Source organism: Pseudarthrobacter sp. PvP090, assembly GCF_040547365.1.
GTDB lineage: Bacteria > Actinomycetota > Actinomycetes > Actinomycetales > Micrococcaceae > Arthrobacter.
On sequence record NZ_JBEPPO010000005.1, the window covers coordinates 226,008 to 283,678 of the forward strand.

The following is a 57,671-nucleotide window of genomic DNA, read 5'->3' on the forward strand; positions in this document are numbered from 1 at the left end:
TGGGGCTCGGAGCCGCTGATTCGGTCGAGTATTGCCGCGGCGGGGGCGGGGCGTCCGTAGTAGTAGCCCTGCCCGTAGAGGCAGCCCATAGCTTGCAGCCGGGCGGCCTGTTCGGCGGTTTCGATGCCCTCGACGATTGCTTCGAGCTCGGCTGCTGAGATGAGCTGGAGGATGGCGGAGACGAATTTCTGTTGTTGGGGGTCGGTTTCGAGGTTTTTGATCAGGGAATGGTCGACTTTGACTGTCTCGGCGGGGATTTCCCGCAGATAGCTGATGGAGGAATAGCCGGTGCCGAAGTCGTCGATCTGTAGTCCGACGCCGAGGGCGCGGAGTTTTTCAAGTACCTGTTGTTCTCCCGTCCTGCGGGACATCAGGACGCTTTCGGTGATCTCCAGGACCAGGCGGGAGGGTTCGATATCGTTTTTGGTCAGGGTTTCGTTGACGTCTGCGAGTAGATCGCTGCGAAGGAGTTCGGCTGCTGAGAGGTTGATGTGCAGGCGGAAGTCCGTCAGCTGGGGGGCCAGGTGTTTCCACTGGCTAAGCTGGGCTATCCCCTCGTGCAGGACCCACCGTCCCAGTTCCAGGATCAGACCTGTTTCTTCCGCGATGCCAATGAAGCTGTCCGGCATGATTGTTCCGCGGACGGGGTGGTGCCAGCGGACGAGTGCTTCGACGCCGGCGACCTTGCCGGATGCCAGTTCAACCACGGGTTGGTAGTGCAACGCCAGCTGGCCGGTGGCGGCTGCCATGCGTAATTCGGCGGTGATTCGGGATCGTTCCTGGACGGCGTTGAGCATATCCGGGTGAAAAAGTTGGACGGTGTTCCGGCCCTCGGCCTTGGCCTGGTACATGGCAATATCGGCACCCCGCATCAGGTCTTCTGCCGAGCGTCCAGGGTCGTGGAGGCAAATTCCGATGCTGCCCGTGGTCCAGACCGTTTCTGTTCCGATGTCCACGCTTTCCTGTAGGGCTTCCCACGCCCGGTGTGCGATGAGCATGACGTCGTCCACGCTCGCTCCGGTGATGAGGGCTGCGAATTCATCTCCGCCGAGGCGGGCCACAGTGTCCGAGGCCCGGACGACGGAGCGGAGGCGACGGGAAACCTCGACCAGCACGGCATCGCCGGCGCTGTGGCCCAGGGTGTCGTTGATGGCTTTGAAGGAATCCAGGTCCAGGATGAGCACGGCCGGGGCGTGTCCGCTGTCTGTACCGGACCGGATGGCGTCCTGAATCCGCTCGTTAAGCAAGGTTCTGTTGGCCAGGCCGGTGAGGGCGTCGGTTTTGGCCATGTGCTCCAGTTCCACTTGCGTTCGACGCAACATGGCCGTCCGGGCGGCCACGCGTTCCTCAAGATCCGTATAGATGTGCCCTAGCTCCTCCCCCAGAAGGTTGACTCCGGTAATGACCGCGTCAATGGCGTCCCTTTGGTCCGAGGGCTCGATGCGTGCGTTCAGCTCTCCGGCGGCCAGTCGGACAATGCCGTCAACCAGTTGTTCCAGGCGAGGGTCCTCGACGCCGTCTCCTGGACTCATGCGTCTGGCACTACGGGTTGGCTCCGTGGAATTCGGCACGTCGTGGACTGCGGTCTACCAGATAGATCCCGGCGCCTACAGGACGGCATTGAGCCAGTCCATAGCATCGCTGCGGGACGTAAAGAACCGGGTGGGGCAGGGAGGTATATGCACGCCGAGAAAAAAGTTCGCCAGGACCCGGTCCACCGGGGAACGCCCCAACAGGGCGATGCGGGAGGCATCGCAGGGAATGGACCAGATGCCCCTGGCCTCCCTGCTGACCGAGGCAACCGCAGCCATGTCGACCAGCATCGGGCGCTGGACGCCCTGGCAGACCTCGTTAACTTTCGCCATAGCTGCCCTGGCGTCCTCAACCTCGATGTTGATCCCGGACAACCACTGCAGGTGGACGACCCCGTCGTCGCTGAGTTCGACGCTGCCTTTTCCGCCGTCAACGGTCTCCGGTGCTACGGCCACTTCGCCTCCTGAATGGGCGCCGAACCTTTCGGCAACCTCTCAAAGGTACCTCCGGTTTTCGGGCGTACTGTACCAACATTATTACCGGGCGGTTCCGCGGCGGTCGCGTATTGAGTTTGTGGTTTTTCCAGGCCCCTTCCTAATCAGAAGCCGAAACGGGCCGAGGCGCCCGGTCATACAGGGTCAGCTCCCGCTTGAGGTCTTCAACGATCTGCTCCGGGGAAGACCCGGCGTCAATCGTGACAAAGGAACGGAAGTCGGCGAGCCCCCTATAGCCCTGATCGAGGGCCTGCAGATGCTCAAGGGTCTCCGCGTCGGTGGCCCGCTTGGTCACCCGAGTGTGGGCGCCGTCAGCTGGGACGCTGAAATAGAACACGATGTCCGGGGCGGGCAGGCGCCGCAGCAGCCAGGGCAGCGATCGTCCTGGGCTGCGGCCGCTGACGCGCTTGAGCGCCAGTTGGCAGTACAGGTAGCGGTCCATGATGACGACTGGACGGAACCGCCGAGGTGTCTGAGGTGACTGCAGACTCCTGCCGGGAAGCGGACCCGCCCGGCGTGCCTGATTCCTTCCCGGTCCGCCGGGCTGACTAGCTAGCCACCGCCGCCTTCGCCGCCCGCGAGGCTTCCATCCACTCGCTCAGCCACGGGGCCCGGACGCTGGAGGTGATGCGACAGTCGGCCACGAAGGTTCCCTTCGCGCCGGCGTCGATCCAGTCCTGGAGCGCGGAAAGGTCGGACAAGGAGCGGATGATCGCGGACTCGGCGCCCAAAGCGCGGGCGACGCCGCTGAAGTCCACCTCGGGGATCAGCATGGGCTTCTCGGTCAGGCCCTGGGAGCCGTACTGGTGGATTTCGGCTCCGTAGGCGGCATCGTTGTAGATCACGACGACGGCGCTGCTGGCCGCACCAATCAGCGATTCGAGGTCGGACAGGCCCATCAGGAAACCGCCGTCGCCGGAGGCCAGCACCAGGGTGCGGCCGTCCTCCACCGCCCGGGCTGCCCCGACGGCGCTGGCAAGGCCCAGCCCGATGGTCTGGTAGGCGGTCCCGACCATGACCAGGTCCTGTGGCCTCGGGATGCGCCAGTACATGGGTGCCCAGCCGACGAAGTGCCCTCCGTCCTGGACCACCGTGCGGCGCTCCGGCAGCACCCCATCCAGTGCCAGGGCGAGGGAGCGCGGGTCCAGCCGGCCGTCCGGCGTCTCGGCTGAGCCTGGATGGTGGGCCGGTCCCTCGGCCAGGCGTTTGTGGGCTTCCGCGCGCCAGGCTTCTGCGGGGCTGGCGGCCGGCGAGGCCGGGTCATCCAGCATCGTAAGGATGCATCCCGCAGCAGACTTCACGTCCGCGCTGACAAACGTGTCCACCCGGGGGTTCGTCGGCTGCAGGGCGGCGTCGATCTGGATGACCGTGCTGTCCGGGCCCAGCAGGTGCCCGAACCGCATGGTGAAGGGGCTCAGGCTGGCCCCTGCCACGAGGACCACATCGGCCTCACGCATGAGCCCGGCCGCGGTATCAGTGCCGAAGCCGCCCGCGACGCCGAGATACCCGTCGCCCTGGAGGAGGTTGAGCGCCAGGGCGGTTCCGGCGGTCAGCGCGCCGAGCCGGTCGGCGAGCTCGCGGAGCTCCGGGCCGGCGCCGGCGAGGTGCGCGCCGCGGCCGGCGAGGATCAGCGGCCGCTTCGCGCCGGCGAGCAGACGGGCTACCTGCCCCAGGCCGCCGTCGACGTCGTCAGTCACTGCCGGTGCCAACGGCGCCGGAAGCTCTTCATCTGCCGCCTCGAGTGCCGCGAGGTCGTAGGGGATGGCAATCACGACGGCGGTGCGCTTGGTGAGTGCGTACTCCACCGCCTGCCGCGTGATGGAGCCCGCGGCGTCGCGGGTGACGGTGAAGGTGGCCGCGCCGAGGCCTGCGGCGATGGCAGTCTGGTCCACGTCCTGGGGGCGGGCGCCGGTGCTCGGGGCGTCCCCGGTGACCAGCACGACGGGGATTTGCGCCTGGACGGCCTCGGCGAGGGCGGTGAGTGCGTTGGTGTAGCCGGGGCCGTAGGTGGTGGTGCCCGCTGCGAGTCGTCCCGAGGCGCGGTAGTAGGCGTCGGCCGCGGCGATGGCGGCGCCTTCATGGCGGACGGCGGAGAAGCGGAGGCCCAGCTTCTCAGCGGCGTCCAGGAAGTAGACGTTTCCGTTGCCCATGACACCGAAGAGATCGGTGAGATAGCTGCCGAGAACCTGTGCCACGCGGCCGGAGACGGTGAGTGAAGTCATGCAGACATCTTGTGGTCTGCGTCACGAATCGGCAAGAGCGTCGCTTTTGACTGGGATTTTTGGCAGTCGGAAGTCGTTAAAAGTGAAAATCTGCACGCTTGTGGGGTGGGTCATGTGTATTAGTCGGCGGGGCGGGATTCCTGCTCCGAGAGCCGGGCCAGAAGGCCGTCGTAGCGCGGGGGCATGAGTTCCAGGACGGAAATGGCGGTGCTGGTCCGCTGGATGCCGTCGATTTCCAGGATCTCGTTGGTAATGCGGTAGAGGTCGGCCGTGCCGCGGGCCACCACCTTGGCCATGAGGTCCGCATCCCCGGTGGTGGCGTGCACCTCGATGACCTCCGGGATCGCGGCGAGCCCGTCTTCCACGGCACCTGTCCGGGTCTGGCTGATGGACAAGGAAAGGAAGGCCATGAGCTCATAGCCCAGCGCGGCGGGGTCCAGCCGGCGGCTGAAGGACCGGAGGGCGCCGCTGCGCTCGAGCCGCGCCAGCCGGGCATGGACAGTGTTCCGTGCGACGCCGAGCGTCCGCGAGAGTGCCAGGGCGCTGGCTTCGGGATCCTTGTCCAAGGCCAGGATGATCCTGCCGTCGAGGGAATCCAGGGTGCGAGGGCTCGGGATGGTCATATTTTCACCGCAGACAGTAGAAGTTGAGCAGAAGTCCCAATGGAATGAGGGTATCTTGCATTGTGGGGCGGGTCACAATCATGATCGGTGCTCATGACCCATGATCAGCTCCTGACCGCACCGGGCACAGCGTTTCCCACCCTTCGTGGCGCTGTGGCCGGACTTCCGTCCTACGTCCCGGGCCGGCGGAGCGCCGGCCTGGACATTGCAGCCCTCGCCAGCAACGAAAGCCACTACGAGCCGCTGCCCGCGGCCGCCGCTGCGGTGACCGAAGCGGCCGGCACCATGAACCGCTACCCGGACAGTGCCGCCGTCGAACTCCGAGAGCGGCTCGCCCGGCACCTGGGCGTCACGGCCGGTGAGATCGCGGTGGGGCCCGGCAGTGTGGGGGTCCTCCAGCAGATCATCACCGGGCTGTGCGACGCCGGCGATGAAGTGATCTTCGCCTGGCGTTCCTTCGAGGCGTACCCCATCCTCGTTGAGCTGGCAGGCGCCCGGCCGGTCCGCATCCCGCTGGACGACGCCGAGGGCCATGACCTCGAGGCCATGGCCGCGGCCGTCACCGACCGCACCAAGGTGATCCTGCTCTGCACCCCCAACAACCCCACCGGTGTGCCGATCCGCCACGAGCGCATCGAGGCCTTCGTGCAGTCCGTCCGTTCCGACATCCTCGTGGTGGTCGACGAGGCCTACGTGGAATACGCCGAAGCGGGCAGCGGCCCCGATTCCCTGGCGCTCTACCGCCAGCACCCGAACGTCTGCATCCTGCGCACCTTCTCGAAGGCCTATGGACTCGCTGGCCTGCGCGTGGGATACGCCGTGGCGGCGCCCGATATCGCTGAGGGACTTCGCCGGACCGCCCTTCCCTTTTCGGTGAGCGCGCTGGCCCAGAAGGCTGCCATCGCGTCGCTGGACGCCGGGGAGGAGATGGAAGCGCGGGTGGCCGCCGTCAAGCAGGAACGCGCCCGGATGGCCGCGCAGCTGGAAGCGCAGGGCTGGAAACTGCAGCCGAGCCAGGGCAACTTCCTGTGGATCCGCGCGGACGAGAGCCTCCGGGCGAGGCTGGTGGACGCGTTTGACGCCGCCGGCATCATGGTCCGGGCGTACCAGGGCGACGGCGTGCGGATCACCGTTGCCGATCCCGCCTCCAACGACCGCGTGCTCGGGCTCCTGGCAGTCCACGCGGCCTAGCACTCACTGACCCTAACCAACCCGTTCCGCCTACAACCAGAGGAATCCTCATGGAACAACAGACAAAGACGTCTGCCCGCCCGCTCGGCGCCACACTCAAACCCCGCCAGCTCACCATGATGGGCCTCGGAAGCGCCATCGGCGCGGGCCTGTTCATAGGCTCCGGCGCCGGCATCCAGGCTGCCGGACCGGCCGTGCTGATCTCCTACCTCGTGGCAGGCACGCTGATCATCCTGGTGATGTGGGCCCTCGGCGAGATGGCCGCCGCCAATCCGGACAGCGGCGCCTTCTCCGTCTATACCGCCAAGGCCTACGGGCCGGTGGCAGGTGCCACGGTGGGCTGGCTCTGGTGGCTGCAGCTCGTGGTGGTCATCGCGGCCGAAGCGCTCGGTGCGGCAGGCCTGCTGGCCACCATCTTCCCGGCCCTGCCGGTCTGGCTGATGGCCTTCGTGTTCATCGTGGTGCTCACCGCCGTGAACCTCACCAGTGTGAAGAACTTCGGCGAGTTCGAGTTCTGGTTCGCCCTGCTCAAGGTGGCGGCAATCGTCGGGTTCCTCCTGGTGGGCGCTGCCCTGCTCTTCGGCTGGCTGCCGGGCGTGCAGTCGCCGGGCCTGTCCAACTTCACCGGCGACGGCTTCGCACCCAGCGGTTTTGCCGGGATTGCCACGGCGCTTTTCGTGGTGGCGTTCGCGTTCGGCGGCACCGAGATTGTCTCCGTGGCGGCAGCTGAAACCGCCGAGCCTGCCCGCAGCGTGAAGAAGGCAGTCCGGACCGTGCTGTGGCGCATCCTGGTCTTCTACATCGGTTCCATCTTCATTATTGCGGCCGTGGTTCCCGTGGGTTCTGCAGGCCTGAAGAGCCCGTTCGCCGCGGTACTGGACGCCGCCGGCATGCCCGGCGCAGCCACCGCCATCACCCTGGTGGCCGTCGCAGCGCTGTTGTCGGCGTTGAACGCCAACCTCTACGGCGCCTCCAGGATGGCGTTCTCCCTCGCCGAGCGGGGTGTGGCGCCGCGTGCGCTGGCTTCCGTTTCCAAGGCCCGGGTTCCGGTTGTGGCAGTCCTGGCTAGCGTTGCCTTCGGCGTTGTTACGGTTGTGCTGGAGCTGGCCTTCCCAGAAATGGTCCTTCCCATCCTGCTCAACATCGTGGGCTCGACCTGCCTGCTGGTGTGGACGTCTGCGCTCCTGGCCCAGCTCGCGCTGCGCCTCCGCGCCGACCGCGACGGGACCGAGCTTCCCCTGCGGATGCCGGGCTTCCCGTGGCTCACGGTGTTTGGTCTGGTCATCCTCGCCGCGATCTTCACGGTGGGCTTCATCGGCGAGGATTCCCGTCCCCAGCTCCTGAGCACTTTCGCCCTCGTGGCGCTCCTTGCGGTGGCGAACTGGATGCACCAGCGGAACGGGAAGGTTCCGGTTTCTGTTGACGCTTCAGAGGGTGACAAGCAGCCGGCGCTCGTCGACTAGCTAACTCCCCTGAACCGACTCCCGGCTTCAGGGCACTGAAGGGCGCGTCCGGTCTTGCTGGGCGCGCCCTTTTGCGGTCTCTGCCCCGCTGGCCATGCTGGCGACCAGCTCGGCCGCTGCACGAGTCAGTCCGATCTGGGCGCCAGCCCATGCTCCACCACACCCGCGACGAGCCCTTCATTTGAAGGACGCCACGCCAAAAGTTGATGGGCCGGTTTACGGCTTCGCTGACACGGGGTCGGCAGCATGAGGAAGCACTTTGAGCCCAGGTAGAAAATGCCGTTCGAGTACTTGTTCCATTGGTTTTTTGGTCGCCACCAATTCAAAGAGGCCTGAGCCCCGAACCCCGCCGCCGTGCCGTGCGCATGACGGTGGAGAAGTTCGGGGCTTCCGAACGCTTCGGTGTGACGCTGTTAGAGGTACTTCCGCAAGACTCGCGAACGCGTCTCCCGTGGCGACGAGCCACTCGACGAGTTCTTGTGACTGAGCCTCGTCTAGGAAGTCGCCGGGACGGCTGATGACGAGCTTGGATGCCTTGCGGTCGGGTTTGTCGTCCCATTCCAGGACGAAACCGAGGTCGGCTTCGATGGCGTCGCGCTGGGCCAGCAAACGAGCCCGACGCGCTGTCACGAATGCGGATCGGGCCCCGCAAGGCCTGCCGGCAGCCTCACCTGGGAGTCGCCGAAGCCTGAAGATCCTCGTACAGGGGGAGGCCTAAGAACCGGGCCGTCATTTAGGGGGCGCTTAGGGGGCGCTCCCGTCGTTGTGTTGCTAGATTTCAGCCGAGTAGGCCTTGGGGAGCTTCAGGCCGGGCTCACTCGAATCACCGGGCCGCCGCGCATTCTGAGCCGGTAGCTCTCCCGGCTCCAACGAATTGATAGCTCCATCAGTGTTTTTTGTGCCCTTAGCCGTGGGTATGTAGCTGCCAGTACAGAGCCCTTACCGCGTTGCACCAGGTAAGTCGCAAGGGGGAGTAGCTTGCTCGTGGGAATAATTGTGATTCAGATCCCGTCGAGTGATGATTGTTCTTTGTGATGATTATCTAGGGACGCCAGAATGTCGTGGATTATGTTGTCCCTAACTATCTGGTTGAATTTTGCTTCATCCTCGTGAATCGTTTTCGAGATTATTGTGTGCAACTCATCGGCAATCAACCAGAGTGGGCGCGTTTGTTTTTTGGTATCGGGACTAAGTTTGACTTCGACATCAAAGGGTTCGTCGCTAGTCGCACCAATACCGAATCTATATGAGGTAGTGCCTGCGGCTCTGCGGGGGGTCTGGCTCTGGTGAAGACGTAGGTAGAGGAGGTCGCCGATTTCAGCCCAAAAGTACTGACCTTCCTCGCCACGGTCTTTTCCATCCTCAATGCTCCAAGTGATGGAGCCCGCCGCAGTCATGTCCTTTACCGCTGCGAGAATCTTTTCATCGTGGGAGTAGAGAAAGTAGCCGTAGTCGCCCAGCGCTCCCCATTGATCTCGGAACTCATCTTGCTTCTCCAAATCCTCTACTGTTGGGTCAGCCAGGTACTCCATCACCGCGGTGAAGGCGCGGTCACGGGCTATGGCCTTGATTTGGAGTTGGGTAGCCTCGAACAGGCCGCTGAAATTAACGCCATCTGAGTTCTTCTTAGTGGTGGCTCTCTTTCGCTCCTCGAAAGGTTCTCCTGTGGTTTGCTTTATCAAGCACAATTCGTACGAATAGTTCGATTCGTACCCCCAGATGTTCAAGGTGGTGCTGTCATCGATTAATGTTCCGAAGCTAAGTGTGTTAGCCGGTCCCTCGCTGGTCTCGTACCAAATTAGGTCTCGGGACTTTGTCCGCAAAACTGCTTTGTCCACGAGAAGCTTCCAGAGGTGCGCGTCCATGCCCAAGTCCTTTCAGGGGTGGTAAAAAACTGAACTCATCGTACTGGGTTTAGAGCTCCGGAGATGGTGGACGGACCACGAGTCACTGGGAACCGAGAAGACAGCGTTCAACATGGGCGTTCGTATGCAGCGGCCCTGGGTCCGGTGGCGGCTTTCCCTGGCCGTCGAGCCATGCCTGACGTTAAACTCGCCACCTCGCCAGCCCTTGGATCGGTCCGGTTCTGCCTCGGTCATCTCCATCACGAACCGAACGTAACGGTGAGTCCGAGGTGACCATTCGTCGGTCCGCCCAGTTCCCACAGCGGGACTGCGCGTGTGCGCCGGTTCAGCTGGCCGCGTACGCCTGGCGGGTGTATTGCTCGACGAGCAGCCAGTTGGCTGTGGAAGTGATCCTCAGCTCGAGATCACCTGTCCCGTAGTGTCCGATCTTTTTGACGTCCCGGCTGAAACCCTCCACTAGCTTGACGGACGCCGGGTCGAGCTTCAGGTATACGAGTAGGTTTCTCGAGGTCGGGTGCACCTCCACGCACGCAAAATTCTTCAGCCGGCGGAAGGCGAAGTAGAAGGATCGTTCGTTCTTCACGACGTCATCACCCAGCGATAGCGCGAACGTCTCAAACTTCTCATAGAGGGCGGACAACTCGGGGTCTGCCTGGGCGAGCAGTTCGCTGACCGTTTTGGATCGTGAAGTCTTCTTCCCGGGTGTCTGCGGGACCTCAGCTGCTGAACCGGAGGATGCTTTCCGCGTGGTTGCCGTTGTCTCTGTCGAGACTGACGTGACCAGTTCGATTGCCAGAAGATCGGATCCGAAGTCCCGATATCGGACGAGTTCAACATTCCGGTCAATTTGTCTGACTGCGTATTCGTCATAACGAGTGAAGTCGTTCGCAACGCAGATCAGCCGCGGTGCAGACCAATCGATGCTGTCTGCCGTCGCGGACCCGAGTCGCGAGGCCACGAGAATTTGAAACTCTCCCTTGTGGTCCATAAGCCAGTCCAAATAGAAGAGTCCCTGATTGATGACGTTCTCATTGGATGTCCGCTTGTACTCGAAGATGACGGGGGAGCCGTTCTCATCCAATCCCAGCGAGTCAATCCGGCCACGGTGGACCTTTCCCGTCGTGTACTCCGTAGCGAGATACCTGACCCCGAACGTGACCTCCATGTTTTCCTCGATGAGGGTCTGGAGATTTCTTTCAAGTGCGAAGCTGCGAGATGTTAGCTCTGAAGCTCGGCCGCCATCTATGCGGAACAGTTTTAGATCGGTCACGACACAACTCTGCCATCTCAACGGCCTGGCCTTGGCCACGCCACGTGGGGACGAGAAAGTTCAGCGCCAGAGAGGGCTGCCGTACGGCCATGCGGAGATCGTGGCGAAGGCCGTGGAGTGGCTGCGGGCCGCCTATGCGGAGGCCCCGGACCCCGGTGCGTTGCTGGATGAGCCGTTCACGCTCAAGGATCTGCGCGAGCTGCACGAGACGGTGGCAGGCGAGACTCTCATGCGCGACACGTTCCGGCGTTTTATGGAGCCGCAGCTGAAAGGGACGGGGCAGATGTCCGACGGGACGCGGGGTAGGCCGTCGCGGTTGTGGGTGCGGGGAAGTTCTTAGCGCCTGCCCCGCGAGGCGTCCGCGCGAAGGGTGGTTGTCTGCGAAGAATGATGTCAACGTCGACGGGACCAGTGCCAGCACGCACCTAAGGCCAGCCTGGACAATTTGGCGGGAACGCAAGTTTCATTCGCGGTATCGGGCGCTCGATGCCCGAACCCACCCGCTAAGCCTGGATGTTCTTGGCGGCATCATGCCGAAGTAGTGACTCCGAAAGTCGTTTCGTTTCTAACCTGAGGAAGCATCTTGAAACAAGATACCGGCGAAGCGAGTCTGGAACTGAGGCCTGTGCCGGCCATTCAGCGCCCAGTCGTGATGTTCGTGATTAGCAAGACGTACCGCGACGATGTGTCCCAGGCACGACTTTACGACGCGACGCGCGGTAACTGGCGGATCGGTGAGGCGAGCCGGAACCGAGCCGAAATAGCACTCGGCATCGCAGATGGTGTGGTTCGCACCGCCTACGAGATTGACAGGTGGGGCAAGGCCGACGACGGGCTCGCGCCATGGGAGGCCGCTGGCGCGTCGAAGCGTTCGTACTTCGAAGGGCACGAGACCGACGAGACGCGGTCATTGCTGAACTCATCCGTTCGGCACCTCGCACCGGGGAAAGGTGCCGCAAACCCCGTCCGCCTTTTCCTGGAGGGCGTTCCCGGCCCGGCTGACGAAAGTGCCGAAGGTATCTCGAGTCTCCTGCAAACCGAGGCCCTCGGCAGGATCATGTTCGGCAACAGCGAGCTCTTTCACAGCAACCTCTTGGCATGGATATTCGAGACATTTCCCGAGCAGGCGGACGAAGTGTTCGGATCGTTGGTCGCTGGCGGGGCTGCGGGGTCGGGCGACAGGCGCGTGGAGCGCGAGCGGGAGAACCTCGACCTAGTCATGCATTGGCCGGACCGGGGATCCTTGGTGATCGAGAACAAGGTGTTTTCCGTCCCGCACCCCGACCAACTTGAAAAGTACGCCGGCAAGATGTCCAAATGGAAGCTGCCAGTGGGCGGCGCCTTTCTGCTGAGCCCGACAAGGCACTCCTTCTTGGAGCGTGGATACTCCACAGGCTTTCAACTCAAAGACGGCTCTCCGATTGTCTGGCATCACCTGAGCTTCGAAACGCTCGCCGAGACCCTGGAACTGGTCTTCGACGGGATCCCAGATTCGTACGAGGTTGAGACGGTGCGCCGTTACTGCACGGTGCTTCGAGCACTGTCCGCGCTGATGGCCAGTGCACTGATTGCCAGCACTCAGGACGAGGCTTTTCTCGACGCTTCTTCCCTCGCCCAGACACTGCCCAAGCAGGCCGTCACGGGTCTAATGAAAGCGCGGGCGGCCCACGTAGCTGCCAGACTTAACCACGAACTGGCGGAAGTGGGGCTATACGGAGGCGCCGTCGAAAGCGGGATGAGTCATTCGCTTCCTCAAGTTTCATGGTTCACGCGGACCATGGCAGGTGACGTGGAAATCTTTGCCGGATGGCAGTATCAAGAGGGGGTTCTTCGCCTTGCTCTGATACTCGACCACCTCCATGGCAAAGGAACCTCCGCGAAGTCGAACAGGGCAGAGTTCGCACGATCGAATCCGGAATTCTTCTCTTTTGAGCATCTCGACGAGATCCTCGGGACCACCGGAGTGGCCGTTTCGTCCAGTTCCAAACCGGAAGGTCCCTTCGGGCACTTCGATCCCGACTTTGTCTACCGGTACAAGAAAACTGCGGGTCTGTCCGTGCAGCAGCTGATTGACCTAACCGTTGCCCACGCCAGCCACCTCGAACGACCTCCTGTCGCCGTCAACTCATTGAGCTGAATTGAGATCGTTCGTCGAATTGGAAGCGAAGAGTTTCGGCACAGACGGCTGCCAGGCCGTTACGCATCTCAGGGGGCGCTCACGAATCAAGCATTGGCGACGGCACACCGGCTGTCAGCACAGCTAGCCACACGGCCCGCATGTGCCTTGGTTCGCTCAAGTCTGTAATCCAAGGTCTTGTAGTGCAGCATCGATGACGCCCCAGACCTCCGTAGTGTCGGCAGAGCGCTCGTGGCCCGCGAGCGCAAGGAGCAGCTGTCGAAGTTCGTCTTCGCCTTTGGTTAAGCCGCGGTTGTAGGCCGGGGCCAGCAAATAGGAGTGGTTGTCCGTTGCATAGGCGGCCATCATGTCCAGGAAGATCTCCAGTTCCCGCCCGGCCGTAGCGACCGCGGTGCGTATCGCGGCTTGGCCAGATTCTGCAGCAGGGGCACTCCCGGACATGGGAAGAATATCGAGCCGTCCTTCCCAGACGAGATTTTGTAGCGGCTCGTGAAAGAGCGACAGCACTGTGCCCATCTGATGATTCTTCGAAGCTTCGTGCGGAAGCGCACGCCTGACGTCGTGGATGATTTCGTGAAAATGATCGTCAGCCAGACCGAAGCCAACGAACAACAAATGATGCGTCAGCAAGTGCGCTTTGACGAGCGCGGAAAGCGCGTCTCTATTGCTGTTGTAGCCGAGGTAGTCGTCGCGGGTTAGTACGATGCTGTCAAGCTGAGTGACGGAGCCGTGGAGTTTCAACAGCCAGTCGTTGCCCACCGCTGGAACGTTTTCTGGCAGCACGGTTCGAGGTCTCTGGGCGTCTTCGCAGGCTGTCTCGAACAGCCTGTCGTAGTTCAACGTAATGGCACCGGCCGAGGGCAACGTAGCAAGCAGCGCTGGTGCCAAACCGTATCTGGGCAGGTCGACGGCGTTCGCCACCGCCTGACCGAATGCCTTTCGAGAACCGGTCTTATCTGCGTAGAGCTGTTCGAGTACGCCGGCCTGGTCGAGAAGTGCCAGTCCCTTGAAAGCGGCTTCCTCCTTTTCTCCGAGACTCACTCCCGATTTGAGCTGCTCAAGGAGTTGGCCCCAGCTTGGGGCCCCAGCGCTGACGCTGACGCCGGCTCCGAGGAAGGGAACCAAATGCCCTGAGCGGGCTTGCCGCCCCAGTGATTTGGCCTTCTCATGCAGGCGGCCACCGAGGGAAGGCCAAGACGAGTCACTCGATGCTTCTCTCCGCAGTTTTTGGGCTAATGAGAAAGCAGCCCTGTCTCGAAGGACGAGGACAAAGTCCACTCGGTACGTGGCGGCCAGTTGACTGCATGCGTCGAGAATTGCCCGGAGTGCGGCGCCAAGGTGGCTGCCGGCGCCGCCCCCTGCCGTTCCGAAGAACGGAAGCGCGAGGAGCCGATATGGTCGGTCATCAGGATCCGGGACGGCAGCAACTGCACTGCGCACATATGCTTCAAGGCGTTCGACGACGGTAGTGGGTCCCCAACTGCCGTCGTAGGGGACGGCCGTGAGGATCGGCACCGGTGAGTCCGGCACCCATGGTCGGATTGGTTCGGCCAGGGTGAACCCTTCTCGGAATTCAGCCGAGGCCGACGATGCCGCAAGCGCCCGTAGTTCGGGATGAGCTTTGAGCCAATGCGGCTCGATGCGAACGCTTGAGTCCGTTGGCAATAGCCATGCGTCACATCGGAGATTCAAGATATCTGCCATAGCTACGAACACGTGAGGTTGGGTCATAGGATCAAGACTCCTCGATGACGACGGATCTCCCGCTGACCTGCATCCAAATGCTTCTATTTGGTCCACCGATCGAACTCATGATGGACCTTCCAAGTCCGATGGTTCCTGATCGGGACCCGTTCACCCGCCAGCGAGCCTCGATTCTCTGTCCCTGATAGGTCACAGATAGGAAGCCATTGGCTGTCGGCAGCGCGAATTTCGAGCGCGACGGGATACGCAGATTAGAGCCGGTGCGATCGTTTTCCGTAATGACTTGAGACTCAATGCGCGTCCCAATGCCGGAGCCCGCGGCACGCGAAGATGTCAGCGTCGGACGTGCGGAAATGGGGGCAGCTAAAGGAAACGCAGGTTCTTCGTATTCGACAGTAATAGGTGAAGAAGCCGGGTTGGCGCGCTGTGTCTTGTACCCGCATAGTCCGTGTCTCTTCCGAAATCCCGCTTGGGCATCGACGTTCGCAAACGGCGCAATTCGTTCGGAATCGTGGAGAGTTTGCCGCACCGACGGCGGCACAGCAGCGGAAAAAGTCTTAAGCATCAACGCCTCTTTAGATTTCGGGGCGTCCGATGCTGCGTAGTGGACAAAAAGAGTCTCCAGATCGGCCAAAGTTTTCAACCACCAGCCTCCAGCGTGCGGTGATCGTTGACCAATGCGAGTGATGTAGTACTGGTTGACCCGCTTCCGGACAGAGGTTCCGGCCAGACCGACGTAAAGGATGGCGGAATCCGGGATCCAAAAGGCGCCGATTCTTTCGGAAAGTTCATCATGGGTGGCGAGCCTGCCCTCTATGGTCACCGACGGGCAGGCTGTCTTGAGCGAGAGGAACGCCTTGGGATCGTGACGATATGTCCTCATCAAACCTGTCGGATCGTCGAGATCGCGGGTGGACGCGACGACGTAAACGCCGGGCAGATCCAACGGAATTTGGTCGCCCCACTTCACCACTCCGCCCGGGCTAAGCCCGCATTCTTTGAAAAGGTCCCCCACTGAAATGGTCATTTTCCAATGCTAAAGGACACCCCGGACGAACGACGTGTTGGTCTTTGTCGCTCCCCACAAATACCCTGGCGCAGTGACTAATTTCATTGGGGGAACCGCGGCGGAGCAGCTGCCCGAGGGCTTGTACGAACTTCTCAACACGGATGTGCTCGGCAACCGTCTGGGCCAAGCGCATGAACTGCAACCAGTCTTCGCGGACATAGCAGACGAAGACTCCCCGGACATCCTCTCCCGCCACGTAGCGGACGCCGTCCGGCGGGCCCTCGCCGCAGCCAAGCCAACGGACCGTGTTGCCCTCGCGAACAAGCTCCTCCGGGAACTGAACACGCGAGACCGCATCGCGCCCGGTCCCACACAGCTCCAGTCCCTTCACCGCCCGGACAAGCTCAAGCGCCGCAATCTTCGCCGACCCAGTACCAAACTCAGCGATTCGGCTCTGCTCACCAACAGCAAAGACGATCCCAACCTCGCTGCCGAGCTAAGGACCGAGATCGAGTCCGCCGACACCGTGGACCTGCTCTGCGCCTTTGTCCGGTGGACCGGACTGAGGCTCCTCGAACCAGCCCTCGCACAGCTCCAGGAACGCGGCGCCAAACTCCGCGTCATCACCACCACCTACATGGGCGCCACGGAACGCCGCGCCATCGACGAGCTCGTCAACCGGTACGGCGCCGAGGTGAAGATCAGCTACGAAACGCAGGCCACGCGTCTGCACGCCAAGGCCTGGCTGTTCCGCCGGGACTCGGGCTTCGACACTGCCTACGTTGGCAGCTCCAACCTCAGCCAGGCAGCTCTGCTGGATGGCCTCGAATGGAACGTCCGGCTCAGCTCCGTCGGCACGCCTGCGCTGCTGCAAAAGTTCGAGGTCACCTTCGACAGCTACTGGGCGCAGCGCGCCTTCCAGAGCTACGATCCGGAACGTGACGGCGAAAAATTGGACGCAGCCCTGGAACGCAACGGCGGCCGGCGCACTGCCATCCCCGGGGCAGCCACTGGCCTCGAAGTCCAGCCGTACCTCCACCAGGAGGAAATGCTCGAGGACCTGGAAGCCGAGCGGCTCAAGGGGTTCAACCACAACCTCGTCGTCGCGGCGACCGGCACCGGGAAGACCGTCATCGCCGCGCTGGACTACAAGCGCCTGTGCGAGGCGGCGGGCAGCGATCTGAAACTCCTTTTCGTGGCCCACCGCCAGGAAATCCTGAAGCAGGCCATGCGCACCTACCGTGACGTCATGCAGGACGGTGCCTTCGGCGAGCTCTACGTCGGGGAGCACAAACCCCGGCAGTGGAAGCACATCTTCGCCTCGGTCCAGTCGCTGTCATCCCTCGGCGTCGAAGAGCTGGAACCAGACTTCTTCGACGTCGTCGTCATCGACGAATTCCACCACGCCATGGCGCCCACCTACCGCCGGCTGCTGGACCACCTCCAGCCGCTGCAGCTCCTCGGACTGACCGCGACGCCGGAACGCGGCGACGGCGTCGACGTCGCCCAACAGTTCTTCGACGGCCGCACCGCCAGCGAACTGCGCCTCTGGGATGCCCTGGACGCCGATCTGCTGGTGCCGTTCCACTACTTCGGAGTCTCGGACGATGTTGACCTGAGCCAGTTGGAATGGAAGCGCGGCAACTACGACACCGCGCAGCTGAGCAACCTCTACACCGGCAACGACGCCCGCGCCGCCAAGGTGATCCGCGAACTGCGGGACAAGGTCACCAGCACGGAGCAGATGCGGGCCATCGGCTTCTGCGTCTCGGTCCAGCACGCCCACTACATGGCGCTGGCGTTCAACCGCGCCGGCATCGCGTCCGTCGCGGTCGACGGGAGCACCCACGACGCCGACCGCGCGGCAGCGCTGGAGCGACTCCGCACCCGGGAGATCAACTGCATCTTCGCCGTCGACCTCTTCAACGAAGGCCTGGATTTGCCGCAGGTGGACACCATCCTGCTGCTCCGGCCCACGCAGAGCGCCACGATCTTCCTTCAGCAGATGGGGCGCGGGCTGCGCCGTGCCGAGGGCAAAGCGGTGCTCACCGTCATGGACTTCATCGGCCAGCAACGCCGCGAGTTCCGCTTCGACCTGCGCTACCGTGCGCTCACCGGTTACGGGCGCAAGGAGCTAGAAAAGGCTGTCGAAGACGAGTTCCCCTACCTGCCGTCGGGCTCGCAGATTGTCTTGGACCGGGTGGCGCAGAAAGTAGTGCTGGACAACATCAAGGCGCAGCTGCGGTTCAACAGGGCGCAGCTGGTCCGGGACATCGCCTCGTACGCGGAGACCGAGCTGGAGGCGTATCTCGGGCGGTCCGGGAACGACGTGAAGTCGATTTATCGTTCCACCAAGGATTCATGGACCGGTTACCTGCGCCAGGCCGGCCTGATCGACGGGTTCTCGCCGCTGGAGACCGTCCTCAGCGGGAGGATCCAGGATCTATCCGACGCCGACGAGAAGAAACTCCTCAGCCGGATGGCGCGCCTGATCCATGTGGACGATCCGGAACGCGCCGAGGCGTATTCGATGCTGGTCGGCGCAGATGCGCCCCGCCACGCGGACCTTGGCGTGCGGGAGCAGACATTCGCGCGCATGCTCTTCTACACGCTCTGGGACGACGGCGGCGGTTTCCAGTCGTACGACGCCGGCCTGGACTATCTGCGCGGCTACCAGTTTGTCTGCAGCGAGATCCGCCAGATCGTGAAGCTCGGAGTGGCAGCGTCCAAGCACGCCGCAAAGGGCCTTGGGGCGGGACTCCAGCACGTCCCGCTGCTCTCGCACGCCACGTACCGGCGGGAAGAAATCCTGGCGGCGCTCCAGTACGGTTCGCTGGAGCTCGGCAAGAACGTCCAGCACCGGGAGGGCGTGGCCTGGTGCCCCACGGCGTCTACCGACGCCTTCTTCGTCACGCTCAACAAGGACGACAAGAAGCACTCGGCAACGACGATGTACAAGGACTACGCCATCAGCCCTGAGCTGTTCCACTGGGAGTCACAGAACGCGACGTCGCCCGGAAGTCCGACGGGCAAGCGGTACCTGGACCGGGCAGCGCAAGGCTCGAGGATCCTAATCTTCACCCGGGATACCTCAGAAGACGAGACCGGGCTGACCGTTCCGTACACGTGTCTCGGGCAGGTGGACTACGTGCAGCACGTGGGTGAGAAGCCGATTGCCATTACCTGGAAACTGCACCGGCCGATGCCGGCGGATGTCTATGCGACGGCGGCCGCAGTGGCGCAATGACGTAACGGCGCAGGCGGAGGGGCCAATCCCACTATGCTGAGGTCACCTTGTCGGGAAGGGATTGGGGGACTAAGTGCATTCAAGTAAGGGACGCCGCGATGGTTTGGATTCAGGTCACGGTCGCAGGACCGGCGGCGAATGGCCTACCGGTGTTCGTCGTTCGCCGAGTGGGCGCATCCCTCAATGGGCTATCGACGAAGCGCTTGGAAAGGTGCAGGAGCCTGTTGCCTGGCGGACGGACTCCTCCGCCGGGCGAACACGGAGCACCAAGATGCGACGGCTGCGACGAAAGACCGGAAAGGGACCGCGGCTGGGGAAAGGGAGGTCAATGCCCACAGTCCTGGGTATTGCTCTCCTTGTGGGCTTGTACTTCAGCCCGGCATTGTTTGAGCGGTTCGTTATGCAGCCTGCCCGGCCGTATCTGCCCGGCGCTGCCGCACCTCCCCCGGGGATCGGGGCGGCGGGCTCCCCGCTCGGCCATCCGCCGGAAACGACCCACTCTAGCGCATATGTCCTTCAACCCTCATCGGACCCCGGTCAACCCTTTGTAGCCTACGACCCCTGCCGTCCCATCCACTACGTCGTCCGACCTGACAACGCGCCACTTGGGGGCGAAGGGCTGATTCACCAGGCCGTCGAAAAAGTTTCAGCTGCAACGGGACTGCAGTTCGTAAACGACGGGCTTACATCTGAGGGTCCCAGTGAGCAGCGCAAGGCATACCAGTCTGACCTTTATGGCAATCGATGGGCGCCGGTCCTGATCGCGTGGTCCACCCCTGAAGAAAGTCCGCGCCTGGAAGGCAAAGTTGCCGGTATTGGCGGGAGCGGGCAGTCTGCCGCCGCTGGGCGCCGCTCAGCCCTGGTTACCGGGCAAGTGGCACTGGACGCCCCAGCTCTTGAAGAGATCATGCAGCGGCCAGACGGCGCTCTCCTGGTTCGCGCGGTGATCATGCACGAACTGGGCCATGTCGTTGGGCTTGCCCACGTCGATGATCCGAAGCAGCTGATGAACGCGGATAACACCGGGATCACAGAGTTTGCAGACGGTGACCGCGCAGGCCTGGCATTGCTGGGTAGCGGGGCGTGTGTCCCTGAACTTTGACCGGACCTGACTTCAAGGCGTGCAAGGCAATCAGACGGAATGAAGCAGCGCCAGCGTGGACATGCCCATCGCCTTGGGCGCGCCGTCAAGACGAATAACCAGCATCTCATCAGACGCTGGACCACCTACATCTTGTCAATCCAAGTTTCTTCTTCTCTGGTGTCCCACGCCGAGCCGGTAACTGTGGGTCGTGCCGCAGACCGTTGACTTATCCGATCGATGACCCGCGTTGCTTCCACGGCGCGCAGTTCTCTTAGCGAAGCGACGGCTCGACCAGTGACCGATTCGATAAGTACCTGGCGATTTTCCTGCTCCAAGATGCCGGCACCATCGAATGCCTCGCGGATCCGGCGTATCTGTTCAGGAGCGATTGCAAGTTCTGGCAGCAGGGTGGAGGCCACGGACGAATCAGAGTTAATGGAAAACAATGCATCTGGTGTGTCACTCATGAGCATCTAATATACGTTGTCAGCGCTTCTCGAGCGCGAGTGCTGCTGCCAGGCAACCCAGGAGGGCTCGCTGGCCGAAAGGTCCACGTAGCGTTTTAGTAGAGTGCTAAGGGTCGTTTCTGGAATGGCATTAGCAGCCCGAGCAGCGTTCAAGTACTCACCCCAAGTGGCAATTCGGGCCGAACCAGCTACTGCCACCCGGTGACCGTAGGCTGCTGCAGAACGGATGCCATTCCGATCGTCATCATGCAACAGCGTGAGCATTGTGGCGTGACCTCTCGGTCGATATGTCTGCTGTACCGACTGTGCCAGCGCATGACACCGGGTGAGTTGCCGCGTTTGGTTGTCCATCAACGAGGCCGTCATGCTGATCCACAGTCCAGATTCCTCCTGAAGTCTCTCGTACTGGGCGCCATGCATCCCTGCCGTCCTGCGTGTTGAGAAGCGGTCTGCAAGCTTTGTTTCCACTGCAACGACTTGCGTTCCTCCGTCCTTCGTCTTGAATTCAAGTAGGAGGTCAATATGTGTCCGGTCACCCAGAAAGTGTTGTTGACCCACGGCGCTGTATTCGAAGTGATAAGAGGTCAGACGTTCCAGATCGTCGCGGCCACTGAGCGCCCCAAAGAGTTCTGCGCATTCAACCTGCCGAGACACTGCGTCCGAGAGCATGTTGAAGGTAAGCGTCTGACTGGAGGTCATGTACTTCGTGCATCGGACGGGATCGACGCCCCACCCTGCGGCCCGCCGGTGACTGTATTCCCGAGCTGGCCGCTCTCCGACAAAATTCATGCTCGACGCGGCGTCGGCCTCCACTAGGACGCTCCCGCAGCCTGCTCCGCTTCCTGCGAGCGATCCGTAATTCTCGAGTTCGAGCACTGCAACCCGGTACCAAGCCTGGTGAAATCGAACCCGCTTGAGCCATGGGGAATCAGATGGCGGCATGGGTCCGATCCTGTAAAGGAGATCATCGAAGTCATGCCGATCTTTGGACAATTCAGATCTCACTGCCAATAAATCGCCCCGGTCCGCAGGGCTCACGTGATTTCAGCCGCGAAATCGAACGATGTTTGCGACTCCACGCGGTTTGGGGAGTGCGAGGCCAGTCCAATTTCGGGCCAAGAAGTTGCCAGAGTATTAAACGACAGCGCATCCTTTGTCCGTCCACTTTTCTCAGCGAGTGAGAACAGCAGAAACGCTAGCTCTTTGACCAGGTCTCCATTCACGGCTCCATCTGTCCTTTTCAAGGCCTCCGCTAGAAACTGACCGGCAGCGGATACGCCAGCGTTATCCAGAATGCGGATGAGATGGTGGAGCGCTTCCCAAGCACTCGTGTGAGGGTCCGTTGCGACATCGTAATCTGACCGAAGATCCCCTGGACGGCAGAGGGCCACCTTGCCAGCCGCGCTGGTCAAGATCTCATCCCGTGCCATAGCGTCGACGGAAGTGTTCCTGGCTCGCGCCAAGTTATCGGCGTCGCCAAAGGGGCCATTTGAGTACCCGTACTGTCGATACCACGCCACCGCAAACCGCGTCGTAGGGTCAAAATCGCCCTCTTGCTCGTTCAGCACTTGGTCCAGGATCTCATTGATCCGAGCCAAGGCAGAGCGTACCTCCATTGGCGTACCGTCGGATTCGATGACGCTTGCATAGCGGCTGAAGACGGCCATGCCGGGGCCGATGGCGGCCTGCGGTAGGTCTACAGGTGCAATGGCACCCTGCTGGAGATCCCGAAGAGCACGCGGCAATTCGGACTGGAGCGCCGCAATGAGACCGCGTCGGTCTGTAGTCGGTGCTTCTGCCGCCCTCGGGCGCAATGCCAACACGATTGAGGAAGCGAGAGCGTTTGTACCGCTGGCCAATAGACGATTGCCCAATTCGCTCCTGTTGGGCCACGTCGCCGTGATGGTCCAGCCAGATCGAATCATCCCGTCAAGGAGAGTCTCCCAGCCTGAAGAAGAGGTTCCATCCTCCGAGGTGTCGCTTTGCTTAAAGGCATACCAGACGGTCATCGGAGCCTTATCGCTCGCGCCAGTCCTTGCTCGGGCGAACACCTCCCGGAAACCGTCCTCAAAGAAGCTTTTCGCGCCATCCTTGCCCGCGTGACGGTACGGGTTGGCCACCAACTCCTCGGACTTCGGCACCAACATAGTTCCCAACAACTCTGGGTGAATCCGCCGTAGGGAACGTCTTAGCCAGACGTAGAAATAGTCGGAGAGATCGGAGTAGCCGATGTTGTCGTAGTAAGGAGGATCCGTGCTAATCACGTGTCCCCCGAAGTCGCGGGTCGAGGCGTCGGCTTGGAGAACCACAGCGTTTGGAGTCGCAGGGGTCGACTCCGTAGCTTCGGCCACCCACGAAACCTGGCCGTGGAAGCTCCCGGCCAGGCGGGACAAGACGTTTCCTTCCACATAGTCCCAGACCATGGGGATTGCCTGGCGTGCAAATACGTTCCGTGTGGTGTCCCGTCCAGAGTGCCAGCTGCAGATGGACGAGGAATAGTCCGTAACTCGACTAATAGCAAGGCCCAGGTAAGTTGCAACGGCGTCCGCGTATGCCTCCGCGCCAGAACCTCCGGCTTCAAGGCGGGTACCAGGATGCAGGCCGGCCGCCAACGCGTCACTCAGTACAGACTCTCGGACGTTGACAATCAGGTCGCTAAATGTGGTCAGGGCGACCAGCTGTCGATTGGTGAACAGGCTTGCCCACGTTGTCATGCCATAGTTCGGGGTCTTGAAGTCCCGGGGGTTCGTGGGGAGCTCTCCCTCCGGAACATCCTCCGGTTTCGGGACGTCTGCCGCCTTGATATGCAGATCTTCGGGCGAAAGGTAGATCCGTCGACGCAGCCCTTCGGCCACTATGGCCATCAACTTGGATCCTATTCGCTGTTCTTTTCCCTCAACCCGGATGTACTTGAGCGAGACTGCGGATTCACAGGCCACGCACGTGCCACCCGTTCGTCCCACAGTGCCGTCGGCGTCGGCGGCTGGGGCCTCGGCCGGGTTGTGCGCGATATGGAAATCAACGCGCTTCCCACTCGGGGCTTCGGGATCGTTCACCACTGTCGGTGTTACGTAGGCGAATTTTCCGGGCTTCTTGCTCAGCCACCAAGATCTAACGAGGGGCATTTCTATTCGGCAAGCGGGATTTGGGCAGATAATCGTGCGGGCCCACAGCCAGGCTACGACCGTCGCTTTAGTGCCATCCGTGAGGGTGGCCTTGGGGTACAGGTGACCGATGCGGCGATCTGCCTCGCTGCGCATCCAGTCGCCGTAGGCACGCACGTCAGCTGCTAAGCCGGCGGCGCCCTTCCACGGAATGGACTGCGTGTCCACCAGTCCGGGAAAAATAGGTGGCTGGTCTCTGAACTTGGGTGGAATCTCGATCAAGGCTTTGTTTATCAGCACTGCGACCGGGTTCAGATCAGAGGCATGCGCCTCGAGACCAAGACGCTGCGCTTCCAGCGGAATTGTGCCTCCGCCGGCGAAGGGATCGAGGATCGCCGGCGGGTTGCCGTCCGTCGACTTGAGGATCTCTTCGTGGGCCTCTGCAAGAAGTTGCTGGTCATGAATGTTTTCCCACACCACGAGCCGCTCGATAATGCCATGCAGCCGGTCGCGCTCGGCCTTCTGGGCTTCCTCCGTCGGGAAGTTGTCCGGATGGGACGACGGGTCGTCTACGAGCTGGGCAAAAAGCACGGCGCGGGCAGCAGCGAGTGGGCGCCGGGCCCACCAAAGGTGCAGGGTAGACGGGTGTCCGTGGCGGATCGATTTTTCGCGGGCTGATTCTCGATTGATCGCTTCGAGGGGCAGCGCAACCTCGATGAGTTTGCGCTTTGACGTTACAGGCATTCGTTCCCTTGCATGACGTACAGGGTAAAGGGGCAACAGGGCACCCGTCAGAGTACTGGTGGATTCGCGTTATTAGTTTAGTGGGTCGTCGACCGCAGACCGCTACGGTTCCCAGCCCGGCTGGGAACCGCAGCCCTTCCAAACCGGGCTCACCAACCGCCGAAGGACGTTCTATGTTGGCAATGTCAACCGGCAGTTCGTTCAGTGCTCCTCGAACCCCGCCTGATCGAACTTCAGGGTGTTGGCGTTTTCCGACACTGTTCGGACCTTGTTCTCATCGAAGCCGGCGGTATGCGTCGCCTCGATCTCGATGGTGACAGTGAGTTCTGTTCCAGGCATCGATGCGAGGTGAGACAGAACTTCGTCGGTGATCTTCTTGAAGTCCATCGCGTAGCGATCCGAACTCAGAACTTTCGAACCGAAGAAGCGCCTCTTGGCTGGCGGCAAATATGGGACCTTAGGCTCGCCGCCCCCGGGACTAGGCTTGTATGGCGGGTTGGGGGGCGGGGGCTTCTGCGGATCGTTATCAACTGGCTTCGTCTCCTCAGCGCGTTGAGCGATTGCGACTCCCGGCTGCACGATAAGTGTCGCATCGGTGATTGCGATGCTGGTCTTGTCGCCCGGCAGGACGAGCCCACGAAAGCGCCCCGCTGTTTCGTCGTACCCCTCGGCCAGAGCAAACCCGTCCTGCTCCCAGAGGAGGGGCGTGTCCCGTAGCCCTGCATTGAGTACAGCACGGTCCCGCAGCCGAGGCATATAGGCGTAGGCAGCATACAGTTTCCAAAGATCCCCAACGGTGATACTTCCTGATTCCCAGAGCGTCTTTGCCCAGGTGTTTAGCACGTGCCGAATAGCCGCCCCAGCTTGTTGGGTTGTCAAGGCACCGTCGCTTCCGAGTCTCTTCGACACTCGTTCTGCCAACGACGTTGCTTGGCCCTCAACCTTGGTGGCGTTGATGGCCACAGGCTGACCCTCCGGAACCAAGGCCCACTGATAAGTACCAAGGAGCCGGGAATTGACGGTTTCGTTGGCCTGCCGCTGTTTCTCGATCGCTTGGTTCTTCTGGTTCTGCGTCAGGTCCAATTCGTCTTGCTTCAAAAGTACGTCCGACCAACCGAGGTAGTCACGGACGGCGGTGTCGAGCTCGGACATCCGGTCCTGGTCTGCCGCGAGGAATACCACCATGTTCCTGTTGACTCGGTTAGCCGTTCCCCGATTCTCGGTGGCTTTCTGAGAGAAGAGAATCGCGCTTGAGTCGGCGGCGTTCCGCTTGTGAGAAGTCCGAGGATGCAGGATGACAAGACGCGCTTCATCCGTGTCCGGGATGTCGCCCGTATCTTCGGGGCAGACATGCACGCCGGCGAACTCCCCCCGAGTGCGTCCTTGATTGGAGAGGCGTTTGATGATTTCAGCCCAGACATCTTCGCGGTGGAGCCGGTCGGCCTGGTCCTTGGCGCGGCGGGAGATGTTGGCCTGAAGGTCGTACCAGTACTTCCCCGAACCGGAATAGAAGTACGTTGCCCGGTCGCCGAGCTGAGTCAGTGCGGAGTGGAAATTGCCGGGAACGTCCCCGGGCACGGCGGTGCCCAGGAAGACGCGCTGAGCTTCAATGCCCTTGTGAGCGGAGCCAATCGTTGGAGCCGCTCCGAAGAAGACCGTTCGAGCGAGACGCTTCGTCAGGGACCGCTGACCGAAGAGCGGCTTTGCCTGATCGATCTTGGCAGGCTCGGAGTTGGGGCCGTCGACGTCGGCGTCGAGAATCGTCTTCCAAGAGTCCTGCAAGTATTGCGTTAGCTCCGCGTTCACCGCAGAGGCGCTCATAGGAATCGACCCTGGCATGATCAGGGGAGACTGGTCCTCACCTACCCACAGGGCGTGGATTACGGTGTTCATGAGCCGAAGAACGCCGCGGGTTCGCTGGAAGCGCTCCAAACTCGACCAATCCTCGTACAAGCGGTCAAACAACTCAGGGTGGATCGGATAGGTGCGTTTTATTCGCTCCTCGTACGCGGTATCCCTGGCGTCTCGGGGGAAATCATCGGAGTACTTGCGATACAGCTCGACGAACGCTTTGGCGGTAGCGCCGATGGAGGCCAAGGCCTTTGCGTCCGGCGTCGCAAAGAGACGCTGCCGGACGATGTGGTAGGCCTCCTCCGACGACGCTGGTCGCCACTGGTGAGCGACGCGGCGGACAACATTCTGGAGCCGTTTCAGCGCCTCTAGGCCGTGCGCGCCGCCTACCTCTTCGGCGTTCCCCACGACAACTTGGGAATCGTCGCCAGTCTCAGAGGCAGGAATAGAAATGGCGAGCAAAACGCCCGAAGTTCCCTTCACAGCCTCCGTGAGTGACTGCGCGAAGGTGAACTGATCGTCGAAGGTGCCTCCGGCGAGGTCCTCTCTCGAGACGAGGCTGCGAGCATATGCTACCCATTCGTCGATGAGGATTACTGCTGGGGCGTGAGCCGCCAGCAAGGTGTGCAAAGCATGGCCTGGGGGAGTGCGCTTCTCATCGGCCTCAGCGACAATTGCGTACGCTTCAGCCCCGCCGAGCTGCCATGCAAGTTCGCCCCACAATGTGTTGACCTTGGTTCCATCGGCTTTGACAGATCCTGACGGAGAAGTGTGGTTGCCTACGATCGCTACGCGGCCGATCGTGGGCGGCAGCTGGTCATAGCCGCTGGTCGAGAGCAGCTCCTGCACGTCCTGCGGGAAGGCACCAAGGGGCAGTCCGGCGGCGACGTGCCAAAGCGACAACATGGAGTGGGTTTTTCCACCACCGAAATTCGTTTGCAGGTTGATTACCGGCGATGCGTTATCGTCTCCTGACAGCCGTCGTACCGCTCGGTGAATAAGGTCACGAAGGCCCTCAGTCAAGTACGTGCGCGCGAAGAATTCGACGGGGTCGGCATAGTCCTTGCCCGCCCCAGCGCCGGAGGCAACCTTATAGAGATCGGCGGCGAATTCGGCTGCCTGGAAGTTCCCGGTGGCCACGTCTTCGTGGGGCTGCAGCACCTCGCGCCAAGGCAGCAATCCCGCAGACTCGGGGTTGTCAACGGCCTTCTTCAGTGTCTTCTTGTCATCCTTTTCCGCAGTTACACGACGAAGATTGAGCCGGATCTTGCTGACTTGATCCGCGGTGTCTGACGCATTGATGGCTCCCAAGAGCCGCTCCGCAGTGTCAAGGACGCGGTAGGCGTCATCGTCAGTGAAGGAACCATTATGGGCCCAGGTGTCGCGGGCATCGCGGAGCTCGCTGGCATAGCTCTTGTGTACCGGGTTCAGTTCGCCGTCGAACGGGTACCACCCGGGCTTCACCTGATGGGGGATGTTCTCTGTGAGCATTCTCAGCTGTACCTGAGGGTCTAGCGCAGAGTAGGTTTTGCCTTCTATACCTTTCTTGGTATCACGGGCGGCAACAACTTGTGTCCAGTCGGCACCGTCTGTCAGGTGGGGAGCGAGAATGCTCCCGATAAAGCTGTTCAGTGCCGGCGCGAGAACTTCGAACATTTGGCCGATGCGGTCTCGGTTTGAAAGGGCCATGCTAAGACTCCTGGTCTTCAAAATCGGGTTTGACGGCGAGGTCGTCGGGGTCAAACATTTCGGGGCTCTCTCGGCCGTTTCGTTCGTTCAGGTCTTGCTGCACCGGCTTGCCGGTGGCGCGTTCGATGAGGATGACAAGCCCACGAAGACGCTCGTTGAAGAAGCCTTCGAAGTCATCCTCTCGGAGGCCGGAACCGTTCGCCAAATGCGTGGCTAACAGGGCATCGAGCTGAGACGGGGTGATACCGGCTTTGTTCTGAATCTTCGAAAGGTAGCTCGATGGGGCCACGCCCCCGATGGCTCGATTCGTTTCGGCAGAAAGCGGCGTCTTATTGACGATGCTTTCCCGAAACGAAGGGTCGACATCGTTATCGAGGCACCAACGGTAGGGGAAGATGTGGTGAATATCGATCGCCAAAGCTGCGTACTGAACTTTGTCCAGCGCCTTGTCATACATCCAATCTCGGGCACCTTGAGCAAGAACCAAGGCATAGATGCCTTTGTAGGCGGCGGCGTTGCGAGTACGGAGGGACAGAAGGCGGGAGGCGGAGAAGGAGCTGTCTGCCAGAGTCCGCGGCCACGCTTGCTCGACCCCCTTTGCCCAATCAGGTACCTGCTCTAAGTCGCGTGCAAAGCGCGTCTCGATTGTCGAACCATAAAGCTCGCCCAAAATTCCGCACCAAAACCATTGCGACAGCCGGGCGCGCACGCCGTGAAGATCTGCTCCGGGCCCCAGTACAACTTTGATAGCGGCGAGCGGAACGAGTTGCTTTGGATAGGGAAGGAACTTGACGTCGAAGATGTAGTGATCAGCGAGGAAGGTCGCCGACCAGAAATAGGCATCACGCACCGGCTGAACCCACTCCAGGTACTCATCCAGCGTGAGTTTGAGTAGGTCTTCCTTCCGGGCAGACACCGCCGGTGGTCGCCCGGAAGAGTCCGCTTTGGCTCGTTGCAGAGTCGCTAGCAGGCTCACAGTCTGGAGAAAGTCCGTGCTCTCGATGCTGGCTAGGACCGGATGAGCCGCGAACATGGTGCGCGTTGCTTGCCAATCGTCATTGAGGCGAAAGTCCGTGCCGTGGGCGTCGAAGTACTCCTTGTCTCCGGCGAAAGTGGCGGTGAGCAGCTCAAAGACGTTGAGGGGTAACCCTCCCGTATTGACCTTTTCGAACACGGTGGCGACAGCAGCTTTGCTGGTAGTTCTGTCGAGCTCAATGGCCGGGATGTTGTACGTGGAGCACGGCTGGATGACGTTTGCATGGAAAAGGCTTGCTTGAACCTTGTCCTCGCAAGCGAAAAGCCACGTTACGATTTCAGCGCCGCCGAACAGGAGCCTGGCCGGGAAGTAGCCGTGCTTACGCTCAAGCTCAGGCGTCGACAGGTCGAGCTCGATATCCTTGCCAAAATTGGTGCGCAACACGCTATCGCCCGGGACGGACACGACGGCCTCGTCCATCCAGTCTTCCCCGAGGAGGGCGGTCTCCATATGAACGTAATAACGCCGGTCCATCAGCTTCCCACGGCTGTCTTTCGTGTGGACCACCCCGGCCCCCGTCAGGGCTTGGGTAAGCGACGTGAGGCGCTGCTGTCCGTCCAGAAGCAGCAACTCGGCCTCGGAGCCGGGAGGAAGTGCGACACCTTCAACGGGACGTGGCTTGAAACGAATTTGGTCATTTCCTGTCTTGAGCATCATCACGACGCCGAGCGGATGACCCCGGAGGATGGTTACAAGGAGCTGACGAATTCTCTCGTCGTCCCACTTGTATCCACGTTGGAAGTCTGGAAGCTGCACATGCCCGGTGGTCGTCCATTTGAGATACTCGGACAGCTCGTAGAGCGGTGTTTGGAAGCCCATCTCAGCTCACTTCCTCAAAGTCGAAGGCGCCTTGCTGGGTGGAATTCCCCGCGACTGAGCGGGAAGCCTCGACAATCTCGGGCCACGATGTTGCCAGAGTATTGAAGGAAATCGCGTCCTTTGTCCAACCGCTCTTCTCTGCCACCGAATAGAGCAGGAATGCCAGCTCCTTGAGGAGGTCAGCGTCGACCGCGTTGTCAGAGCGGCTCAGGGCGGAGGCCAGAAAAGCTCCAGCAGCGACGACTCCCTCACCGTCCAGCACTCGAATGAGGTGGTGAAGGGCCTCCCAGCAGCCGGTGTGAGAATCGCTAACGACATCGTATTCTCCCTCCAGGCTGGTCGGTTTCAGGAGCTCGACCTTGCCCCCCAGACTCGTTAGGATCCCCTCTCGGGCCATCGTCTCGACGGAGGTGTTTCGGGCGCGTGCGAGGCTGTCTGCATCTCCGAATCTGCCCGGAACGTAACCGTGTTGGCGATACCACGCGATCGCGAAGCGAGTTGTCGAGTCGAAATCGCCTTCTTGCTCGTTGAGCACTTCGTCGAGGACAGAATTGATGCTGACGAGGGCGGAACGAACAGTCATCGATGTCCCGTCGGCTTCCAGTACTCGGGAGTATCTTGTGAAGGTGCTCATCCCGGGTCCGATGGCGGCCTGTGGCAGGTCGACGGGCGCGATGGCGCTCTGCTGAAGGTTCCGCAAGTTATGCGGCAATTCTTTACGAAGTGCACGTAGAAATTCTGCACGCGACGTTGTGGAGGCTTCATGATCCTGGCGTCTGCAAGAGATAACGACGGAGGAAGCGAGCGAATTGCGTCCCAGCTCTCTCAAGCCACCCGCTTGTTCAGTACGCATGGGCCAAGTCGCGTCGATAGACCATCCCTCGTCAACCAGCGCCTGCAGGAAGGCATCCCAGCCGGTCGAAGCGGTGCCGCTCGATGACTGATCAGACTGTTTGAAGGCATAGAAGATGGTCATCGGAAAATTGGTGCTGTGGGCCCCGGCAATTCTTTCGAAGACCTCGCTCATCCCCTGTTCGAAAAACTTCCTGGCAATGGCCTTGCTCCCGTGGCGCACGTGGTCCGCGACGAGCTCCTCGGATTTCGGCGAGAGCATCGTCTGGAATACGCCCGGGAGTGTATCGCCGAGAACACGGCGATGCCACACGAGAAAGAAGTCGGAAAGGTCTGCATATGGGACGTTGTCGTAGTAAGGAGGGTCGGTGCAGACAACAAGCTCGTCCGCAGAGAAATCCAGCGTCTGAGCGGGCGATTGAGTGACTCGGCCGACGCCGGCCGGGATAGCGGCAATTGCTTTTCGCAGAAAGTCAATCTGGCCTGAGTAGCTACCGGAGGCGCCGCCAAATGGGTTTGCCTCCGCAAAGAGCCAAGTCATGGAGTAGGCCTGGCGGGCGAACACTTGCTCGACTGTCCCGCGAGTAGCGTGCCATATGCACAACGAAGACTGACGGTTGACGAGACGGGCCAAGCCTATGGACAGCAGGATCTTTAGTGCGTCGGCGTAAGCTGACGCTCCGGAGCCGCCCGCCGCGTATGAGACGTCGTCCGAGGGTAGGCCAAACTCGGCAGCCTCCTCCCGAAGTTCGTCATATAGTCTGTCGATTTCCTCGACGAAGGTTACCAATGTCCGCAGTTGCCTTGGCAGGAAGAGGTGTTCGAAACGCGTCATCCCATACCTCGGTGGCGCCATGTATTGCGAGTGCGTGGACAACTCAGCACTTAGCCAGGGGGCGCTCGGCACTTCGACGTCAGCAACAGCTCGATCGTTATCCGTCGCAGCTCGAAACCGCCTCGATTTTCCGTGCATTTCTTGCAGCGCTAGCAAGCGGGTGCCCAGCCGGCCTGCGCAGGCTTCCGTTTTCACGTACGAGTTTGCAAAGGACCCCCCGCACGCTGGACAGGTGCCGGACATCCGACTCATTGAGCCCGACGGTTCGTTTTCAGCCCCTTCGACGATTTCAACATCAAACGTTTTTGAGATTGGGTTCGGCGCGGGACGCATATAGACATGCCTCCCCTTCCTACCCTCCAGTGTCCAGGAACCCACCAGCGGGACTTCCCATTCACAGGCTGGGTTTGGGCACTGAACTGTGCGGGCCCAGAAGTAAACCAGTGGGACTGCATTCAGCTCGGACTGAGGATAGGACGACGTCAGCCTGGCTTGCACTCGAGCCTCCAGGACTCGAGAGTAGTGCGCGAGGTCCTGAGCCATTGCATCGGAAGGATTCTCTGCCAGCCCACCAGCAACGGGGGCGGCCAGCCGGAAACGATCAACAAGTCGAAGAAGCACCTCGTTCATGAGAACGGGAAGGGGGTTGAGGTCGTTTGCCCACGCAACTAGTCCCAGACGCTTTGCCTCAAACGGGATAGTGCCTCCGCCGGCGAAGGGGTCCAGGATCGTGGGCGGAGTTCCGCCCGTTGACTTTAGGATTTCAGCGCGCGCCTCACTAATGAGGCTTTGATCGTGAAGATTTTCCCACACCACGAGGCGTTCGATGATTCCGTGCAGCCGCTCGCGTTCAGCCTTCTGAGCTTGTTCACTGGGGAATTGCTCCGGGTTAGAGGATGGGTCGTCGACCAGCTGGGCGAAGAGGACGGCGCGTGCTGCTGCGAGCGGCCGGCGCGCCCACCAGAGGTGCAAGGTCGACGGGTGTCCGTGACGAATCGATTTCTCTCGGGCGGACTCCCGGTTGATCACCTCGAGCGGCAGCGCAACCTCGATGAGCTTGCGCTTTGGTGCTACAGACATTCGTATCCTTGCGTGAACAGACGTGAATCGGGGACCGTACGCCCGATTGGCGTGAATCTGGATTGGCTTGAACAGTCTAGTGGTGCAGAGTGAAAACAGGCTTCCGCAGGACCCGCTGGAGCAGCATCAGAAGGGCACCTTGCCCTTGGCCCATGACTTGCCCCAGTCACCGCGAACGCCCATAGCGTCGAAGCCGCCCAGTTCCACGTTGGCGAAGGGGTTGCCGAGATACCTAACCTCATCGAATTCCGGGCCACGGAGATCGACGCGAACTAGAGCCAATCGGTAACGCGGCACAGCGTTTTTGCCGGTGAGGACTTCATTGTGGGTCACGAAATAGTCGGTGGAACCGTCGATTCTCGCCTTAACCTCGAGGCGGAGCGGTTCGCCTCCCGGAACCTCGGAGAGGATATCGAAACCAGGGTTGTTGAAGGCCTGCTCGATGGGGTTGCGTCCGAGGGCTCGTTCGGAGGCCATGACCAGGTCGACGCCTCGCCGTTCCACAGCTTTTGTCTCGACGGCGTGAGCGGGAGAGGATTCAGGAAGCTCGTCCTTGACGTAGTCGAGAGGGAGGACAAGGGCAGCCGTCAGAACGCGCGGGGGGCGGGTCGAAAGATGCGTCTGCTGGTCCAGCTGTGCCAGGCGAGCGTTTAGGCGGGCATCGAGTTCGGCTGCCTTTCGGCCGAGGCTGTCCGAGCTCTCCTTCGGCTTTTGGCCTCGCGATTCCAGATCCTGAGCGACGATTGAGTCGGCGAACAATCGGTTGATCTCAGTGTCGAGACGGCTCCTGACCTGCGCCCGAGTGCGGGCAAGCTCAGCAACCCGACGGGGCTGTACCTCGGCCAAATAGCCCGGCAGCTCATGGGCGATGATCCAGCTAGTAGCCTTAGCCTCGGCACCGGCAAGCCAAGGTAAGCCGCGAGAGTCTGCCGTCGCGACCGAATCCGGGGCTGCCACGCAATCGAGGTAGGGAGCTGGGCCCGCGGGGCTGACAGACCCCAATTGGTCTACGTAGGCGTAGCCGAAGCGCCGGGCCACCGAAACGTTCGCGCCGTCGACGACTTCTTGGATGACCCCCACTAGAACTTGAGGTTCGGTGATAGTTGCTGAAACTAGAACGGTTCCCCGCGCCAAGCTAGAAGACCAGCGGGCGATGACCTCATCAGCCACGGCGTCGTGGAGGGGATGACCCGGAGCGAGTAGGTCGGCGGGGGTCTCGCCATCTAGATGGATTCTATCGAGGGCGAAAGTCACGCGCTCGTACCGAGTGGCAATGGGACCGTGCTTGCTGTGGCGCAGCAGTTCCGGCACGTTGCTAATCTCGAAACGATCCTTCTCCCGTTTTGAGATCCTTCCGCCGAGCCGCGCGAAGGCTGTCCGGAAGGCACTCTCGATGTAGTGAGGCTGCAGGCGCCTTGCCCGGGCTTCGTCCATCTGTCGACGAAGCTCGGCAAGGTCCGCATCTGCCAGCGAATCGCTAACGAGAGCCCGCTCCTCTAGAAGTTCCTTGAGCCCTTCGGCCACGCTCGCGTCGATGACTTGGTGCATTCTGGCGCGGACCTCGGGCTGCTCTCCGTAGCGGATGGCTTCAATCAGTAGATCGCGGAGCGGTATTTCTTCGAACGCGGAGCCCAAGACGTCGAAGACTTTGCCACCATATGCCTTGCGCTGCTCCTCAATCTTTTCGAGAAGCCGGCCAAAGACCTCACCTTCCCGAGTGTTGCTCGCGACGAGGTTCCATAGCCGGCAGACCTCAGTTTGGCCAATACGGTGTATCCGGCCGAAGCGCTGCTCGATTCGGTTCGGATTCCAGGGGAGGTCGTAATTGACCATTAGATGAGCGACTTGCAGGTTCAGGCCTTCGCCCGCAGCGTCAGTCGCGAGCAGTACGTGGCAATCCGGATTTTTGGTGAATTCCTCGGTGATTCGGCGCCGATCATTGCGCCGAACGCCGCCGTGGATTGCCAGCACTGCCTGAGGCTTGCCAAGAAGGCTGCTGATTCGGGCGCTCAGGTAGTCCAGGGTGTCGCGATGCTCAGTGAAGATGATGAGCTTGCGCGGCTTGCCGTCGGCCCGCGCTACAAGGGCGTTATCCTCGAGGATGGTCCGCAGCTGTACCCATTTCCGGTCGGTGCCGAGGTTACGAACTTGCTGAGCCACCTTGGCCAATGAAGCAAGCTCGAAAAGCTCGGCTTCGAGTTCCTGCACCGTTCGGGCTGAAGTGGCGGCATCGACAAGTTCCTCTTCGATCTCCTCAATCTCGCCGGCGGAGTACTCGTCTGGGTCCGACAACCCGTTCAGATCGCGGACAAGGACGTCTTCGTCGCGAGTGGCGCCATTGAGGATGTCCTGTTTGCGGCGCTCCAGGCGTTCTGAGCGCCGGACCAGAGACCTATAGATAGCCTCTGGGCTGGAAGCCAACCTGCGCTGCAGGACTGTGAGGGCGAAGCCGACTGTATTGCGGCGCTTGCCGTCGAGGTTTGCTGCCCGATTCATTCCTTCCCGGACGTAGGTGGTGACCTGTTCGTAGAGGTCCTGTTCGATTGCGGTCAGCTCGTAAGGGACTGTCTCGGCGATGCGCTCGGGGAAGAGGGGTTTGCCCTCGAACGTGAGCAGATCCTCTTTAACCATGCGTCGCATGATGCCTGAGGTGTCGGCCCCGTGGACTTCTTTCCGGAACCTCCCCTCGTACCGGTCGCGGTCCAGCAGCGTGAGGAATAGCTGGAAATCTTCCTCTTTGCCCGAGTGCGGGGTGGCTGTCATCAGGAGTAGATGGCGCGTGACACTCCCGAGTAGTTCGCCCAGCTGGAAGCGTTTGGTCTTCTCGAGCTTGCCGCCGAAGTAGTGCGCGCCCATGCGATGCGCCTCGTCGACGACGACCAGGTCCCACTCTGATTCTTGCAGCTGGATTTGCAGGTCCTCGCTCCGGGCCAGCTGGTCCATGCGGGCGATCATTAGGGGGTGGCCATCGAAAACCGAGCGGCCGAGGCTCGCGTCGGCCAGGGGCCCGGAGAGTAGATCGAAGCGGAGACCGAACTTGTAGAAAAGTTCGTCCTGCCACTGTTCCACGAGGCCACCGGGGGCCACGATGAGGCAGCGTTTGATGTCATCCCGGAGGATGAGTTCCTTTATGTAGAGCCCGGCCATGATGGTCTTGCCGGCTCCGGGGTCGTCCGCAAGGAGGAACCGAAGGGGCGTCCGGGGCAGAAGCTCACCATAGACGGCGCGGATCTGGTGGGGCAGCGGCTGCACATCGCTGGTGGCCACGGCGAGCATGGGGTCGAAAAGTCCCGCCAACTTGATTCGTTGAGCCTCGGCTGCCAGCTTGAAGTCAGCCGCTGGGGCATCGAACGGGCGGCTGCCACTCCGGGCCACTCCAAGGGCTGCCTCGTCTGCGCGATAGAGCACCCGTTGCCCTAGCTCGCCGGCATGAGTCTTGTAGGTGATCTCGAGGGCCATATCCCCGTGCCATTGCAGCGCGACCACGCCCACGGCAGCGGACGGCACGACGCCCGTTATGTGTGCTCCCGGCGACAACTCCTCGAGCTTCATGCTCCCCCTCATATCCATCTCAGCCCTCTTACCATAGGGGATGGAAGGGCTAGGTACGTTCCCCGGCGGCGTTTCTCCGCCGTCGTTCAGCGAAGAGTGATTGCCTCGTCGAGGGACTCCCGCCTTGCCAGTGCTGTGGTCAAGGCCGCGGGGAAGGCAATCTCTGGATGGGCGCGGTAGGTGTAACGCTGCCAGCGCGAGGGGTGGCGAGGGGCCCCGCCAACCCACCACACCGGAAGGCTTCGTCTACCGATCTCAGACTCGAGCCACTCCACTTGCTCGACATGGTGTTTGGCGGCCGCCCCCGTAGGCTTGCTGATCCCGTAAGCAAGAAGGACCGCCGACGCATTATCGATAGCTTGCGATAGGTTCGCGCGAGCCTCTAGCCAGCCATCGGCGGAAGTCCCTGCTTCAGCGACTCCGCTGGTTCGGTACGTGGGCAAGCTGAAGAGGTTGGCGATTTCATAGTGATCGAAGTCCAGGATCAGACGTGCTTGTTCAGCGCGGGCTAGGGTCCGCTGACCACTGGTTGTTGGGGGGTTGCTGGCTACGACCAGGAGAGTCTGGGGAAGGGCAGGACGGGACTCGGGAACTTCAGAATGCATAGCAACAAAGGTAGTGGAAGCTTTGCCGGTCCCGGTGTCTGTGCCTGACGCGTAACGGACTTGGAACCAGGACCATATTTGTCGTGGGTAGAGGCTACATTGAGATTTCTCACATTGCAGGGCCACGGGGGCCTTCATCCAAGGGGCGAAATTGAGCATAGACACCGAAGCCCGGAACCTCGCGTACGAGGAAGAGCTGGCTGCTGAGCAGGAGTACTTCGACGCGGCGCGAGAGGCCGGGGTCGCCGCCTTTGCGGAAAAGAGTAGAAACGGCTTTGTGCCCACCAACGAGGTCGAGCAGCTAGCGTGGCTCAACTTCAAGGCGAAGTCGCAGACTGACAGCTTGGCCAAGTCCGTGGCAATTGGCCGGATCGATCCCGAGAACGGGACGGAACTCTACATCGGCAGGCACGCAATCTGGAATAACCACAAGGACTTGTTGGTTGTGAGCTGGAAGTCCGAGGCAGCAGTTCCGTTCTACCGGGCCTCCACTGAAGAGACGTTGGGGTTGGCGCGGAAGCGGACGTTCGAGTGCTCCAGCAACTCAATTCTTCAGTTTGATGATTTCGTATTTGCCGAGCTGTCAGAGGCTTTCCGTGAACTCGGCGGAACAGCGGCTACTGACGACAGTCTTCTCTCCGCACTCGGTGCCGCCAGAAACGGTGAGATGGCCGACATCGTCAAGACCATTCAAGCGGCGCAGGACCGTATCGTGCGTGCCGAGAAGGATCAACTCCTCATCGTGCAGGGAGGGCCCGGAACGGGCAAGACAGCCGTCGCCTTGCACCGCATTTCTTGGCTGCTGTACACCTACCAAGGGCAGCTAGCTCCTAGCGATGTCCTTGTGATTGGGCCGAATCCGACGTTCACCCGGTACATCAAGAAGGTCTTGCCTGATCTCGGCGACAACGACGTTGTGCAACGCTCGCTCCATGACTTTTTGGCGCCGGGCGTGTTGGCGGGCGGACACGATTCACGGGAGGCGGCCACCCTCAAGGGCTCCGGTCGTATGGCAGACGTTATTTCCGCGGCGCTCGACGCCCGCATTACCCTGCCGCGGGAGTCCGTCCGTTTACGCCGGACGCTGTCAGCCTCAGTCGTTACACTTTCGCCGCAAAGCGTCGCGGCGGAGATCGCACGGCTGCGGGTCCAGCCATATGCCACGGGCCGGGCGATGTTGCGTGAACGTCTTCAGGAGATGTCCTCGGCAGTCGTCAAGGGGCTTGGCGGGCTGACGACGGCTGTGCAACTGTCGCGTCAATCCCTGGACTCCGAGTTGGAGCGACTCTGGCCGTCCACTACTGGCCCTCAGCTCATTCAGGAGCTGCTCGGAAGCGCTGTCCAACTGACCGCGGCCGGCAAGGGAATCCTCAATCCCTCTGAGATCCAGGCACTGCACCGGGCGGCCAAGAAGAAACTTTCGGAGGAGAAATGGACTCTCGCTGACCTCGCCCTCATCGATGAAGCCATGGACAGCATCGGTGTCGAGCTTCCGATGTTCGGCCACATCGTGATCGATGAGGCTCAGGATCTCTCTGAGATGCAGCTGCGGGCTGTTAGGCGGCGCTCGCGCAATGGCTCGATGACGGTCGTCGGCGACATTGCCCAGTCGACTGGACCGCATGCTCGTGACTCCTGGGAGACAGTGCTTCAGCAGCTGAGGTCCAGGCTTCCCCACAGGATCGAAGAATTGCAGGAAGGCTACCGCGTTCCGAAGGAGGTCTTTGACGTCGCACGCCCGGTTCTGGCCGTCGCGGCGCCGGCGATCAACGCCCCCCGAATCGTGCGTCGGGCGGACGTCGAGCCAGTCTTTTCAGGATGTCGCCTGGATGGCGTCGCGGTGGAAGTTGCCGCCGTCGCAAGTCACCATAGTGGAAAGGGGCGCTTCGTGGGCGTCGTGGCCCCGGAGGAGCTTTGGCCTCAGCTGCGCCAGCAGTTCAAGGCGGAGGACATGCAGTGGCGGGAGTCGCTTGACGGGGAGCTGAGTCACAACATCAACCTGGTTACGCCTCAAGACTGTAAAGGCCTGGAATTCGACGTGGTTGTGGTGGTCGACCCGGCAGCAATTCTTGCAATGCCTTTGGGGGAGCGTCTTCTGTATATCGCGTTAACCCGAACAACAACGCGACTTGACGTGATTTACCCGGTCGGAACCCTTCCAGAGCTGCTCGGTGGCCCTGATGAGACCACGATCCCGAAACAGCCCACAGAGCCGCGGGTGCCAGAGCAAACCGGCGCCCCGGAGCGGTCCACTGTCGACCATCAGCTTCGGCAGCCAGAAGTGAAGGCTAATGGAACGAATGTGCTGGCTCTTCTTCTGCAGCAGTACAAAGCGCAAGAAGTTAAGGAGTCGGCCAGGACGATCGTCGGCTTCCTCGCGTCAATTTATCAGCCTGAAATGGTGGAGCTGATTCTCCGAGAGTCCAGAGAACTGACCACAGGAAGCCCGCACTATGATGGCGCCTCCGCTCAGGTTGCCGGTTCGACCCCCACCGCTAGCTGAGGAATAAAAGATGCCAATCTCCTATCGTTCAATTCTGAGCGTGTCGCCGTCGTCGTCCCTAATTGAGGACGTTGACAGCGTCGTAGCCGCCTGGCTCGAGAGCAAGCAGCTCTTGCATCCCCTGCAGGCTGGAACATCGATGAATGAGGGCCAGGAAGTCTCGCGGATTGATTGGTCCAATTCCGTCGTAGCAAGCCGGCGTTGGCAGCTGCGAGAACACTGGGACGAACCCAACTGGTTTACGGGAGTTCGCCGGCCTGAGCGGATTGCCGTAACTTCGATCACCGTCGTTCAAGGGCAGGATCAAGCGCGCATCTGGGTGGATATAGACGCGCCTATGCTTCGCTACACCAACAGGTTTGGCGAGGAGATCTCCGAAGCTCAAGAATCCGGGACGCCCCGCGTCATGAAAGCGCTAATCGCAGCTTTCGAGACCAACGATGGCGAGGCCCATCCTTTTTCGGATCCCCTCGTCATTCGAACGTCGAATCATGTCCAAGAGCTGACCGGAGTCCTCGCCGATAACCAAAGGATTGGCTCGTGCCTGGTGTCTTCACCGCCGCAAGGGCTTGCCACCGATCAGTGGGTCGGGATAGTCGCCGACATGACTCGAGGCATCGAAGGTATGGCTACGGCATACGTCGTTGATCCTGAGCGGCTCGCCGAGTTCAATGCACTCGTAGGCGCGGCCCTGTCCATCAGTCCGGGCAGTCTCCGGACACTTCAGCCTGGGGCAAAGCTTGGCCTGCCAGCCGATGCATTCCGACACCGCGTCTTGAGTGCACGGAAGATCAGGGAAACTCCCCTTAAGAAGATTGCTCGAATGCTGCGGAGCGCGGAGGTCCGGAGGCTTGCCGAGCTTCGCTTGCCTCCAATCCTGCGAGATGTCGACTACGGGTTGCTGCGGAGCCAGCGCTACCAGCCGATGCAGACAATTGAAGACCTGCAGGTTGAGACGGCTACAGCCGTGGACGAGCGCGACTTCGACCGCGTCTTGAAGCTGAATGAACTCTTGTCTGCGGAGCTGGAACGCCAGAAACAAGACGCGTTGGATGCCCTTGAGCAGGCCATTAGCCTCATGATCCATGTAGATGACCTCAAAGAGACCATCGAGATCATGGAATTAGAAACGGCAGAAGTCGCCGGCCGCGCTGACGAATCGCAAGACACCGTGGAGGCCCTTCGCCGCAGGCTTATTGGCCTCAAAGCTATTGCCGAGGCCTATGCGCCGCTGGCAGCCGATGAGAAAACCGTCTACCCGGAGAGCTTTGATGACCTCATCGACCGCATCAACGAGTTCGACCGACTCTCCTTTGTCGGCGACCCTGAAAGCGCCCGAGCTCTGGACGACCACCCCAATATGACCGTTGCCGTGCACAAAGCTTGGGACGCCCTCGCCTCGCTGCAGGACTACGCACTGCTGACGTCAGATGGCAGCTGGGATGGCGGGGGTATTTATAGCTACGTCAACGATGGCGGTCACAACGGGCGGTGCAGGCTCTTGGGTTTCCGCCCGACTGAGAGCGAGACGGTGCAGAGCAATCCAAGGATGATCGCCCAGAGAACCGTTTCCGTTCCGTCTGGGGTGCATCCGAGTGGACAGTTGGCGATGACTGCTCATGTCGCCCTCTTGAATGGGCGAGCCGGAGCTCCGCGGATGTACATCTACGACAATGTTGCCGCCGACGGGCGTGTTTATATCGGCTACCTCGGAGAACATTTGCAGACAGCGAGGTACTAACGGAGATGGGTCTGGCAATTGAGAGCACCAATCGTCGGCATGCTGGGTCGTTCACATCGGGAGTTGCGTTGAATGGCATTACTCTGAACTGAGCTAATGGTCGGCACATGTGCCGCAGATGGGGGAACACGATGGGGCTTTCCAACCGCGAGTACGTTGGCCGTGCTCTGGATACCTTGGCAGCCAGCCTTGGTTCCTACATAGTCTCAGTTCTGGAGGGTGTTGCGCCTGGCATTTCCTGGCCCAAGCTCCTGGAGCACAAGGACGCCAGCGCCGGCAGACCGCCGATGACCTACTCGCCCACGGATCTGAGTGTGCAGCTCCGCGTCATGACTGAGTCTCTGGGGTCGCTCGGGTACCCCTTCAAACTTGGCCACGATGACCGTAGCTACACTTCCGAGCTTCGTCAGACCCGCAATCTCTGGGCCCATAATGAGACCTTCGACGACGCTGACACTTACCGCGCGCTGGATACAGCTGGCCGGCTCGCCATGCACCTGGGATTGGACGGCGCGGTGCAGGTGCTCAGCGCCCTGCTCGATGAATACAAGTTGCGCGAGACCTCGGAACGCGCCAGCGAAACTTCCGAGACCGGCGTCGGGAGCGAGGCAGGAGAGAAACCAGATCCACAGCCGCTCGAGCACTCGATGAAGCAGCATCCCGTCAGCGTGGAGATTACCGCAGCCGAGTCGCTCAGTTATGCCATGGTGCACAACGGCTTCAAGTTCGTGCGTCAGGTCAAGATCACGAACCCGGGCACGGAGATCCGCGGCGCTGTGGTCCGCGTGGAGGTCTTTGCCAGCACCGGCAGGATCTCAGAGGACTTCCAGCAGTATGTCGACCTGGCGGCTGGGCAGGCGATCGTCTTAGACGACATCGAAGTGCAAATCTCCGCCACCACGATGTATGAGCTGTCCGACAAGCAGCCGGGCCGGGTAGTCGTCACCGTCGAGTCCGGTGCGGCCAGCTCAGCGGCGACGGAACTCGGCAAGGCCGAAGCGCGTCTTCAACTCCTCCCGGCGCAGCTGTGGATCGCTGGCAGAGGTCTCGTCTCCTACGAATTCCTCGCCGCCTTCGTTCAGCCGCATCACCCGGCAATCGCCAAGCTGGTCTCCGAAGCGGCCGACCTACTGGCAAGCACCACTGGAAGCAGCAGTCTGGACGGTTACACGGACGGTGCCGAGCGGGTGGACGAAATCGTCTTTGCGCTCGCCCAAGCAGCCAGCAAGCGCGACATTCGGTACAGTATGCCGCCCGCCAGTTGGGGCCTCCAGGGCCAACAGGTCCGGACTCCCGCCCAGGTGCTGGAAGACCGCCTAGGCACGTGCCTCGATACGACCATCGTCCTGGCGGCCGCGCTGGAGTTCTGCGGAATTGCACCACTCCTGTGGCTAGTGGACGGGCACGCCTTCCTCGGGTACTGGAGGGAGGAAATGGCGCTTCCCACCGCGGCTTCCGACGACGTCGCCGAACTCGTCAGCCTTGTCCAGCGTGGTTACATCGGCCTTATTGAAACCACCCTGCTGACCGGCAGCCAGACGATCACGATGCCCACGCTCAGGAGTAGCCCGGAATCGAAGTACATCGAGAGGGGGCACGATGAAATCCTGGCAGTCACTGACATCCGCCGCGCCCGCCTTGATGGAATCTACCCTCTGCCCGCACGGACGACTGCTGGTTCCGGAGAGCTGGTCGTCAACAACTACGTTCCGCAGGCCAAAATTGACCCCGTCGTACCTGAGAAGAACGGCACAATTCCCAGGCACGATGGGACCGCGTCAGATGTTCCGCCGCGCGTCACCCAGTGGAAGAACGCGCTGCTTGACCTCAGCCTCAGAAACAGGCTGATCAACTTCACGGACACGGCACGGTTCCCCCTCGCGGTTCCCAGCACGTGGATTGGCGCGTTCGAAGATTTCGTCAGCAATGGCACCCCCATCGGCCTGATTCCGTCCAATCAGATCAGCGCGGTCCACCAGGAACGCGGCATCCGCTTCGGCCGGGACCTTCCGCAGGACGAACTCATCAGCATGCTCAGCTCGAAGAAGACCGTCTTCGCGGAGGTGACCGAGGAGGCCTACAACTCCAAAATGCGCGGACTGGCGTACAAGGCAAAGACCCAGACAGAAGAAACGGGCGCCAACAACCTTTATCTGGCTCTCGGCAGCCTTCTCTGGGAACTCGATGGACGTGCACTCCGCTCGCCGCTAGTGCTCGTCCCTGTTAACCTCACCTCGGCTGGAAAGAATGGGCTGTACCGGGTCACGCTGGACGAGGCCGGGCAGTCAACGCCGAACTACTGCCTGCTGGAGAAGCTTGCCCAGACCCACGGGCTCCGGATTCCCGGTCTGGCCGAACCTGCCGAAGACGGATCTGGCATCGACCTGGACGCTGCTTTCAACGCAGTCAGGGAAGCTGTCTCTGCCAAGGGACTGGCCTTCCGGGTGGAGAACACCGTGGACCTGTCCATGCTGCAGTTCGCGAAATTCCGGCTCTGGAAGGACCTGGACGAGAGCTGGGAGCAGTTCGCGAAGAACGGTCTCGTTGACCACCTCATCAGCAGCCCTACGGAGCTCTTCCACGATCCGATGATGAATGCGGACGAGACTGACCTCGACGCCCTGTCCGCACTGTGTCCCATTCCGGCCGACTCGTCGCAGCTGCAGGCCATCGCCTCAGCAGTTGCTGGCCAGACCTTCGTCCTCGAAGGACCTCCCGGCACGGGAAAGTCCCAGACCATCACCAACCTGCTCACCCGCGCGATCGTGGAAGGTAAGCGTGTCCTGTTCGTCGCCGAGAAGCGCGCCGCCCTGGACGTTGTGCAGAAGCGCCTCGAAGAGGTGGGCATGGGCCCGTTCTCTCTCGACCTTCACGACAAGGGGAGTAAACCAGCCGCCGTCCGCGCCCAGATCAAGCATGCGCTGGAACTGCGTCTGGATTCCGACGCCCAGCAGCTGGACACCGCTTCGACTGACCTCGCCTCCGCGCGTCGCGGCCTCATCCGCTATGCCGGCCGTCTGCACGAGGAAAACGGCGCCCAGCTATCCCTCTACAGTGCGCGGACCAAAGCCTTGACGTTCGATCCAGACGACTCCGCACTCCCGCTGAGTGTGGAATTCACGGCTTCCGCGAATGAGACCGTCCTGGAACCCGTGCGCGCTGTGCTTCGGGAGCTGCCCGAACACACCGACCGGGCGCGCCCCGCCACGACTCACCCGTGGCGGTTCGTCGACTCCGCCGCCAGCGCTGGCGTGGGAGACCAACTTATCGGCGCCGGACAGCGCGTCGACGCCGCGCTGGACTCCGTCCGTTCCGTCGAGGGGCTGCCCGACGTGGTGTCGTCCGCAACCACTCCCTCCGAACTCCGCGTCCTCGCTGCGCTCCTCGAGGACCGCAGCGTCCCGGTCGAGACCCTCGACGTCGTGAGGTCAGGACAGTGGTCCGCTGGGGCGCAGCACTTGGAACAGCTGGTCACTGCCTTCGCAGCAGTGAATCACCCCGGTCTGGAAAAGGTCGGGCCTGAGGCCATGGACCTCTCACTCCAAGAAATCCTCGGACGCGCAGAGCAAGCGGCGGCCAGCGGTTTCTTTGGACGCAAGAAGCGGATGTTGGCCGTAGTCGCGGAACTTGACGCCGTGGTGCACTCGGGAGCGAATGTCCGGCCAAAAGAGCTGGTGCAGCTGCTGCAGAACCTGGTTGCCGCGCAGCAGCAGATCCGAGGGCTTCAGGCCGAAGCTCAGGCCGTTCCGGGTATGGCGGTCCCTCAGGGCTGGAACCCGTTGACTGAGGCCGGCCAGCAAGCGCTGGAGCACCGGCTCGGGTGGCTGCGCTGGGCCGCGCAGGCCGTCCAGCCCAATGCCGGCGACAACATAGTCCCCTTCCAAGCTGCGCTGCGTACGTTCCTCGACGGCGGGCAGCCGGTCCATGAGAACGTGATCGCCTGGCTGTACGAGCTCGCATCAGCGTGGGAAGGCTTCACGGGCCTCCCTGTTGTCGACGAATCCGAGCTCATCCGCTGGCTGGGAAGCAGGGGTTTCCTGAACGCGTGGGGCAGCACACGCGGCGCCCGCGGTCTCGACGCCACAGGGTCCCGCACCCTGGGCCGGTGGCTGGAATTGCTGCGCCATGTGGAGCCTCTGCGTGCCGTGGGCTTACACGGAGTTCGTACCGCAATTCTGGACGGCGAACTTGACGCGGATGACGCCGCCACAGCTTTCGAACGCGGACTGGCCGAAAGCTCCCTGGCAGAACGTAGCCTGGCAACCGGCCTGCAGGATTTCGACGCCCAAGCCCACGAACGGACAATCGAGCGGTTCAGCACCCGGGCCACGCTGGTGCGCGAGCTTCTCAAACGCAACCTTGCCGCCGGCGTCGTGAGCTCACGGCGCGTATCGACGTCGTCGACGTCCGGCCGGATGGGAGAGCTGCAGCGACAGCTGACCAGGCAACGCGGCGGCCTTACCGTGCGCAAGCTGATGGAAAGCTACGCCGACCTCATCACCCAGATCATGCCCTGCACGCTGGTGAGCCCGGACTCCGTCGCTCGCTTCTTCCCGGCACGAGCCGACCTCTTCGACATTGTGGTGTTCGATGAGGCCTCACAGATCCGGGTGGCAGACGCCGTCGGTGCCATGGGCCGCGGCGCCTCGGTGGTGGTCGTGGGAGACAGCAAACAGATGCCCCCGACGTCATTTGCGGAATCGTCCAGTGATTCCCTCGACGAGGTGGAGAGCGAAGTCACCGCCGTCGAGGACATGGAGTCCATTTTGTCCGAATGCGTTGAGGCGCGCGTGCCGCGGCAGTGGCTGTCCTGGCATTACCGCAGCCAGGACGAATCGCTCATCGCGTTCAGCAACCAGCAGTACTACGAGTCCAAGCTGTCGTCCTTCCCCGGGCCCTCTCATGGAGCCCCTGACGCCGGACCGCGCGGTCACGGCGTGAACTTTGTGCGCGTGGACGGCCAGTTCTACCGGTCGGGAACTTCGAAGGTGCTGCGGACCAATCCGGTCGAGGCGAAGGCCGTGGTGGCGGAAGTGCGGCGGCGGTTCGACGGCGGCACTGAGTCCCCGTCCGTGGGTGTGGTGACGTTCAACCTGCAGCAGCGGGCCCTGATCGAAAGCCTCCTGCGAGACACCGAGGACCCTCGCATCATCAAGGCGCTGGACGAAGATCCCGAGGGTCTCTTTGTGAAGAACCTCGAAAACGTCCAGGGCGATGAGCGGGACGTCATCCTCTTCTCAACAGGCTTCAGCAAGAACGACAAGGGCTACCTGCCCCTGAACTTTGGCCCGTTGAACCGGGCAGGCGGCGAACGGCGACTGAATGTGGCTGTGACTCGTGCGCGGCGGCAGGTGATCGTGTTCTCCAGCTTCAGCCCCTCTGAGCTGCGGGCCGAAGAAACAAGCTCCGTCGGAATCAAGCACCTGCGCTCGTACCTGGATCTTGCGGAGCACGGAACCGGCGCGCTGCCCTACGACGGCCGCCGCACCATCGCGGTGGATCTTCACCGTGAGGAAATCGCCGACGCGCTCCGGGACCGCGGGTACGCCGTCGCCACCGACGTCGGGTTGTCCGACTTCAAGGTCGACATCAGCCTGGCTTCGCTGGATGCTCCGGACCGTCCGTCCATGGCCATCCTGCTGGACAGCCCTGCTTGGGCCGCCCGAAGGACTGCGGGGGACCGGGACGGCCTGCCGGGGGATGTTCTTACCCGGATGATGCGATGGCCGTCCGTCCAGCGGGTCTGGCTGCCGGCTTGGATCAGCGACAGCGACGCCGTCCTGGACAAGCTGGAGGTGGCGTTCGCTGAGGCGGGTTCGGGATTGGCTGCTCCAGTTCTGGACAGCTCCATCTGTGAACTTCCGAGCGGGCTGCCACCTGTGGCCTTCTCGACGGCCGGCAGCGTATTCGGCCACGTTTCTGCGGCTGCTCCTGTGCCGTTGCTGGCCTCCGCGGTTGGGGGCTCGAAGATCGCGACCGCCGTCGTCGAGCCGGAACGCTCTGCGTATAAGCCGTGGACAGTCCGGCGGTTTGGCAGCATTGACGTATTGGACAGTCTGCCGTCGCGCAGGGCGGCGGCTTCCGTCCGGGAAGCGATCCGCGCCATCGTGGAGGCCGAGGGGCCTGTCCATCAGGAGCGGTTGGCCAAGCTCGCCTGCGCTGCCTTCAGCCTGAACAAGGTCAACGCCCAACGCGCGAATTCAGTACTGGATGTCTTGGATAAGTCAGTGCACCGCTGCGATGACGACGGCTTCATCTGGGACGCTTCTGTTGACCGGGAGGAGTGGTCTGAGTTCCGGACTAACCGGCAAGAGGTCGATCGGAAGCCGGAACACATCAGCGTGGTGGAGCTTCGCAACGCGATGGTGGACATCGTCCGGCTGTCCGGCGGAATCTCCGTCAGCGAGCTGCACCGGGAGACAATCCGGCTCTTTGGCGGAAAGCGGCGGACTGCAGGTGTCACTGCGAGGCTCAACGAAGGCCTCCAGTATGGCGTGGACACCGAGCGGCTTGAGCTGCGCGGTGATGTGGTGCACTTGACCGGGTAGTACGCTATTTCAGCTGACGCAGACCCTGACTCGGGGGAATGGCAGCGCAACAACCACTGGGAAGGTAAACGATGGAGATTATCAAGGATCTTTTCACGAAGGCTGACTGGAAAGTGCTCTTCGATGCTCTGGTGGAGAATACGACTTCATCCCAGTTGCACTGGAGCCTGGATCTTGACGTTGACGACGAGAAACAAGTTTCGTATTTGGCAGAGCCCAGCAAGGACACATGCGTTTATGTAGTCAAGACTTTGGCCAAGAAGCCAAGTTACGAAATGGGCGCCCAGCAACTGAAGCGCGGACTTTGGGGCGTCCTGAAGAGCGAGGAAGTCGAGGCTGCTGACGACATGGAAATAGCGGAGCTGTTTGATTTGGTCGAGCGCAGAGTCGCCGAACCCGACCTGCAACTCCAGAGCCTCATGAAGGAAGAATTTCTTGTCGACCTCATGGGCGCACTGGAGAGCGGCAAAACCATGGATGACTGACGAGCCTCGACGCTCAGCCGGCGGGAAGGAGTCTTTCCAGCGTCCAGTCCCACCGGATCAGCTCCTGCTCCAGCCGGACGGCCGGGCCAAAGGTGCCATTCCCCAACGCCTGGTAAAGCGCCGACTCCTCGCCGGTCAGCCGCGTCAGGGCAGCCGTGGACGGAGTCGGCTCGCTGCCCCACACGTCCCGGTGCTCCAGTGTTAGCGGCCATGAAAAACTGCCCATAGGCGGCCACGGAACTGCCCGCCCAGCGGGCATTTTTGCTGGCCGCCCGTGGGCACAAACTATTGGCCATTGACAAAGGGATTCCGACAACTGCATCGCGAAGTTAGAGCGGCAGGTAACGGGCAGACGCTCATAGCCTTGCCAAAGAAAAAATTAGCTGACAGCTTCTTGGGGTCAGCGATCCACATCAATGACCCTGCACCCTAGAGTCAGGCCGGCTAGGGGGTCTCTCCAGGCTTCTCAGAGATCAATTCTGGAAGTTCGTTACCTGGTGACCGTTTGCCTTCGATTTGGGCCGCCGCGCGGATCACAACATCGCCGCCTGCCTTTGCGATCCCAACGGGGACGGCCTTAGCAACGGAAGAAACTGCCGACGTCGTGGTTTTGGCGAAATCGGACAGGGACTTCCGCCACGTCTCGCGTTCTAGCTCCCCTTGAAGCAAGCCATCCAGACCGTAGATTTCGGCAAAGGTTCCGATCAGCCGGCTGGCGCTTTCAGCGGAGTTCAACAGCGAGCGACTCTTCTGTGGGCTGCGAACACGGTTGAAGTCGCTGACGTTGGCGGCGGATGTCAGCGCGTCCAACAAAGACTGGAGCCGGCTCACGGCGGCCTGCTCCCGCCTTGCCGCTGATCCTTCTATGGATGCGGCGTGTGCCTGCACCGCTCCTGGATCGCGTTGGCGGAGATGAACCAGCTCAAGCGTTTCGAGGCGCTGCTGATTCGCCTGGCATGCGGCCAGGATGACAAGCCATGAACGCAGTTCTCGGTCTGCAATGGTCTCAGCAGCGCCTGCCTTATCAGCGACTGAGCGAGCATTCATAGATCCAGTAAGGTTCTCGATTTGAGCTAAAGCGTGCGAACTCGCTTGTGCAAGTGCTGTCGCATGACCTGCGACTTGAGACCAGGCAGTGTCCGTGATCTTGCCGGTCTCTTCGTATAGCTCGAATGCGCGGAGGAGTACCTGGGTTAGACCTTGTACGTCGCCGAGTGCCCGTGCTCGATTGTCGTCAAGAAGGCGATCCAGTTTGACGTCCATAGCCTGCGCCAGTTCCTCGAGCTGCGCAACGGCGTTTCGAAGTGCCATCGTTGCGGTCAGGGTCGCAAGGTTGGTCATGACAAGCGGGTTCATGCCGCCCGTCCTGAACTGGGCAAACGAAACTATTTGGCCCTTTGCTCCACGGAGCACTCCGGTGAACACGCCGTCCTGGGAAAGATTGAATTTCGCCAACTCCATGAGCCGCAGGTGGGACTCTGGGGTGAGCTGCACCCAGCTGCCGTCCAAAGCCGACAAGATCGCGCCGAGCCCCGTGGCATTCGCGACCAGATCGGTGGTTCCCCTACCCGCCTTTCGCACCTGGCTGGCGTCAACGTCCAACCGAGAAAGGAGAGTGCTAATTAGGTCCGGGTCCCCTGCCAGAACGGCGGTGCCCCCGGAGACGTGGATCCCGACTTCGCTGCTTGATTCATTCACGTTTGCATTCTGGCACAAGGGTCCGACACTCGGGTCCAACGTTCAGGAAGTGTCGCCGATGTGTCCAGATGATCGAGCGCTTCGCCTGAATGGATACTTACCGAAAACTTGGCCACCGTGGCGGTCATGGTGCGGATCTCCGGCTCTCCGGTATGGCTGTAGCGCTGCGTGAAAACACCTGCTGGCGCCCAGGATGCACGAACCCGGGTGGAGTCCTTGAAGCTGAATTCTTCCAGCAAGCCACCTCTCCTGCTCCGCACGGGTGATGGTCCGGTCCTCGGCGAGGCGTCCTGCCACGTTCTTCTTCCGGCCGTCTCCGGCGAGCGGGTCGTCGCGGTACTGCCGGGTGTCCATCATGTGGAAGTGGCCAGCTGCCCCCCATCTGGATGGTGCAGTAAATCTTCATATCGACGCCGGTCGGCACTGACGACGCCCGCAATGCGGCGGTACGGCGCCGCCGGAACGAATAGGACAGTTGGCTACGGGAAATTTTCCGCTGAACGGAGTGCGGCTCGCTTCTAAAAGAGTCTGTTGAAATTATCGCTCTGATTTCCTTCGACCTCTTGCAGCTTTGGCGCTCAAGGGGACGAAGCGTTCGGACGCGGGCAAGGACTCGTAGATTTGCGCTGCCGTTTCGGCTGCCCAGGCGTCGGGTGACCGGAGATAGGAGGCCGTGACTTCCGGGCTCACCCAGCCAAGATTCACTAGGTGAAACAGGACCTTATTCGTTATGGCTTTCGCATCAGGGACCCGGGCTTGTTCGACTGAGACGTCGTTTTGGGGATCTAGTAGTGGCAGGGGCTCCTCTCGGATACGAACGACTCTGTACCCGGCGCTGCGAAGCTTTGTTGTTTTTTGGGTGTCACGTTCATCGTGTTCTTTGCCCTTGTGGGAGTACGAGCCATCGAACTCGATGGCAATCCGTAAGGATTGAATGAGGATATCGATGCTGTGAGGCCTGTTGTGGCCTAGATCCACGCGTTTTTGCCTAAACGGATCCACGTCGTGAGGGAAGACTGCTGCGAATTCGCACGCCAGGGCGATGTCGATTCGGGACCTTATGACGGGTGCGCACCATTTGCAGCCGTCGCCATCCTGAGCGCGTGCACGAACTTTGGTTGCCCAGACATGGGTGGCGTCTTGAGGGCATACCCACCAGACGCGGTGGTTGCTTCCAATGCTCACCTTCGAAGGTGTCAGCGCTCCGTTCTTAGTGGGGTGCCACTGCATCGCTAGCGCGGGCCGGTTCAGGTCCAGTCGATTGCTGTCGGTGGGGCGCTTGCCGTTGCAGAAGGGGCATCCTGCCCCGTCGGCAGGTCTTGAGCTCACTGCGGCAATCCACCTATGCGTTTTGTCTTTCCGGCATATCCAGGCGGCTTTGAAGTCGCTGCCGCTGGCCACTTCCTCGGGACGTCTATTGTTTGCCGGATCCCACTCGGTGGCCAGAACGGGTCTTGTTCCTGCCAGGCTGTTGGATTCGTTGACCTGTTTTCCTGCGCAGTAGGGGCACCCCCGGCCGCGGAAACGGGCGGAAGGAGATGCAGCGTACTCATGCCGGTGGTCATCCGGGCATGTCCACCACACAACCTTGTTGGACTGTGGCAATACGTCTGTGGGCGCTAGACCGAGTTCAGCCTTGTTGCGCTGGTAGTGCCAGGTCGGGAGTAGGTCCGGCCTAGCCAAAGCGAGATTGTCGAGACGGTCCACTTTCATGCCTTTGCAGGCGGCGCAGCCGTGCCCTTTCGTTCGCACATATGGCGAAGTAAGCCAAGAATGTCCTTTCTCGCAGAGCCACCATATTTGTCGGTTGCTTCCTGGCCGAACGTGAGATGGCGGGAGTGGATTCTTGGCGTGATCCCATTGCGCAGCAATGTTTGGAAATAAGTGTGCGAGTGACCGGATTCCTTCATCACTCGTGGGTTGTTGCCGCCTTCTACGGGCGGTGGTGGGCGTTGCGATTGCTAAGCCGGGGGCGCACGTTCCAAGTTCCGCTGGGCCAGCGGACGAGTTGGTGCCAGGGGTTAATATCCATAGGGGTTGCTGGTGCACAGGCACGAGCTTAACCGTGGCGGCTCTTGTTTAGTAACCTCAGCACTCAAAGCGATGAGGCTGAACGAACGACGTCCTGGAAGATGCGACTTTGCCGGGGCCGCCCCACAAATTCAGTTACCGGCCGGTGCTTGCCTGGAAGGCGTAACCTTGACGCGAGGAACCCGCGAGGAACCCGCGCGGAATCCAAGTCAGGCCGTTCAGGACAGCGGCTGCCGCGCGCCGACGCTGACGGAACCGGCCGGCGCAACGTACTCCCGCCGCCGTCGTTCCATCCTTGCCTGCTGACCGGGCGAAGGAACCCGCGCGCCCTTGGTCCGGTTGCACCGGGCACAGGCCGCGACAAAGTTCTCCAAGCTGGTGGATCCGCCCTTGGACCACGGGTAGAAATGGTCACCGTGCTCAGCCGGCAGCGGGCACCGCCGCCGGAGTCCGGCCTCCATCTCGCACTGGCCGCCCGCGCGTGCCATACCCTCCCGGCGCTGCTGGCGGCTAAAACGCCGGACCGGGTCCCGGCGTTTCATGTCTCGGGCGCGAATGACCGCCGCCACAATGGCCAGAACCACGAGAAAAAGCCCTGGGACGGCGACCGCAGCCAGAACGCCGTCGAACATGCCGCGAAGAACTCCAGCGGCGGTGGCTGCGCTGCGGCTGCCCGCCGGGTTCGCCTTCGGCATGAGCACCAGGACAATGGAGGCGCCCAACCACAAAACCACAGCCGAATAAGCCGCACGCAGAGCGTGGCGGCTCCAGTAGATGCGTTTCAGTTCCACCATTCAGTCGTCCCCATCGATATTCAGTTCGGTCGAAACCCAGCTGCGCTGCAGCTAGGGAGAGCGTACCGTCGTGCCCGCAATTCTTAGATGTTTTGGCAGGTTTGCGAATGCCAACACCCGGGTTGCGAAGATGAAAGAAGCGGTCCTTGTGGAGGTGCTGATCGTTCGTGCTGTCGAGTGGTTCAACCAGCCGGGCATCACCGTCGATGCCAGCGTTTGGGTCAGTTGGTTCGAGAAGCCGCTGACTGAATGGCCTGGGCGAGGTCGCGGGGACGGCTCCACATAGGCCAATGCCCCGTCGGGAGGTCAAGGACGTCGAGGTGCTCGATGTTCGCGACTTCGGCAAACATGGCATGGCCTGCGCGGGCCAGCTCCAACACCTGCGCGCTCGGGATCGAGCAGCACACCAGGGTGGTCCGGACCTTGCGGCGGGCATCGTTCGTGAGCTCGACGGGCTGACGAAGCACGGGTCCGGGCTCAGGGACGGCCCGGGCCTGAAAACGCTCGAGGATTTTTGCGCTCAGGCCTTCGAGGCTCGCCTGCTCTGCGAGGACGTCGAGGGACGGCAACGGAAGCTCCTCCAACCCCTCCGGGAGGTCTGGGGCGAAGACGCTTCCCGTCGCCATAGGGCCGGAGTCGACCCACACGACCCGATGAACAAGCTCGGGGTGACGGTCAAGGACGAGGCTGACGGGGGCGTTCGCCCCACTGTGAGCGACGAGAGTTGCGGGCTGATCTTTGGAGGCCCCGAGTTGAGTGATGACGCCCAGGATTGCTGCGGCTTGATCGTCGAGAGTCTTCGCCGCACGCTCGGGATCGTCCCCGTCGAGCCCGGGCAGTGTCATCGCGATTGCACGAGAGTGGTCGGTTGTCAGGTGTTCAAGGACTTCATCCCAGGCCCAAGCGCCCAGCCAATGGCCGGCGATGAGAATGATGGTCGGACTGCTTGCAGTATTTGTCATATCAAGACCATTGCAGGCACCACGGACAAGGGTATGTCACTATTTATGTCATGAATTTGTCGGTGCCTGAACTGTGAAGCGAGCCGAACGGCTCCATGCCCTGTCCGTGATGTTGCGCCGCAGCGGCGCGCGGGGGGTCTCCGCCGAACGGTTGGCGAGAGAGTTCGAGGTATCCGTGCGCACAATTAAGAGAGACCTCGATGCGTTAGAGAACAGCGGTGCGCCTATATGGTCTCGCCCAGGTCCGGGCGGTGGCTACGGATTGGCCGTAGGCGCGTCCCTGCCGCCTGTCAGCCTGTCAGCCTGTCCCCGGCGCAGGCCGTGGCGCTCATGGCGGCCGTGTCCGCTGCACCCGATGCTCCCTACGCCGATCTGGCAGGAGCAGGTATCCAGAAGATCCTGGACGTCCTCGATCCCAGAACCCGGGCAAGAGCCGACGAGCTGGCCGGCCGCGTCTGGGTCAACGCGATTCCCTCCTCTTCGCGCACAATCAGGTCGGCACTGGAGGAGGCGATGGCCGAGCAGCGAGTGATCCGAATTCGCTACACGTCGAGAGACGAGACCACGACCACCCGCGACATTGAGCCAGTGCTGTTCGCCTCCACGAACGGCCAGTGGTACCTAATTGGGTGGTGCCGATTGCGCAACGCAATGCGATGGTTCACCATGTCGCGCATCGAGCGAGCCAGCGTAACCAAGACGGCTTGCAGCGGCCACACCATCCACGAGGTCGGAGAACCCCCAGCGAACGCCAGACCGGTGCACGGTCGGGGCGAATGAGTCACTCAATCAACCTCTTTGGTGAGTGCACGTAGTCCAACACCGTCGAAGTGCCAACTTCGTCCTTTACCAGCTGTTCCCCGCGTTGGAAGTGAACGTTTGTGCAAAATGTTCCCGGCTGTCCCTGGACCTGCCCCCAGCCAGAATAGCTACTCACCAGTAACTATGGGGTGAATGAGGGTGTTTCGCCCGCGGAACACGAGTTCAGCTGCGCGGCCGAATTTCTCGCACATCCGTGCAGTCCACGCCGCATGGGCTTTTGATCTGCCTAGCATTCTAGGACCGCGGCGACGATTCGACCGGCACAACGAACCGGCAGCCGCGGCTGGTCCCACCCGCTGACACGCGAACAAAGAGGTTTCTATGTCACTGCTCACCAGAACCCTGTCCATCGCCGCCGCCGCCGTCCTCGCAGGCTCCCTTGCCGTGGCTCCCGCCCAGGCAGGCACCCTCGACGTTTCCCCGCCCGGAGCCAACGACTGGTCCTGCAAGCCCTCCGCCGAGCACCCCTATCCCGTCATCCTGGTGCCTGGCACCTTCGAGAGCATGGCGAAGAACTGGTCCACCCTCTCGCCCTACCTTAAGAGCAAGGGGTACTGCGTGTTCGCCCTCAACTACGGTGAGACGAACGGCGTGTACGCCACCGCACCGGTGACCGAATCGGCGAAGGAACTTGCCCCGTTCGTCGACGCGGTCCGTGCTGCCACCGGCGCCAAAAAGGTGGATCTGGTGGGCCACAGCCAGGGCGGCATGATGCCCCGCTACTACATGGGCTTCCTGGGCGGAGCCAAGAACGTCCATCACCTGGTGGGCATCGCACCCTCCAACCACGGCACCGAAGGCGTGATCGTCCCGCCGCCGGGATTCGTCCCGCCTCCGGACTACACCGGCCTGGGCTGTGCTTCCTGCGCCGACCAGCAGGCGGGATCGGCATTCATGCAACAGCTCAACTCCATCGGCGACACCGTTGCGGGACCGTCCTACACGGTCCTTTCCACGGTCTACGACGAAGTGGTCATCCCCTACAACAGCCAGTTCCTCAACGGCCCGGCACGTCAGGTCACCAACATCACCATCCAGGACAAGTGCCCGGCCGACGTCTTCGAACACGATCAGACGCCGAACGACCCCGTGGTGCACCAGTTCGTGGCCCACGCCTTGGGACAGGCCTCCGGCTCCGCCGATCCGGCGTACCAGCCCAGCTGCGTTTAGCCGGCGTCAGCGCGGTTCAGAACACAGTCCGGTCAGCGTGCTGCGATCTGTCCTGCCACGAATTCGGCGTCGTCGCCCACCACCGACAGTGTGGCCGACAGGTGTTTGGTGAGCCAGGGGAGGCCCACGGCGTAGAGGCCCGGGACTTCGGTGACGCCGCGGCTGTGTCGCGGGTAGTTCCACTGGTCGAGCACAGGCACGTCGAGGAAACCGAAGTCGAGGCCGTAGCCGGTGGACCAGATGACCGATGTGACGCCCTCGGCAGCCAGATTGAGCCGCGCCCCCGATTCTGCAGGCAGCCAGCCGTCCACCGCCACAGGATCAGGGGACGGAGCGTCGATGCCTGCGGCGTGAATGTAGGCGTCGGCCAGCCGACCCAGCCGCGCACCGAACCCCGCCTCCGCGAGGGCGAGGCGTGCGGGGAGGTCGTCGCTGAAGACGAGTACGCCGTCGTCCGTTCCCTCAAACCGGCCGTGCAGCCGGACGCCCCGGCGGCCGATGTCCCGCAGATGGATGCCGTGGCCGCCGCCGTTGCCGGAGATCAGCGGGTTGCACATAAAGCGCGCCGCGGGGGTGGGGAGCTGTTCCGCCTGGAGGCCGTTGATGCCGTACTCGGGGCCGTGGAGGTTGACCTGCAGAATCCAGTGGAACACGTCCTGTCCGCGGTACCGCCGCGGGGCCTCGGGGCAGGCCGAGACGGAGAGGTGGACTTCCCGGCCGGCGTCGAGCAGGTCCTCGGTGATCTGCCCGCCGGACTGCCCGGTGCCCACCACCAGCACGGCGCCGTCGGGGAGCTGCTGCGGGTTGCGGTAGTCGTGGCTGTGCAGCTGGCGGATGTGCCCTGGCAGCGCGGCGCCAGCCGGCGGGATGCGCGGGAGCTGGAAGGCGCCGTTCGCGAGGACCACGTTCCGTGCCTGCCAGCGGCCCTGATTGGTTTCGACGGCGAAGCCGCCGTTTGCCGCGCTGACCCGGGTCACCTCCGTGCCGGGCTGGACCGGCGCATTGATCCGCGCGGCGTAGTTCCGGAAGAGTTTGATCACCTCGTCCCGGTGGAGGAATGCGTCCGGCTCGGGGCCGTCGTAGGTCAGCTCCGGAAGGAGGAACGAGAAGTTCGGGGTGTTCAGGTAAAACGAATCCCAGCGGTCCTGCCAGGCGCCGCCCAGTTCCGGCCGCCGCTCCAGCAATTGATGGTCGACGCCGTGCCGGCTCAACCAGTAGCTGGTGGCGAGGCCGGCCTGCCCCGCGCCGATCACCAGGGTGTTGACCTCGTGGACTGGTTCTGCGCCGGGGGAGGGCATGGCTACTTCTTGGGAGCCTTCGGGGCCTTCGGCGGCAGCCCGGCCACGTGTTCGAATGCTCTCTCCACCCAGGCCCTGGCCCGGGCCTTATCGCCGTCGCCCTCGGCATTCCAGACCTCCGGCAGCCCTGTGTAGCCGCCCATGGGGCGCTCGGCCGGCCCGAACGGAACGGTCCGCTCCGTGCTTTCGAGTAGTTCCCTGTCCGCTTCGGAGAGCTTCACCCCGATGGTGGGGCCGAACAGGCCGGCGAACATGTTGCCGTTCACGAACGCCCCGAGGTTCCCGAACATCGGCTTGATGACCACCTCAGGATTGTCCGGCAGCACCGAGCGGAAGCGGTCCTTGCCGGCGTCGGACGCTTTCGGCATTTCCATGGGGTACCTCGGAATTGCTGGTCAGGGTCGGTTCTTCCTGCAGGATATGCCCGCCGCCGGACACAGTACAGGTGCGCTTGTTCTTGCGCCTAGGCGTCGATCACCAGATCGGTCCGCGCGGTGGAGCAGCAGGGCAGGAACTTGCCCGCATCGATTTCCCGTGCCCGGATCCCGCCCTGATGGTTCATCTCGACCTCCCCGGAAAGCTTGACGACCTTGCAGGAGCCGCACATGCCTTCCTTGCAGTTCGCGCCGATCCTGACGCCTGCACGCTGGGCCACCCCGAGGATGTGCTCGGCGGGGTCTATGCGCACATTGATGCCGGTGCGCATGAAGGACAGGGTGAGAGGTCCCGTTCCGACCGTGTCGAAGCTCGAGGCATCGGGGGACCCGGCCTCCGGCCCCGCGTCCGGAGTGCCGTCGGGGGCTTCGGTACAGGGCGCATCCGGGTCGACGGTTTCCAGCGGCAGCCCGGTGGCCTTCAGGGTTCCTTCGGCGTCGTAGCCGGGCTCGTAGAGCCCGAACGCGGTGGGCTGGCTTTCGTAATAGTCCTCGGCGGAATCGGCGATTTCCTCGGCGATTTCCTCCGCAATGTCCACTGCCAGCGCGAGCTCCGCCTGGTATTCAAGGATTGTCTGGCGGTCTCCCGAGAAGAATTCCATGTGGATGGAGGTGTCATCGACGCCGATCTTCTCGAGGAGCTCGGTGGCGGTGTTCAGGTAACCCTCGGGGCCGCAGGCATAGACCTGGCGGCCGTTGGCATCGGGGG

General features: G+C 61.8%; 36 protein-coding genes and 2 pseudogenes (2 of these 38 cut by a window edge). 12 read left to right on the plus strand and 26 right to left on the minus strand.

Annotated features, from left to right (window positions below):
• The 5 genes from ABIC21_RS07835 to ABIC21_RS07855 all read right to left on the minus strand — a co-directional run.
• A protein-coding gene (locus ABIC21_RS07835) for a putative bifunctional diguanylate cyclase/phosphodiesterase (RefSeq protein ID WP_354349838.1) crosses the window boundary here: on the minus strand, positions 1 to 1,532 show its 5' portion. Its footprint begins 7 nt before the window's first position; the window shows 1,532 of its 1,539 coding nt (coding positions 1-1,532); the start codon lies at positions 1,530 to 1,532; the stop codon falls past the left edge of the window.
• Positions 1,533 to 1,607: 75 nt separating this feature from the next.
• On the minus strand, positions 1,608 to 1,988 hold the full coding sequence (locus ABIC21_RS07840) for a DUF7793 family protein (RefSeq protein WP_354349839.1): 381 nt from the start codon (positions 1,986 to 1,988) through the stop codon (positions 1,608 to 1,610).
• Between the two features lie 139 nt (positions 1,989 to 2,127).
• Positions 2,128 to 2,469, minus strand: a complete 342-nt coding sequence (locus ABIC21_RS07845; protein WP_354349840.1) for a nucleoside/nucleotide kinase family protein — start codon at positions 2,467 to 2,469, stop codon at positions 2,128 to 2,130.
• 106 nt (positions 2,470 to 2,575) lie between these two features.
• Entirely contained in the window at positions 2,576 to 4,249 is a 1,674-nt protein-coding gene (locus ABIC21_RS07850; RefSeq protein ID WP_354349841.1) for a thiamine pyrophosphate-binding protein, read from the minus strand.
• Positions 4,250 to 4,368: 119 nt separating this feature from the next.
• Positions 4,369 to 4,872 (minus strand): Lrp/AsnC family transcriptional regulator, encoded by a 504-nt coding sequence (locus tag ABIC21_RS07855; protein WP_354349842.1) that lies wholly within the window; start codon positions 4,870 to 4,872, stop codon positions 4,369 to 4,371.
• A 93-nt stretch (positions 4,873 to 4,965) separates the two neighbouring features.
• Here ABIC21_RS07855 and hisC point away from each other — a divergent pair, with 93 nt between their 5' ends.
• The gene (hisC, locus tag ABIC21_RS07860; RefSeq protein WP_354349843.1) at positions 4,966 to 6,063 is read left to right on the plus strand and encodes a histidinol-phosphate transaminase; all 1,098 of its coding nucleotides are present in this window, start codon (positions 4,966 to 4,968) and stop codon (positions 6,061 to 6,063) included.
• A 50-nt stretch (positions 6,064 to 6,113) separates the two neighbouring features.
• Complete coding sequence (locus ABIC21_RS07865) at positions 6,114 to 7,526, plus strand: amino acid permease (protein WP_354349844.1); 1,413 nt, start codon at positions 6,114 to 6,116, stop codon at positions 7,524 to 7,526.
• A gap of 1,001 nt (positions 7,527 to 8,527) precedes the next feature.
• Here the strand turns inward: ABIC21_RS07865 and ABIC21_RS07875 are convergent.
• Together ABIC21_RS07875 and ABIC21_RS07880 are read right to left on the minus strand one after the other, a co-directional pair.
• Positions 8,528 to 9,391 (minus strand): hypothetical protein, encoded by an 864-nt coding sequence (locus ABIC21_RS07875; protein ID WP_354349845.1) that lies wholly within the window; start codon positions 9,389 to 9,391, stop codon positions 8,528 to 8,530.
• A 325-nt stretch (positions 9,392 to 9,716) separates the two neighbouring features.
• Positions 9,717 to 10,661 carry a DUF5655 domain-containing protein gene (locus tag ABIC21_RS07880; RefSeq protein WP_354349846.1) on the minus strand — a complete coding sequence of 315 codons (945 nt, stop codon included), beginning with the start codon at positions 10,659 to 10,661 and terminating at the stop codon, positions 9,717 to 9,719.
• Between the two features lie 31 nt (positions 10,662 to 10,692).
• On the opposite strand from ABIC21_RS07880, the gene ABIC21_RS07885 reads away from it, so the two are divergent.
• Positions 10,693 to 11,001: an NrtR DNA-binding winged helix domain-containing protein gene (locus tag ABIC21_RS07885; RefSeq protein WP_354349847.1), complete on the plus strand. Its 309-nt coding sequence runs from the start codon at positions 10,693 to 10,695 to the stop codon at positions 10,999 to 11,001.
• 243 nt (positions 11,002 to 11,244) lie between these two features.
• A complete protein-coding gene (locus tag ABIC21_RS07890; RefSeq protein WP_354349848.1) occupies positions 11,245 to 12,798 on the plus strand; it encodes a PD-(D/E)XK nuclease family protein in 1,554 nt (517 codons plus the stop codon).
• Between the two features lie 156 nt (positions 12,799 to 12,954).
• Here ABIC21_RS07890 and ABIC21_RS07895 read toward each other — a convergent pair whose 3' ends face one another.
• Together ABIC21_RS07895 and ABIC21_RS07900 are read right to left on the minus strand one after the other, a co-directional pair.
• A complete protein-coding gene (locus tag ABIC21_RS07895; RefSeq protein WP_354349849.1) occupies positions 12,955 to 14,529 on the minus strand; it encodes an SIR2 family protein in 1,575 nt (524 codons plus the stop codon).
• Positions 14,530 to 14,533: 4 nt separating this feature from the next.
• On the minus strand, positions 14,534 to 15,529 hold the full coding sequence (locus ABIC21_RS07900; protein WP_354349850.1) for a hypothetical protein: 996 nt from the start codon (positions 15,527 to 15,529) through the stop codon (positions 14,534 to 14,536).
• Between the two features lie 73 nt (positions 15,530 to 15,602).
• Here ABIC21_RS07900 and ABIC21_RS07905 point away from each other — a divergent pair, with 73 nt between their 5' ends.
• Both ABIC21_RS07905 and ABIC21_RS07910 read left to right on the plus strand, forming a co-directional pair.
• Positions 15,603 to 18,758 (plus strand): DEAD/DEAH box helicase, encoded by a 3,156-nt coding sequence (locus ABIC21_RS07905; protein ID WP_354349851.1) that lies wholly within the window; start codon positions 15,603 to 15,605, stop codon positions 18,756 to 18,758.
• A gap of 328 nt (positions 18,759 to 19,086) precedes the next feature.
• Positions 19,087 to 19,860, plus strand: coding sequence for a matrixin family metalloprotease (locus tag ABIC21_RS07910; RefSeq protein ID WP_354349852.1), 774 nt, complete (start codon positions 19,087 to 19,089; stop codon positions 19,858 to 19,860).
• A 125-nt stretch (positions 19,861 to 19,985) separates the two neighbouring features.
• Here the strand turns inward: ABIC21_RS07910 and ABIC21_RS19320 are convergent, their stop codons facing one another.
• The 7 genes from ABIC21_RS19320 to ABIC21_RS07945 all read right to left on the minus strand — a co-directional run bounded on the left by ABIC21_RS19320 (position 19,986) and on the right by ABIC21_RS07945 (position 35,871).
• On the minus strand, positions 19,986 to 20,309 hold the full coding sequence (locus ABIC21_RS19320) for a hypothetical protein (RefSeq protein WP_502935968.1): 324 nt from the start codon (positions 20,307 to 20,309) through the stop codon (positions 19,986 to 19,988).
• Between the two features lie 6 nt (positions 20,310 to 20,315).
• A complete protein-coding gene (locus tag ABIC21_RS07920) occupies positions 20,316 to 21,251 on the minus strand; it encodes a PGN_0703 family putative restriction endonuclease (RefSeq protein WP_354349853.1) in 936 nt (311 codons plus the stop codon).
• A gap of 92 nt (positions 21,252 to 21,343) precedes the next feature.
• On the minus strand, positions 21,344 to 24,157 hold the full coding sequence (locus ABIC21_RS07925; RefSeq protein WP_354349854.1) for a DUF1156 domain-containing protein: 2,814 nt from the start codon (positions 24,155 to 24,157) through the stop codon (positions 21,344 to 21,346).
• 201 nt (positions 24,158 to 24,358) lie between these two features.
• Positions 24,359 to 27,697 carry a DUF499 family protein gene (locus tag ABIC21_RS07930; RefSeq protein WP_354349855.1) on the minus strand — a complete coding sequence of 1,113 codons (3,339 nt, stop codon included), beginning with the start codon at positions 27,695 to 27,697 and terminating at the stop codon, positions 24,359 to 24,361.
• Between the two features lies 1 nt (position 27,698).
• The gene (locus ABIC21_RS07935) at positions 27,699 to 29,552 is read right to left on the minus strand and encodes a GmrSD restriction endonuclease domain-containing protein (protein WP_354349856.1); all 1,854 of its coding nucleotides are present in this window, start codon (positions 29,550 to 29,552) and stop codon (positions 27,699 to 27,701) included.
• Position 29,553: 1 nt separating this feature from the next.
• On the minus strand, positions 29,554 to 32,319 hold the full coding sequence (locus ABIC21_RS07940; RefSeq protein ID WP_354349857.1) for a DUF1156 domain-containing protein: 2,766 nt from the start codon (positions 32,317 to 32,319) through the stop codon (positions 29,554 to 29,556).
• Positions 32,320 to 32,445: 126 nt separating this feature from the next.
• Complete coding sequence (locus ABIC21_RS07945) at positions 32,446 to 35,871, minus strand: helicase-related protein (protein WP_354349858.1); 3,426 nt, start codon at positions 35,869 to 35,871, stop codon at positions 32,446 to 32,448.
• Positions 35,872 to 36,627: 756 nt separating this feature from the next.
• On the opposite strand from ABIC21_RS07945, the gene ABIC21_RS07950 reads away from it, so the two are divergent.
• From ABIC21_RS07950 to ABIC21_RS07965, 4 genes are all read left to right on the plus strand, one after another.
• The gene (locus tag ABIC21_RS07950; RefSeq protein ID WP_354349859.1) at positions 36,628 to 38,979 is read left to right on the plus strand and encodes a HelD family protein; all 2,352 of its coding nucleotides are present in this window, start codon (positions 36,628 to 36,630) and stop codon (positions 38,977 to 38,979) included.
• Positions 38,980 to 38,989: 10 nt separating this feature from the next.
• The gene (locus ABIC21_RS07955) at positions 38,990 to 40,720 is read left to right on the plus strand and encodes a hypothetical protein (RefSeq protein ID WP_354349860.1); all 1,731 of its coding nucleotides are present in this window, start codon (positions 38,990 to 38,992) and stop codon (positions 40,718 to 40,720) included.
• 131 nt (positions 40,721 to 40,851) lie between these two features.
• On the plus strand, positions 40,852 to 47,268 hold the full coding sequence (proA, locus tag ABIC21_RS07960) for an anti-phage protein ProA (protein WP_354349861.1): 6,417 nt from the start codon (positions 40,852 to 40,854) through the stop codon (positions 47,266 to 47,268).
• A 71-nt stretch (positions 47,269 to 47,339) separates the two neighbouring features.
• Positions 47,340 to 47,753: a hypothetical protein gene (locus ABIC21_RS07965; protein WP_354349862.1), complete on the plus strand. Its 414-nt coding sequence runs from the start codon at positions 47,340 to 47,342 to the stop codon at positions 47,751 to 47,753.
• 13 nt (positions 47,754 to 47,766) lie between these two features.
• On the opposite strand, the gene ABIC21_RS07970 is transcribed toward ABIC21_RS07965, so the two are convergent.
• From ABIC21_RS07970 to ABIC21_RS08000, 7 genes and pseudogenes are all read right to left on the minus strand, one after another.
• Positions 47,767 to 47,979 (minus strand): Wadjet anti-phage system protein JetD domain-containing protein, encoded by a 213-nt coding sequence (locus tag ABIC21_RS07970; protein ID WP_354349863.1) that lies wholly within the window; start codon positions 47,977 to 47,979, stop codon positions 47,767 to 47,769.
• Positions 47,980 to 48,197: 218 nt separating this feature from the next.
• Positions 48,198 to 49,451 (minus strand): hypothetical protein, encoded by a 1,254-nt coding sequence (locus tag ABIC21_RS07975; protein WP_354349864.1) that lies wholly within the window; start codon positions 49,449 to 49,451, stop codon positions 48,198 to 48,200.
• Positions 49,448 to 49,690: a hypothetical protein gene (locus ABIC21_RS07980; protein ID WP_354349918.1), complete on the minus strand. Its 243-nt coding sequence runs from the start codon at positions 49,688 to 49,690 to the stop codon at positions 49,448 to 49,450. Before ABIC21_RS07980 ends, ABIC21_RS07975 begins: the two co-directional genes overlap by 4 nt.
• Positions 49,689 to 49,914: pseudogene (locus ABIC21_RS07985) on the minus strand (alkaline phosphatase D family protein); the annotation flags it as partial. The pseudogene ABIC21_RS07985 and the gene ABIC21_RS07980, both read right to left, overlap by 2 nt.
• A 74-nt stretch (positions 49,915 to 49,988) precedes the next feature.
• Positions 49,989 to 51,506, minus strand: a complete 1,518-nt coding sequence (locus tag ABIC21_RS07990) for a zinc-ribbon domain-containing protein (protein ID WP_354349865.1) — start codon at positions 51,504 to 51,506, stop codon at positions 49,989 to 49,991.
• 194 nt (positions 51,507 to 51,700) lie between these two features.
• Positions 51,701 to 52,276: an HNH endonuclease gene (locus tag ABIC21_RS07995; protein ID WP_354349866.1), complete on the minus strand. Its 576-nt coding sequence runs from the start codon at positions 52,274 to 52,276 to the stop codon at positions 51,701 to 51,703.
• Positions 52,277 to 52,497: 221 nt separating this feature from the next.
• Positions 52,498 to 53,238: an alpha/beta fold hydrolase gene (locus ABIC21_RS08000; RefSeq protein ID WP_354349867.1), complete on the minus strand. Its 741-nt coding sequence runs from the start codon at positions 53,236 to 53,238 to the stop codon at positions 52,498 to 52,500.
• Positions 53,239 to 53,347: 109 nt separating this feature from the next.
• On the opposite strand from ABIC21_RS08000, the pseudogene ABIC21_RS08005 reads away from it, so the two are divergent.
• Together ABIC21_RS08005 and ABIC21_RS08010 are read left to right on the plus strand one after the other, a co-directional pair.
• Positions 53,348 to 54,018: pseudogene (locus ABIC21_RS08005) on the plus strand (helix-turn-helix transcriptional regulator).
• Positions 54,019 to 54,381: 363 nt separating this feature from the next.
• Positions 54,382 to 55,230, plus strand: a complete 849-nt coding sequence (locus ABIC21_RS08010; RefSeq protein WP_354349868.1) for an esterase/lipase family protein — start codon at positions 54,382 to 54,384, stop codon at positions 55,228 to 55,230.
• A gap of 32 nt (positions 55,231 to 55,262) precedes the next feature.
• On the opposite strand, the gene ABIC21_RS08015 is transcribed toward ABIC21_RS08010, so the two are convergent.
• The 3 genes from ABIC21_RS08015 to ABIC21_RS08025 form a co-directional block, all read right to left on the minus strand.
• Positions 55,263 to 56,528 carry a flavin-containing monooxygenase gene (locus ABIC21_RS08015; protein ID WP_354349869.1) on the minus strand — a complete coding sequence of 422 codons (1,266 nt, stop codon included), beginning with the start codon at positions 56,526 to 56,528 and terminating at the stop codon, positions 55,263 to 55,265.
• A 2-nt stretch (positions 56,529 to 56,530) separates the two neighbouring features.
• Positions 56,531 to 56,902 carry a TfoX/Sxy family protein gene (locus ABIC21_RS08020; RefSeq protein ID WP_354349870.1) on the minus strand — a complete coding sequence of 124 codons (372 nt, stop codon included), beginning with the start codon at positions 56,900 to 56,902 and terminating at the stop codon, positions 56,531 to 56,533.
• An 89-nt stretch (positions 56,903 to 56,991) separates the two neighbouring features.
• Positions 56,992 to 57,671, minus strand: the 3' end of a protein-coding gene (locus tag ABIC21_RS08025) for a ferredoxin reductase (RefSeq protein ID WP_354349871.1). The gene runs 736 nt beyond the window's last position; the window shows 680 of its 1,416 coding nt (coding positions 737-1,416); its start codon lies beyond the right edge, outside the window; it ends in the stop codon at positions 56,992 to 56,994.

Coding starts and splice junctions, on each gene's coding strand:
- ABIC21_RS07855 (WP_354349842.1), bottom strand. CDS start 4,872: ATGACCATCCCGAGCCCTCGCACCCTGGATTCCCTCGACGGCAGGATC.
- ABIC21_RS07970 (WP_354349863.1), bottom strand. CDS start 47,979: ATGGGCAGTTTTTCATGGCCGCTAACACTGGAGCACCGGGACGTGTGG.
- ABIC21_RS07850 (WP_354349841.1), bottom strand. CDS start 4,249: ATGACTTCACTCACCGTCTCCGGCCGCGTGGCACAGGTTCTCGGCAGC.
- ABIC21_RS07875 (WP_354349845.1), bottom strand. CDS start 9,391: ATGGACGCGCACCTCTGGAAGCTTCTCGTGGACAAAGCAGTTTTGCGG.
- proA (WP_354349861.1), top strand. CDS start 40,852: ATGGGGCTTTCCAACCGCGAGTACGTTGGCCGTGCTCTGGATACCTTG.
- ABIC21_RS07900 (WP_354349850.1), bottom strand. CDS start 15,529: ATGACCATTTCAGTGGGGGACCTTTTCAAAGAATGCGGGCTTAGCCCG.
- ABIC21_RS08000 (WP_354349867.1), bottom strand. CDS start 53,238: ATGACAAATACTGCAAGCAGTCCGACCATCATTCTCATCGCCGGCCAT.
- ABIC21_RS08015 (WP_354349869.1), bottom strand. CDS start 56,528: ATGCCCTCCCCCGGCGCAGAACCAGTCCACGAGGTCAACACCCTGGTG.
- ABIC21_RS07935 (WP_354349856.1), bottom strand. CDS start 29,552: ATGGGCTTCCAAACACCGCTCTACGAGCTGTCCGAGTATCTCAAATGG.
- hisC (WP_354349843.1), top strand. CDS start 4,966: ATGACCCATGATCAGCTCCTGACCGCACCGGGCACAGCGTTTCCCACC.
- ABIC21_RS07925 (WP_354349854.1), bottom strand. CDS start 24,157: ATGCCTGTAACGTCAAAGCGCAAACTCATCGAGGTTGCGCTGCCCCTC.
- ABIC21_RS07865 (WP_354349844.1), top strand. CDS start 6,114: ATGGAACAACAGACAAAGACGTCTGCCCGCCCGCTCGGCGCCACACTC.
- ABIC21_RS19320 (WP_502935968.1), bottom strand. CDS start 20,309: ATGAGTGACACACCAGATGCATTGTTTTCCATTAACTCTGATTCGTCC.
- ABIC21_RS07940 (WP_354349857.1), bottom strand. CDS start 32,319: ATGTCTGTAGCACCAAAGCGCAAGCTCATCGAGGTTGCGCTGCCGCTC.
- ABIC21_RS07965 (WP_354349862.1), top strand. CDS start 47,340: ATGGAGATTATCAAGGATCTTTTCACGAAGGCTGACTGGAAAGTGCTC.
- ABIC21_RS08020 (WP_354349870.1), bottom strand. CDS start 56,902: ATGGAAATGCCGAAAGCGTCCGACGCCGGCAAGGACCGCTTCCGCTCG.
- ABIC21_RS07955 (WP_354349860.1), top strand. CDS start 38,990: ATGCCAATCTCCTATCGTTCAATTCTGAGCGTGTCGCCGTCGTCGTCC.
- ABIC21_RS07945 (WP_354349858.1), bottom strand. CDS start 35,871: ATGAAGCTCGAGGAGTTGTCGCCGGGAGCACACATAACGGGCGTCGTG.
- ABIC21_RS07845 (WP_354349840.1), bottom strand. CDS start 2,469: ATGGACCGCTACCTGTACTGCCAACTGGCGCTCAAGCGCGTCAGCGGC.
- ABIC21_RS07910 (WP_354349852.1), top strand. CDS start 19,087: ATGCCCACAGTCCTGGGTATTGCTCTCCTTGTGGGCTTGTACTTCAGC.
- ABIC21_RS07995 (WP_354349866.1), bottom strand. CDS start 52,276: ATGGTGGAACTGAAACGCATCTACTGGAGCCGCCACGCTCTGCGTGCG.
- ABIC21_RS08010 (WP_354349868.1), top strand. CDS start 54,382: ATGTCACTGCTCACCAGAACCCTGTCCATCGCCGCCGCCGCCGTCCTC.
- ABIC21_RS07895 (WP_354349849.1), bottom strand. CDS start 14,529: ATGACCCAACCTCACGTGTTCGTAGCTATGGCAGATATCTTGAATCTC.
- ABIC21_RS07930 (WP_354349855.1), bottom strand. CDS start 27,697: ATGGCCCTTTCAAACCGAGACCGCATCGGCCAAATGTTCGAAGTTCTC.
- ABIC21_RS07920 (WP_354349853.1), bottom strand. CDS start 21,251: ATGCCGCCATCTGATTCCCCATGGCTCAAGCGGGTTCGATTTCACCAG.